Origin of the sequence: Actinocatenispora comari (genome assembly GCF_017312725.1) — a bacterium.
In the GTDB taxonomy this organism is placed as follows: domain Bacteria; phylum Actinomycetota; class Actinomycetes; order Mycobacteriales; family Micromonosporaceae; genus Actinocatenispora; species Actinocatenispora comari.
This window is the reverse complement of the sequence record NZ_BOPO01000006.1, coordinates 1-57,671: the sequence shown is the minus strand read 5'-3', so window position 1 is coordinate 57,671 and position 57,671 is coordinate 1. Positions and strand designations below refer to the sequence as shown.

Below are 57,671 nucleotides of genomic sequence, written 5' to 3'. Positions count from 1 at the left end.
CGACGGAGGCCGTCCGACCGGTGAAGCTGCCACCGCGGTGATAGCGGTACACGATGCCGCGGTCGTGCTGGGCGGACATCGGGTCTGGCACGGCGTCGACGTGCGGGTGTCGGCCGGTGAGTTCGTCGCGGTCCTCGGCCCGAACGGGGTGGGCAAGTCGACGCTGCTCAAGGCGATACTCGGGTTACAACGGTTGGCGTCCGGGCGGATCTCGGTGCTGGGCGCCGCGCCCGGCCGGACCCGCAGCTCGGTCGGCTACCTGCCCCAGCGGCGCAGCTTCGACTCCAGCGTCCGGATGCGCGGCGTCGACGTGATCCGGCTGGGCATCGACGGCTCGCGCTGGGGGCTACCGTTGCCCGGCCGCGTAGCCAGACAACGCCGACAGCGCATCGACGAGCTGGTCGAGCTGGTCGACGCCGGCCGGTACGCGCACCGCCTGGTCGGTGAGCTGTCCGGCGGCGAGCAGCAGCGGATCCTCATCGCGCAGGCGCTGGCGCACCGGCCGCGGATCCTGCTGTTGGACGAGCCGCTGGACAGCCTGGATCTGCCCAACCAGGCGGCGATCGCGGGGTTGGTGAGCCGGATCAGCCGCAGCCAGGAGGTCGCGGTGGTGATGGTGGCGCACGACGTGAACCCGATCCTGCGCTACCTGGACCGGGTCGTCTACCTGGGTCCGGGTGGGTCGGTGGTCGGCCCGCCGGACCGAGTGCTCAGCAGCGACTCGCTGAGTGCCCTGTACGGCACGCCGGTCGAGGTGCTGCGCACCTCCGATGGCCGGATGGTCGTCGTTGGGCAGCCGGATTCGCCGGTGCCGCACGACCATCAGCAGGGCGGTGACTGAGATGGACGACGTCCACTTCTCGGTCAACCTGGTCGCCGATGTGGTGCAGATGTGGTCCCAGCCGTTCATGGTCAACGCGTTCCGGGCCGGCACCATCGTGGCCGTGCTCAGTGCGCTGATCGGCTGGTTCGTCGTGCTGCGCCGGCAGACCTTCGTCGGGCACACGCTGTCGGCGGTGGGGTTTCCCGGTGCCGCAGGGGCGACCTGGCTCGGCTTCGGCGCGCTGTCCGGCTACTTCGCGTTCTGCCTCGCCGCCGCCGTGGTCATCGCGCTGCTCGGCGGGCGCGGTTCCGGCCGGCACAGCGACGAGTCGGCGCTGGTCGGTACGATCCAGGGTTTCCTGCTGGCTTGCGGGTTCCTGTTCGTCGCGCTGTACAAGGGATTCCTCAACGGCACCAACGCCCTGCTGTTCGGCAGCTTCCTGGGTATCACCAGCCGACAGGTCGTCGTCCTCGCTGTATTGGCGGTCGTGGTGCTGGCACTGCTTGCGGCGGGCGGCAGGCCGCTGCTGTTCGCTTCCACCGACGCCGAGTCCGCGCGGGTGGCAGGCGTCCCGACCCGCGCGCTGGATCTGGGCTTCCTGCTGGTACTGGGCGCCACCGTCGCCGCGGTCAGCTCCATCACCGGCGCGCTGCTGGTGTTCGCGTTGCTGGTGCTGCCGGCCGCTACCGCGCACCGGCTCACCGCCCGGCCGGCCCGCAGCCTCGCGCTGTCGGTGCTGTTCGGCCTCGTCGCCGTGTGGACCGCGCTGACCGCCACCTACTACTCGCCCTACCCGCTGGGGTTCTGGCTGACCAGCATCGCGTTCGCCGGGTTCGTGGTCGCCGCGGGCGGCCGTGCCCTGCGGGAGCGCCGGCGACGCGGCTTTCGGAGGTTCGCCTGGTGACCACGCTCGTGACCATGTTCTCGCACGCCTACCTATGGGAGGCGTTCCTCGCCGGTACCTTCGTCGCACTCGCCGCCGGCCTGGTCGGCTACCTGCTCGTCCTGCGGGCGCAGGTGTTCACCGCCGATGCGCTCAGCCACGTCTCGTTCACCGGCGCGTTCGCCGCGCTGGCACTGGGCCTGGACCTGCGGGTCGGGCTGTTCGCCATGACGATCATGGTCGGGCTGGGTATGGCGGCGGCCGGCCGCCGCGCCAAACCCGACGACGTGGTCATCGGCGGCGCATTCGCCTGGATACTCGGCCTCGGCGTGCTGCTGCTGACCATCTACACCACCCGCCGCAGCGCGGGCAACGGTGCGGCGTCGGTGACCGTACTGTTCGGGTCGGTGTTCGGGCTCAGCCGCAGCCGCGCGCTCACCGCCGCCGCCATCGCTCTCGGCATCTGCCTGATCATCGCGGTGATCGCCCGACCGCTGATCTTCGCCAGCCTGGACGAGACCGTCGCCGCCGTGCGCGGGGTACCGGTACGGCTGCTCGGGTTCGGATTCCTGGCCCTGACCGGTGTAGCCGCGGCCGAAGCCACCCAGGTCGTCGGGTCGCTGCTGATCCTCGGCCTGGTCGCCGCGCCCGCCGGGGCCGCGGCTCGGCTGGTCGCCAACCCGTACCGGGCGCTGCCGGCCTCCGGTGCGCTCGCCGTGCTGTCGGTCTGGGCGGGGCTCACCATCGCCTACCTGGTACCGGTGCTGCCGCCCAGTTTCGCCATCCTGGCCGTGGCCACCGTGCTGCTGCTGGCCGCCATGGCCACCGGACGGCTTCGCCACCGAACCCGGCGCGGACCGCGCGCTGCTGGCACCGGCCCGGAGCATGGCCGCGCCGACCGGCCCGCAGCGGCCCAACCCGGATGAGCACGGCAGATGACCACCGACATGCCGGAGCCCCGTCGACAGCTGGCGCGCAAGCGAGCAGTCGTCCTCTCCAGCCTGACCGGCGACGAGTTCCGCAGCACCCAGGAGATCCACCGGGCGCTGGTCGCCGCCGGTCACCGCATCGGCCTGACCACCGTCTACCGAGCCCTGCAGAACTTCACCGAGCAGGGGTACGTCGACGTGGTCACCTTCGGCCGCGGGGAACGCATGTACCGCCGCAGCGGCAGGCCCGGTCATCACCACAACCTGGTCTGCCGCGACTGCGGTACCGCCCGGGAGGTCGAACTGCCCGGGGTCGAACGGGCCATCCGTCGCGTCGCCACAGCACACCGCTTCATCGACACCGAACACACCATCGAGATCTACGGGCGCTGTCCCGACTGCGCGGCAGCGCCCCCGGCTGATCTCCACCTCCGTACCGCAGGCCAGTGAAGGAGCAGTAGTGAAGAAAGGCATCCATCCCGACTACCATCCCGTGGTGTTCCAGGACCGGTCGACCGGGGACCGCTTCCTGACCCGCTCGACCGCCACCTCGGCGCAGACGATCGAGTGGCCCGACGGCAACAACTACCCACTGATCGTGGTCGACATCAGCGCCTCGTCGCACCCGTTCTGGACCGGGCAACGCCGGGTGCTCGACACCGCGGGCCAGGTGGACAAGTTTTACCGCCGCTACGGGCATCGCGACCGGCGCGCGAACGGGGTGTCCTGATGGCGGTACCGAAGCGGCGCACGTCCCGGTCGCGGACCCGAAGCCGGCGCGCCCACTGGCTGCGGGCCACCGTGCCCGCCCTGACCCCGGTCATCATCGGCGGCGAGCGGCGCCTGGTGCCCCGCCGCCTCGCCCGGCACCACCAGCGATCCACCGACACCTGACCGACCGACTCCGGAGGCAGCACTCAGCATGACGTCCGACCCGATCGAGATGTGGAACCTCGCTGACTACGCACCGACAGCGCAACGGCTGGAACCGGTGGCCGACACGATCATCGACACCGTCACTCGCGCCCTCCTACCGCCCGCCGTCGCGGTGGACGTCGGTGCCGGTCACGGTCAGCTGGCAACCAGGCTGGCCGCGGGCGGCTACCGCACGTTCGCGCAGGAGCCCAGCCGCCGGATGCGCCAGGTGGGAGAGGCCAGGACCGGCACCGGCGTCGGCTGGCTCGCCACCACTGCGGAAGAAACCGGACTCGCCGATGCCAGCGTCGACGTGGCGACCTCCTCGTTCGCTCTGATGTTCGCCGATCCGCAGCGCGGGCCACAAGAGATCGCCCGCATCCTGCGACCCCACGGTCTGCTGGTGATGACCGCCTGGGCACCCCGGGGATTCCTGCACCGGATGACCACCGCGATGCTCACCGTGCTGCCCCGGATGGCCGCGGCCCCGCATCTCGGCTGGGGTGATCCCTCGGTCGCCCAGGCCAGACTCGAACCCTACTTCCACGACATCGCTGTCGAGCGCCACGAACTGCCGTGGCGGTTCGCGTCGGTGACAGACGGAATGGCGTTCTACCATCACGGAAGCCCCGCCCACGCCGCCGCGTTCGCCATGGCCGGCGACCAGCGGGCTGCCCTGGACGCGCGACTACGCCAGCACCTGCACGACGACACCTCCGCCGACGGCAGCATCGACACCACGACCGAGTACCTGCTGATCTCTGCCCGGCGCGGCCCAACGCCATGAACGGCCCGGCTACCGCTCAGCCGAGGTTCCGAAGGTTCAACAGGTGCCAGCTGCTTGTGCCGGCGACGACCGTCGACCACCACAGGTATCCGGCGCGGGCGTGCACCGACGCCGCCGTCGCGGCGAGTTCGACGCTGCGGCGCCGCCGAATGTCGTACAGCAGCAACTCGGACAGCGGCGGGCCACTCGCACCGGCAGGCGCCGCGACCGACACGACCTCGAACCGGTCCAGCGGCGTCACGTCGACCAGCGCCGCCGCCGCCGAACCCCCGCCAAGGCGATGCCGATCCGAACCATCGGGGCGCAGCAAATCCAGCTCACCGCGACGCGAGACACGGCACCACGCACGGCCACACGTCGCGCCCGGCCCGACCCGTACCGAGGTCCGAACCTGGGCCGCGGCGTCGTACAGGCCGGCCGGGGAGGTGAACCACGGCCAGGCCAGCGGCGTGTATCCGGCCGGTATCGGACGCACCGCCACGGCCCCGCCGGTCACCGGAACCGACCGTGCCGAGTTGGCGTCCACCCACCGCAACCGTCCGCCGGACACCTGCAGGTCGTACTGGGACTGGTTGAACGTCGCGGGCCCCGCGTCGGCGACCAGCCGATGCGCCGCGCCGCCGCGCCGCGACGCCCACCACAGTGAGGTACGAGCGGAGCCCGCGACGTCGACCGTGGCCGCCCAGTACACGCGGGCGGCGTCGGTGGCGATCGCGGTGAAGCCGGGCACGCCCGCCTGGGTGATCGAGGCGAGAACCCGAACGTTGCGGTGGGACACCACGACCAACCGGGATCCCGGCCGTTGTGGCCGGCTGGCGATCCCGACCGTGGCGCCGTCGTCGAGCACGGCGGCCATCTGGTACGTGTCGCCTGTGGGCAGCAGACCCGGGACGGTATCGACGCGGGCCTTTGGCCAGGCGGCGGCGAGGGTCGCCGGCATCGCGGGTGCGGGCGCCCTCAGCGGCGCCGGTGCGGGCAGGCACACCAGCGTGATCGTCGCGGCGACGGCGACACCGATCGCCACCATCGGCCACAACCGGGCGCCGGCGCGCGGCCGGTTCCCCCGATCCGGTCGCCTCGGGAAGTGGGCAGCGATATGCCGACCCGCCGCGCGTGCCCGGTCGTCGTTCACCCGGCCAGCGTAGGTTAGCCGGGTGGCAGAGGTGATCGAACACTCCGCGCACCAGCCGCGCCGGCGGCCGGCCCCGATGTACGTGCTGGCCGCGGTCCTGGTCGCCGCGGTGGCCGTCCGGTTCGTCCTGCCGGATGTCCGGTTGCCGGCCCGGCTGGTGGCGGGGACCACGATCTTCGTGTCGACCGTGGTGCAGGCGTTGCCGTTCCTGGTCCTGGGTACCGTGATCTCGGCCGCCATCACCGCCTACGTACCCGCATCCGCGTTCGCCCGGCTACTGCCGCGCGCGCCGGTGGTGAGCGTACCGATCGCCGGCGCCGCCGGGATCGTCCTGCCCGGCTGCGAATGCGGTTCGGTGCCGGTGACCTCCGCGCTGCTGCGGCGCGGCGTGCCGCCCGCCGCCGCGTTGGCTTTCCTGCTGGCCGCACCGGCGATCAACCCGGTCGTCTTGGTGGCCACGGCGGTGGCCTTCCCCGGGCACCCGATGATGGTCGTCGGTCGGTTCGTCGCGAGCCTGCTCGCGGCCTGCATCATGGGCTGGCTGTGGCTCCGGTTCGGCCGCGGCGACCTGCTTCGGATTCCCCGCGCCGGCGCCGAGGACCGGGCCCGGGTGCGGGTCTTCGTCGCTGAGTGCCGGCACGATCTGGTCCAGTCCGGCGGGTTCCTGGTGATCGGGGCGGCCAGCGTCGCGGTCCTCGACACAGTGGTACCGCCCCGCGCGCTCGGCGTCGTCGCCGGCCACCAGGTGCTGTCGGTACTGGCGCTAGCCGTGCTCGCCGCGGTCCTGTCGGTGTGCTCGCAGGCCGACGCGTTCGTCGCGGCGGCGATGACCCAGTTCTCGCTCACCGCACGGCTGGTGTTCCTCGTCGTCGGACCGCTGGTAGACGTCAAGCTGTTCGCGATGCAGGCAGGGACGTTCGGCCGCCGGTTCGCGGTGCGGTTCGCGCCAGCCACCTTCGTGGTTGCGGCCGCCACCGGTGCGGTGCTCGGTTCGGTGCTGCTGTGAGGCGGCACGTCGAGGCGGTACTGCTGCTGCTCGTCGGCGGAACGCTGATCAAGCTGGTCGCCACCGGCGGATACCTGCGTTACGTGCGGCCGGCGATGGCGCCGCTGCTGGTGTGCAGCGGCGTGGTGCTGATCGCGGTGGGTGCGGGCTCGTTCGCCCGGATCCGCCGCGATCACGCGCACGGTGGGCCGGTCGGCTGGCTGCTGCTGGTGCCGATACTGCTGATCCTGGTGGCGCCGCCGCCGACGGTCGACACGTTCGGGGCGGCCAGGTCCGGCACCGCGGTCTCCCGGCCGACCGGCCGGTTCGCGCCGCTGCCCAGCACCGACCCGGCGCCGCTGACCCTCACCGACTACGCGGCCCGCGCCCTGTACGGGCACGGCTCGACGCTGCGGACCCGGCGGGTACTCCTGACCGGGTTCGTGACCCGCGGCGCCCCGGGCCAGGAGTACCTGACCCGGATGGTCATCACCTGCTGCGCCGCCGATGCCCGGCCGGTCAAGGTACGCATGGCCGGGCGCATCCCCGCCGACCTCGCCGCCGACGCCTGGCTGTCGGTGATCGGCCGCTACGACTCTCACACCGACGCCGATCCCCTCAACACCAATCGGATCCCGTACCTCGACGTGCTGTCGTACCGCCGGGTCGCTGCACCGAGCCAGCCGTACGAGTGATCCGCGCCGGTGCGCCGTGGTCGGCCCGCGCGTGTGTCTCAGCGGTCGAGAGCTGCCGGCGCCACCTCGCAGGCGAGCCGGTCGATGTTGTCCCGCACCCGGTGCGGGTCGCCGGCGGCCTCGGCGAGCAGCAGGACCCGGTGCACGCCGGTGGCGGCGACGGTGGCGGCGAGCCGGTCGGCGCACTCGGCGGGGCTCCCGATCGGATGGCTCGACAGCAACATGTCCAGATAGGCGGCTTGGTCACGATGGGACGGCGGGCGCCCGTCGATGCGGACGTAGTCGCCGGTAGTGGCCAGCCAGGCGGGCATGGTGCTGCGCAGCAGGGCGGCGGCTTCGCGTCGGCTGCCGGCCACCTGCGCCAGGTGCGCGCTGGCGTGCGGGATCGTCTCCGGGGCGTGACCGTGGGCGGCCGCGATCTCGGCGTACCGGTCCAGCATGGTGACCTTCTCCGCGTCGGTCGCGTGCAGGCCCAGCAGCAGCGGCAGTCCGCGTGCCGCGGCCACCGCGACGGTGGCAGATGAGGTGGCCGCGACCAGGACCGGGACCGGGCGGTGGGCCCGCGGTACCACGGTGACCTCACGGAACCCGAACAGCGGTCCGGTTCCGGCGATGCGCTCGGCGCCGGACAACCAGCGCGTCAGCAGATCCAGGGACTCAGGGAAGCCGTGTTCGAGTCGTTCCAGGCTGCTGCCGAACACCTCCAGATCGACCCACGGCCCGCCGCGGGCCACGCCGAGCCGGAAACGCCCGTCCGACAGGGTGTCGAGCAGGATGGCCTCCTCGGCGAGCGCGACCGGGTGCCGGGTGGACAACACGCAGGCGGCGGTACCCACGGTGATCCGCGCGGTGCGTCCGAGCAGGTGACCGGCGAACGCGATCGCGGACGGGCAGCCGCCGTACCGGATGAAGTGGTGTTCGGCGATCCAGGCCCCGTCGAAGCCGGCCCGCTCCGCGGCGACACCGTGGTCGAGCGCTCGGCGTACCGCTTGCTCCGGTGACTGCCCGGCGATGGCGCCGGCCACCAGGAAGACATCCATCGCTGCGCGCTGAGGCAGCGTGCTCTCGGACGGCAGGTTGGCGGGTCGGGTGGTGCGCGGGGCGGTCCGGCCGCCCCGCGCGCCGGTCGATGTGGTCACGGACTCAGCAGTCCCGCAATTCAGGGGACTGGTTGAGCAGCTGGCCGCGCGGGGAGATGAACGCGCGGTACCGGTCGCTGTCGACCGCGGCGGGCTGGAACGCCGCGACGCGGTGGCAGTTCTGGAACGCCAGCGTGACCCCGAAGTGGCGCTCCAGACCGCCGCGGATCGCGTTGGACGCCAGCGCCCGCAACAGCTGACCGCGGTCGGCCTCGCTGGGCGGCGGGGTGGTGTTGTCGGCGAACTCGGCGGTACCGGCCTTCAGCTCGCCGACCACCGTGCTGATCGTGTCCCACGCGTACGGCAACGAGGTGCGCACGCACTCGACGAACTCGGCGTCCGACACCTCCCCGCTCTCCGCGCGCGCCAGCAGTTCGGGGGATACGTCCAGGGACATGGGTCTTCTCCTCGGTGGTGAGTCCGGCCGGGTGGCCGGAGATCGGTTCAGCGCAGCGCGGTCAGCTGCGCGGACTCGGCCGGCGGGTTGTCGAGCAGCGCGGCCGGGCCGAGCGTGAAGTCCGGATCGACCTGGGCGGCCAGGTCGACCCCGGTGCGATCGTTCGCCCAGGCGGCGGCGTTGCGCAGGTGGAACTCGACGGCCCACCGGGTGTACGACTGCCAGTCGCGCGGGCTGGCGTCGACGGCGGCGATCATCGTGTCCAGCACCGCCGCGGTGGCGGGCTCCAGCGACGAGAGCGGCCCGATCGAGCCGCGTTCCGCCGCCCGCACGTAGCCGGACCGGCCGACCAGACCGATCAGGTCGGCGCCCACCTGGTCGCGCAGGAACTGTGCGTCGGTGTCGTCCTCGACCTTGTTGCCGACCACGGAGAGCCGGACGCCGTAGTCGCGGGCGTAGTCCGCGTACTGCCGATAGACGCCGACGGAGCGCCGGGTCGGTTCGCAGACCACGAACGTTCGGTCGAACCTCGTGAACAAGCCGGATGCGAACGCGTCGGCGCCGGCGGTCATGTCCACCACGACGTACTCGCCAGGACCGTCCACGAGATGGTTGAGCAGCAGCTCGACCGCCCCGACCTTGGAGTGGTAGCACGCCACGCCGAGGCTTTCCACGCCGAACGGCCCGGTCACCATCAGCCGCACCCCGCCGGCGTCGCGGCACAGCGCCGCGTGCAGTGGGCTGTCCTCGACGACGCGAAGCAGCCGGGAGCCGCGTCCGGGCGGGGTGGTCTTGACCATCTCGCCCGCAGACCGGATGCGCGGGTTGTCTCCCCGCAGGTACTCCTTGATGTCGGGAAGCCGGTCGCCGAGCGTCGGGAGCAGCGCCGCCTCGTCGTCGCTGAGACCCAGCGCCACCGCCAGGTGTTGGTTGATGTCGGCGTCGATGGCGAGCACGGGTGCGCCGGCTGCGGCCGCGTGCCGGGCGAGCAACGCCGACAGCGTGGTCTTGCCGCTGCCGCCCTTGCCTACGAGAGCAATCTTCACGAAAGGGCACCTCTGATTGGTTCGTCGGGTCGTAGATGAAATTAGTAATCGTTTCCGACACGACCGTCAAATCAACCAGTGAACATATGACTACTGATGGCAGTCGAGGCTCGATCCTGCAGCGAGACCGACCGCGCGGTGCCGCCGTCGGGTACCGCGCCGGCGCGGCGGTGTCGATCACGGCTGCCTGCCCGCCCCGGTGAGCACCCGCCGAGGCAGCCGGCCGGGGTACCGCCGCGGCCGGTCGGGTATCGATCGGGCGGGAACTGCGACCGGGGCCAGCGCGACTGGGAGAACGACAGGTTGACCGGCACGGCGGTTCCGGCGTGGCCGCGTCGATCGGTGTTCCCGGCGTCGGAAGGAACCGCCCATGGCCGTCGGCAGCGTAGCGGTGAGCACGCAGCAACCGACATCGACTGCACCGCCCGGGTCCGGCGCGACCAGTTGGGCGGCAGTACGGCCGCTGGTGCTGCGGATCCACTTCTACGCCGGGGTGTTCGTCGCGCCGTTCCTGGTGATCGCGGCGCTGACCGGGCTGGCGTACACCACGATGCCGCAGGTCGAACGGGTCGTGTACCGCCACGAGCTGACGGTGCCGGCTCGCGCGGACCGGGTACCGGTGACCGCCCAGGTGGCCGCGACGCACGCGGCGCATCCGGAGGGCAGGGTCACCGCGATCCGTCCGGCTGCGACCGCGACCGCCAGTACCCGAGTGATCATGTCGGTGCGAGGCCTGCCGGACGGGTACAGCCGCACGGTGTTCGTCGATCCGCACACCGGGCGGGTGCTGGGCGCGGAGGACACGTTCGGGGAGTGGCTGCCGCTGCGGGCCTGGTTCGACACCATGCACCGCACGCTGCATCTCGGCACGGTCGGCCGGATGTACAGCGAGTTGGCGGCGAGCTGGCTGTGGATCGTGGTACTTGGCGGACTGGTGCTATGGCTCAGCGGCCGGCGACGGACGGCGCGGATCCTGCGCCGGCTGCTGCCGCGGATCCGGCGGGCCGGGCGCTCGCGGGTGATGTCGTGGCACGGGGCGCTCGGGCTGTGGGTCGCGGCGGGTTTGCTGTTCCTGTCGGCGACTGGGCTGACCTGGTCGCACTTCGCCGGTGGCCACATCTCCGCGATTCGAGGCGCGTGGGGATGGTCGACGCCGTCGGTGTCCAGCGCGGTGCCGCCGTCAGGTCACCGGGATGTGGGTGTGGATCGGGCGCTGGCCGCGGCGGCGGACCGCGGAGTCGGCGGGCCGGTGGAGATCGATCTTCCCGCCGGGCCCGGCCAGGCGTACGTGGTCCAGCAGGTCCAGCGCTCCTGGCCGGAGCGACAGGACGCCGCCGCGATCGATCCGGCGACCGGCCGGGTCACCTCGGTACAGCGGTTCGCCGACTGGCCGGTGGCCGCGAAACTCGCCCGCTGGGGCATCGACGCGCACATGGGGCTGCTGTTCGGGCTGGTCAACCAGATCGCGTTGGCGGTACTGGCGGTCGTGTTGATCGCCCTGATCGCGCTCGGGTACCGGATGTGGTGGCTGCGCCGGCCGTGCGGCGGCTGGGGCAGACGCCCGGCACGCGGTGCCTGGCGGCGGGCCTCGTCCCGCGTGCTCGCGCCGCTGGTGGTGACCGCCGCGGTGGTGGGCTGGCTGGTACCGGAGTTGGGGGTCAGCCTCGCCGCATTCGTGGCGGTGGATCTGGTGTTCGGCTGGCGGGCGCGACGGCTGGCGGTGACGCGGTGATCGCGTCATCGGCCCTGGTGTGGACGTGACGGTCGTGTTCGCCGGTACCGGCGGGGACTGCCTGCTGTGATGCTGCGCCGGCACGGGCGGGGCGCCGCCCGCCGTACTGCATCGGGTCGCCGCCGGCTGGCATGCGGTCATGGCGCTCGGCATGGTCGCGATGCTCTGGCCATGGAGATGGGATGCGGGTTCCCCGGCCGCTGGAGTGCGCGGTGTTCGGTGCCGGCGCGGTGTTCTTCGCGGTGCAACTGTTGCGCCGCCGGTCGGGCACGGCCGCACCGGACTGGCGCACCACGCGCTGATGATGCTCGCGATGGTCTGGATGGTGGTCGCGATGCCGCTGTCGATGGGTGCCAGATCGGCTGGTACCACGACGATGCCGGGGATGCCCGGGAGGTCGATGCCGGGCCCCGGGCGATGCCGGCGGCCGCCCACCGACATTCTGCTGACCGGCATCGCCGCGGCGTCGTGCCTTGTCGTGGGCACCCTGCACTGGAGCACCTGGAACATCGATCAGGTACGCGACGCGACGGCGCCGAACGCGGGGGTCACTTGACCGCGCCGTGGCAGCCGATTGCCCGGACCGGATGCCATGCGGCGATGAGTCTGGGCATGGCGACAATGCTCGTCGTCATGCTGTGACCGGCATCGGGACCGTCGCTGGCCGGCCCGTTCGGGCGGCGAACGGCCCCGAGACGGCGTCCGGCAGGGGGCCGGTGCTCGATTCGACCCGGCCGCGCCGGGCGACCGACCGGCGCCTCGCAAGCCCCGCGTCCACCAGCCTGCGCGCCGACCTTGGCCACGGCGGGCCGGGCGCGTGCGGTGCCGCTCACGCTCAGCCCGCGGGGGTGAAGTCCGCCAGGTTGTCGATGCCGAGACTGCGCTCGATCTGGGCGACGGTGGTCACCATGTCGGTGAAACTGTTGGTACCGAACCGGTCCGCCTCCATGTTGGCGAACTGCTCGCCGAGCCTGACGAACTGTGCCGCCGGGGTGATGGCACGGAAGGTGGGGAAGATGACGGTGTCTTCCCGGGCTTCGTGCGGTTCGTACATGCGCACGAAGGACGCCAGGTCGCGTCGCGTCGCCTGCCGAGCGGCTGCGGAGCGCAACTTCGCCGTGGTGGCAGACTGCAGCACCCGTTGAGTGATGCGCCGGCCGGCCGCATGTTGGGTCAGCAGCGTTCGTACCGTGTCGACGTGCCGCCCGGCGGCCTGCAGCCGGGGAAAGACGTAGGCCTCTTCCAGCCCTTCGTGGAATCCTTCGATGAAGTCATGGATGAGCTTCGCCGCGTCGGCCAGCGCGTCGGCCGGTGGCCGGTGACCTGCCGCGATCTGGTCGTCCATCGCGCGGTAGATCAACAGGACCCGTTTCAGGACACCGTGCTCGCGCATCAGGTCTTCGGAGGGCGGCAGCGTCGCGTCTGCTGGCGCAGTGGCTGCGCCAGGGTGGGTGCGCGCATCGACCACCTTGGTTCCGGCGGCGCCGGCCAGCACTCCCGCGGCCCCCACACCGGTAATCAGTAACGCTCGGCGGGTGGAGCGCTTCTCCGGCTGTGGATCGTCGGTCATTGGTTCACCGCCCCGCGGGGCTGGCAGCGGTCCTGACGATCTCTCCGGAGCTGCGTAGGACATACCAGTAGCCGCCGTTGAGATCCAGTGCCTGACCGAGAGCAGTGCGCGGCTTCAGGTCGGCGACGTAGGTGTAGAGCGGCCAACGGTTGTAGGTGATGACTCTGGCGTCGGAGCCCGGCTGCGCGACCGTACCCAGCAATGCGGTTCGCACGCCTCCGGCGGCGCGGGGGTTGGCCCCCGCCGGTACCAGCGCCGGGGGCCAAGTACCGGCGCACGGACCGGTACAGGTGACCTTGGCCTGCTTGTCCGGCGGGAACATGTACAGCACGAAGCCCTCGTTGTTGGCCAACACCCGCCCGAGGCCCGGAACCGTGACCGTCCGAATCACCGGCGACGCTGATGCCGAGGATCGTGGGTGCTGGGCCGTGCTGCTGTCGCCGCTCGGCGCCTCGTTCTGGCCGTTGCCGCAGGCGGTGGCAGTGACCAGCAGTGCCGCGACGACCGCGATGGCCGGGCTGCGTCGCATGCTGGCTTCCTTTCCGACCAGAAGACTGGTCCGCGTGATCGGGTTGGCTGAGTTGGACCGGGTCAGGCGGCGTCGGTGGTCGACGCCGGTGACACCACCACGACGACCGAATCCGCTATCGGTGGCGAGTGAGACAGCGAACGCGCACGTACCGCGCGGATGCGCGGCTCCGCCCGACGCTTGCCGAGAAAGGGATCGGCGCGCGTGTGCCGTGCGACCCAGCCCATCACCACCGCCGACGAGAGGTTTCGAGCGCTGCCTTCGTCGGTGGACGCTGGGGGTCCGGGCTCGGTCTCCGCGGCCAGCCGTGCCAGGAGCCTCCCTGCACCGATCAGAGTCCATGGTTACCGAGTCGTTTGTGGGCATGGTTCGGTTCCCGCTGTCCCGACATCGATTCACCGCGGAAGCCTCGAACCGAGGGGCAGCCCCGACCACACCTCGACATGCATCTGTTGGCCAAGCGTGAACGGTAGATCGCAGCGTGGGCCGCGACGGGAAGATCTAACGACGAGATCGCCGCCGAACTCGTATTCAGCCTGCCACGGTACGCACGCACATCGGGCGGGCAATGCTCAAGCTCCATGCCCGGGATCGCCCGCAGCTTGTCGTCTTCGCCGTCCAAGCTGGCCGGAGCATCTGACCTTACCGATCACGGTCCAGACGACTGACATGCACGTTCCGCTAGATCCCGCCGCACGTCCAGGCGCGTCGTGCCGACCTCGGTGCGTACTGTCTTCATGGGGCCGACGCTGCTAGCCTTCTCGCCAACCCTTCTCGCATGACCATGATCGGCATGTTCCTGCCCGCGTGAAGGCACGCGCAGGCAAGATCAATCCGAGAGTGCCTTGGCGAGTTTCGGTGTCACGGCGTTCAGCCCGTACGGGATGCTCAGTGCCGACGGGAAGCCGATCGCGATGGCGGTCGTCATGTCCAGCGCGATGTAGGCGCCGCGCCTGACCACGTCGAGCCGCCGGAACAGCGGGTTGGCCTCCACCTTCTGCCGCACGTCCGGCTTCAGGTAGGTCAGGATCAGCACGTCGGCGTCGAGCACGTCGAGCCGCTCCGGCGACACGCTGGCCCGCTGCGGGGTGTCGCCGGTGGGCAGCTGGGTGACCTTCGGTGAGATCGTCAGCCCGAGCTGGGACAGGAACACCGCCGAGGCGTCCTTGGCGCTGTTGATCACGTACAGCTCGGACGGGCTGCTGACCGGGCCGAACGCGAAGGTCTTGCCGGCCGCGCCGGCGAGCTTCTTCCGCGCGTTCGCGACTTGGCCCTTCACCTTGGCTACCAACGCATCGGCCTGCTTGCGTCGGCCCAGCACGGTACCGGCGCGTCGGGTCATCTCGGTCCAGTCGTCCTGCCCGGGCGCGGTCGCGTACCCGAGGGTCGGGGCGATGCCGGACAGCTTCGCGTAGTCCTTGGCCAGCGTGTAGTCGTCCGAGGCGAGGATCAGGTCGGGACGCAGCGCGGCGACCTTCTCGGCCGGCACGCCATCGGTGGCATCGAACAGCGTCGGCGAACCCTTCAGGTGCTGCCACGGGGCGATCCCGCCGGGCAGTGCGACGTTGCGCGCCACTCCGACCAGCGGTGCGCCGAGCGCGAGGGCGAGGTCGGTGTCGCGCAGGTATCCGGCGGCCACGACCCGCTTCGGCGCCGCCGTGACGGTGGTCTTGCCGAGCTTTCCCGGGACGGTGGCCGGGAAACCGGCGGTCGGTTTGCCGCTCACCGCCGGATCCGCGCTGCCGGAGGTACTGCAGCCGGTGAGGCCGGCGGCGGTGAGGCCGAGCGCACCGGCCAGCAGGCCGCGACGGGACAGGGCGGGCCGATCTCGAACCGGGCGGGAAGCAGGGAACACCGACGACTCCTCGGTCTCGCAACGTCCGCAGCGGGCCGGAATCGCTGGTGGAGCAGCGGTTCCGGCCCGGTGGACAGGGTGTGGCGCCGGGCGTGACGGTCGCCGCCGTCCAGCGCGAGTTAGCTTAGCCTAAGCTATTCTGGCAAAGGTGGGGTGTGGCCTCCGTCTCGGCCCGCTCCTTGCCCGTAGCGGTCGGGCCTCGCCGCGCCGGCCGGTCTCGCCGTACCGCTCCGGCCTGGCGGTTGAAGGCCCGGCGTGCCGGCTGCTGTTCGCCGTTCCGGGCGTTCCGCTCTCAGTGCGCGGCCAGCCGCCAGCCCTGGGCGCATTCGCGTTCGGCCCACAGCGCGGCGTAGCGTCCGCCGGCGGCGACCAGTTCGGCGTGCGTGCCCTGCTCGACCAGCCGACCGCCGTCGAGCACCGCGATCGAGGCGGCGCCGGTGATCGTGTCGAGCCGGTGCGCGATCACCAGCAGCGTCCGGCCGCGGGCGAGCTCGGCCAGCGCCGCGTGCACCGCCGCCTCGTTCTCCGCGTCCAGCGCCGAGGTTGCCTCGTCCAGCAGCACGATCGGTGCGTCCTTGACCAGGGCTCGGGCGATCGCCACCCGCTGCCGCTCACCGCCGGACAGCAGCCCGCCGCCCGCGCCGACCCGGCTCGCCCAGCCGCCTGGCAGCCGGGCCGCGATCGACTCGACCTGCGCCCGCCGTGCCGCCTGCCGGATCTGCTCGTCGGTGGCATCCGGATTGCCCACCCGGATGTTGTCCTCGATCGTGCCGTCGAACAGGTGCACGTCCTGGAACACCACCGAGACCAGCTCGGCCAGCCGCGCGCCGGCGATGTCGCGCACGTCCACGCCGCCGATGCGTACCGCCCCGCGATCGACGTCGAAGAACCGGGCGATCAGCTTGGTCACCGTCGTCTTCCCGGCGCCGGACGGGCCGACCAGCGCGGTCGTCGTCCCGGCCGGGATCACCAGGTCCAGGCCGGTCAGTACCTTCGGCGATCCGGGCGGGTAGCCGAAGTCGACGCCGGACAGCTCGATCGACGCATCGGCGTGGGAGCGGGGCGCGGCCGGTTCCGGCAGCGGTTCGGTGCGCAGCACCGCATCCAGGCGGACCAGCGCGGCGCGGCAGGCTCGTATCCCACCGGCGATGCCAGCGAGGTCCGCGAACGGTCGCAGGAAGTGCACGCCCAGCACCAGCAGCGCGACGATGCGCGGCGCGTCCACCCGGCCGCCGGTGGCCAGTAGCAGGCCGACCACCAGCACCGCGGTGAACGCCAGCTGGATGGCCAGCTGACCGAGATGCTCGCCGGGCAGCGCGCCGAACACCTGCCGACGTGCCGTCCGGTACTGGTCCTGCAGCGCGTCGCGCAGCAGCGCCCGACCGCCGGCGCCGCGCCCGTTGGCCCGCAGTACCGGCTGGGCCCCGGCGAACTCCACCAGCCGGTCGCTGGCCTGCCGGGTGGCGGCGTGGTGCGCTGCCTCGGTGCGGTCGGTGATGCGGCGGGCCAGCACGAACACCGCCAGTACCACGGGGACGGTGACCAGCACGGTCAGGGCCAGTCGGGGGTCGTAGCAGAGCAGGAAGAGGAACACGGTCGCCGGTGTGAGCAGCGCGCCGAGCAGCGCCTGGACCAGGTGCACGGTGCGTACCGCGGTCTCCACGCCGCCGCCGAACAGCTGCTCGACCTGCGCGGCCCGGCCCCCGTCGAACCAGCCGAGCGGCAGCCGGACCACGTGTGTGCCGAGCCGTTGGTAGAGCCGCCGGCGCCACGCGGACGCGAGCGCGAGCACCCGGACCTCCTGCTCGTAGTGCGCGACCCAGCCGACCAGTACCGTGCCGGCCAGCGGCAGCAGCCACCGGGCGGCGGTACCGGTGTGCCCGGCGAGCAGCGTCGACAGCAGCGGTACCAGCAGACCGAAGGCGGTGCCGGCGGAGATCGCGTACACCGCGGCGGAGACGAGGTAGCGGGCCAGCGGCCGGGGATCGGCACCGAGGCCGAGCCGGTGCAGCAGCGCGATCATGCCGCCACCCCCTGCTGGGCGCGCCAGAGCCGGGCGTACGTGCCGTCCGCGGCGAGCAGCGCGTCGTGCGGGCCGCGTTCGACGATCCGGCCGGCGTCGAGCACCAGGATCTGGTCGGCGGCGGTGATCGTATGCAGCCGGTGCGCGATGACCAGCAGAGTACGGCCGGCGGCCAGCTCGGCCAGTCCGTCCTGCACGGCCGCCTCGGACTCCGGATCGGCGAAGGCGGTCGCCTCGTCCAGCACCACGATCGGGGTGTCGGCCAGCACCGTACGGGCGATGCTCACCCGCTGCGCCTCGCCGCCCGACAGCCGGGCGTCGGCGCCGATCACCGAGTCGTACCCGCGGGGCAGCTGCAGGATCCGGTCGTGGATTGCGGCCGCCTTCGCCGCGGCGCGCACCGCCGCGTCGGTGGCGTCCGGGTCCGCCAGTGCGATGTTGTCCCGGACCGACTGCCGCAGCAGCGTCACGTCCTGGAACAGGAACCCGATACGCCGGTACAGCTCGGCGCGGTCCACCTCGCGCAGGTCCACGCCGCCGAGCCTTATCGCCCCGCCGGTCGGGTCGAAGAACCGTGCCAGCAGGTGCCCCAGCGTCGACTTGCCCGCGCCGGACGGGCCGACCACGGCGGTCAGCGTGCCCGGCTCCAGTACCGCGTCGATGCCGTGCAGCACCTCGTGCTCGTCGGTGTAGCCGAACCGCACCGCGGCCAGCTCCAGCGACAGCGGCCCGGCGGGCAATGACACCGGATCGTCGGTGGCCGGCTCGGCCTGCTCGCGCAGCAGGTCGCCGACCCGGCCGGCCGCGGCGTGTGCCCGCCGGCGCTGGTCGCGCGCCGCATAGATCGGGGTGAGCAGTTCGAACAGGCCGAGCGCAAGCAGCGCGAAAGCCACCACCGAGACCGGTGCGGTCCAGCCGAGCGCGACGAACCCGGTACCGAAGCCGGTGACGACCAGCAGCACGGTAGCCGGCGCGACGGTGGCCCGGGCCAGGCTTCGCTGCCGCACGGAGATGCGCTGCGCGGCGTCGGCCGCGTCGGCGTAGCTCGTCGCCGCGGCGCGCAGCCGCTCGGGCGCTTCGCCCCGGCCGAACGCCTTGACGACGCCGATTCCGTGTACCAGTTCCAGCGAGGCGGCGGACAGCTCGGCGCTCGCCGCGGCGATGCGGCCTACCGGTTCGGCCGAGCGACGCGCCAGCCGCATCCGTACCGACTGGGCGGCGCCGACCAGCGCCACAGTGACGATCGCGAGCAGCGGGTCGGTCCACAGCAGGTAGCAGACGACCACCGCCGGCCCGGCGATGGCCGAGTACAGCTCGCCGCGGGCGTGTGCAATGGCGTGGTGCAGCGCGGCGACATCGTCCTGAACGGTGGTCTTGACCCGGCCAGACACCCCGCCGGCGAACCAGCGCAGCGGTAACACGGCGAGGTGGTCGGCCAGCCGCAGCCGCAGCCGGCGGGACAGCTCCGCGTCCGCGAGGTGGCTGATCAGCCCGGCGACCAGGTAGAGCACCAGCCGGGCGGCGAGCAGCCCGACCGCGAGCCAGCCGATCGGCCAGACTCCGGTGCTGCCGCCGGCCAGCAGCCGCCGCCCGATCTCGACGATCGCCACCATCGGCGCCACCGACAGCGCGGTCGCCAGCGCCTGGCCGACCGCCGCGACGGTGATCCGTACCCGTACCGGTCGTTGCAGCGCCGCAAGGTCACCGGTCACGAGCAAACCTCGGTGCGAGCAGGGGCAGGCGTGGGCGCAGCGATCATCTGTCCACCTCGGGTCGTCATGCGAGAAGGAAGCCTAGCCTAACCTTCCTCATCTGCCGTGTCGTGGTCCGCCGAAGTCTTCTGGCGCTCGACGAGCCGACCGCCGCGCACGATCCATGACCGGACACCGAAGACCTCGGCGACGGTGTTGTCCTCGTCCGACAGCAACGCCCTCGGCGTCCAGCGCGGCGCCGCCGCCACGACACCGGGATGTGGGTGTGGACCAGGCGCTGGCCGCGGCGGCGCACCGCGACGTCGGTTGGCCGGTGGAGATCGACCTTCCCGCCAAGCCCGGGCATGCGTACGTGGTGCAGCAGGTCCGGCGCTCCTGGACGGAGAGGCAGGACGAGGCTGCGGTCGACTCGGTGAGCGGCCGGGTCGTCTCGGTACTGCGGTTCGCCGACTGGCCGGTGGCCGCGAAACTTGCCCGCTGGGGCATCGACGCGCCCATGGGGCTGCTGTTCGGGCTGGCCAACCAGGTCGCTTTGGTACCGGAGTTGGGGGCAAGTCTCGCCGCATTCGTGGCGGTGGATCGCGTGCTCGCTGGCGGGCTCAAAGGGTGGCGGTCGCGCGATGATCTCGTCACCGGCCCTGGGCTGGACGGCGTGGATCTCAAGACGGTGCAGGTTCAGTTCGAACGCCCAGCTACAAGCTGACCGCCGACACCGGGCGGCCCACCTGGCGAGGTGAATGGGTGCTCAGCCCGCGGGGGTGAAGTCCGCCAGGTTGTCGATGCCGAGACTGCGCTCGATCTGGGCGACCGTGGTCACCATGTCGGTGAAACTGTTGGTGCCGAACCGGTCCGCCTCCATGTTGGCGAACTGTTCACCGAGCCTGGCGAACTGTGCCGCCGGGGTGATGGCACGGAAGGTGGGAAAGGTGACGGCGAGTGGTTTGGCACAGAATGCGTTGGGTAGCGGCACGCTCAGCCCTGGAAGGTGAAACAGATCGCCCGCCGTGGGTCAGCAGGGGCCCTCCCTAAACATCGCTCGTACCGATCACCGCGTGACCGGTTCATCCCCGTCGATGGGGCGCCTGATTCGCTCTCGACGTCTTCACCGCGGTGAGCCGGTGCGGATGAGCCGAACGGGCCGCGCCGACGATCAGGCCGGGTTCGCGACGGGTGCGTGCAGGTCGTATCGCCAGTCGTTGCTGCGCATGAGGTGTCCGGGCGGGTACTCGAAGTCGGTCTCCTCGACCAGGGTGAAGCCGACCTTGCGGCAGACGGCGTTCGAGCCGGCGTTCGCCACACTCGGGAAGGCGTGCAGCCACCGGTGCCGGCCGTCGGCTCGGGCGGCCGCGAGCACCGCCTGCACGGCGGCGGTCGCGATGCCCTGTCCCTGGAACTCGGGCAGGACGTTCCAGCCGGACTCGTACACGTCCGTCCCCCGCCAGACCCGGCTCCAGAAGGCCACACTGCCGGTGGCCTCGCCGTCGGGCAGTTCGATGCGGAACATCCGCCCACCACGCAGCGTCAGATAGCGGTGGTGCCGCCTCAGCAGCTGGTCCTCGGTCTCCGGGCCCCCGACATGCGCGCGCATGGCGGGGGTGTTGATCCGCCGCAGCAGCGACAGGTCGCTGTCGGACCAGGTGACGAGATGGATCGACGGGCGGTTCATGCAAACATCGTGGTCGGCGTGGTGCGACCGGGCAACCGCGTTCCGGCCCGTGCGCGAGACCGCCAACCGGTAGGCCGTCGAGGACACAGCGGCACACCCGTCGCACGCGGCAGCCCGACACGGCGGGGACCGGCCGCTTCGGGTTCACGATCGCGCCACCGCCGAGCATGGCACCAGTCGTCCGCCGAACACCGTTGTGGTGACGCGGAGGGCAACTGCCGCAATGCAACCACCTGGCTTCGCCCCGCGCATCCCGCCACCTTGCCCGTGAACATCTCACTCATCGAATACCCCCTGTATTACTCGTTTCCAAGACATATGGCTCATCTGTCTGGCTTCGGGGGACTACGCGTCGGCTCGCCGGTTGCCGCCCACGCGAACCGCGGCAACCGCTGCGATCAGCGCCACGGCAGCGGCCAGGGCGAGGCTGACGCGTAGCCCGTGCTGGAAGCCGGTCGAGGCGGAGATCAGGGCGCCGAACACCGCTACCGCTAGGGCGCCGCCGACCTGTCGGCTGGTGTTGAACACGCCGCTGGCGATCCCGGTGCGGTGCGCGGGTACGTGTTCGAGTAGCAGTGCGGTGGTCGGCGGCATCACCAGCGGTCCGGCCAGCCCGACCGGGATCAGCAGCAGCGCGCTGACCCACACCGGCGCCGAGGCCGGCGCCAGCGCCAGCGCGACCGATCCGGCGGCGATCAGGACCAGACCAGCGATGATCGGGACACGCGGCCCGGTGCGTTCGGCGATCCTGGCCGAGAATGGCGTCAGGCAGGCGCTGAGCACCATCATCGGCAGAAACGCCAGCCCGGCCGCGAGGGCGGACAGGCCGTGCTGTTGCTGGAAGTACAGCGAGAACAGGAACGGCAGCCCGTAGAAGCCGACCATGAACGCAAACCCGATCCCGGTGGCGACCACCACCGTCGCCGAGCGAAACAGCGACAGCGGCACCATCGGATGCGGACCCCTGGCCTGGGCGGCCACGAACGCGGCGAACGCGACCACGGCCAGGCCGGCGGCGCCGAGCACGCGTGGTGCGGTGATCCCGGCGGCGCCTGCCTCGATCGCGGCGAAGGTCAGCCCGCCCATTGCCAGGATGCCGGTGACCTGTCCGATCCAGTCGAGCCGCGCCGGCCGCGTCGGTGACTGCGGCGCCCGCACGAGCAGCAGCAACGTAAGCACGCCGACTGGCAGGTTGATCCAGAAGATCATCCGCCAGGAGGCGAGGCTGAGCAGCCCGCCCAGTACCGGGCCTGCCGCGGCGGCCACCGCACCGCCCATCGCCCACACCCCCACCGCGCGGGCGCGGCGGGCCGGGTCCGGGAACGCGTGGCGTACCAGGGCCATCGAGGTCGGCATCGTGACCGCGGCACCGATGCCCTGCACCACGCGCGCGGCGACCAGCAGCGGCAACGACGGGGCCAGCCCGCACGCCACCGACGCGACCACGAATAACAGCAGACCGCCGGCGAACGCGCGGCGCGCGCCGATACGGTCCGACAGCGCCCCGGCCGACAGCAGCAGCGCGGCGAACATCAGCGTGTACCCGTCCACCACCCACTGCAAGCCGGTGATTCCGCCGCCCAGCGCGTGTCGGATCGAGGGCAGCGCGACGTTCACGATCGTCGCGTCCAAGGTGATCACGAAAAACCCGAGGACGGCTGCTGTGAGCGTCGCCGTGGCGTGCCGGCTCGGGGCGTGCGCGTCCCCGGCCAGCGGGCGACGAGACGAAGCGATCAGGGACATGACAGTGGGTGTCCTTCACGTAAAACGTGGGTGCCGAACCTGCTGGCCCGGCCTTGCATCCACCACACCACGCACCTGCCTGACCTGGGAGTCCGCGCTGTAAGGGGTACTGGCAGGGCCCCCACGCCAGCCCGCTGGCCTAGGCTGGAGGCGTGCCAGCCGACACCGTGCGCGCCGACATCCGCAGCTTCCTCACCAGCCGCCGCGCCCGCCGCCGCGCCCGCCTGACCCCGGCCGAGGTCGGCCTGCCCGACATCGGGCAACGCCGGGTCAGCGGACTCCGGCGATCAGAGGTCGCCCAGCTCGCCGCGATCAGCGTCGAGTACTACACCCGTCTGGAACGCGGCAACGTGCGCGGCGTCTCCGACGAGATCCTCGACAGCCTCGCCCGCGCCCTGCGCCTCGACGACGTCGAACACGCTCACCTGGCCGCGCTGGTGCGCGCCGCCAACGCCCCCCACCACGCCGCCGACCGCGATGGCGGCGCCTCCCATGTGCGCCAAAGCCTCCAACAACTGCTCGACGCGATGACCGGCGCCGCCGCGTTCGTCCGCAACGCGCACCTGGACATCCTGGCCACCAACCGGCTCGCCCGAGCCCTGTACCGCGACGCCCTCGACACCGACCAGGCGCCGCCGAACCTGGCCCGGTTCGTGTTCTGCGACCCGTGCGCCCGCCACTTCTACCGCGACTGGCCCCGCATCGCCCACGACGCCGTCGGCAGCCTCCGCACCGAAGCGGCCCGCACGCCGGACGACCCCGACCTGGCAGACCTCGTTGACGAGCTCGCGAATCGCAGCGACGACTTCGTGCATCGCTGGGACGCCCACGACGTCGAGTACTACCGCAGCGGACAACAACGCTTCCACCACCCCGACGCCGGCGATCTCGACCTCGACTACGACGCCCTGGAAATCTCCGCCGACCCCGGTCTGACCATCGTCACCTACACCCTCGCCGCTACCGCACCCCACGCGTCGGCCTTCCACCAGCTCCAGCAACACACCGAATCAAGCTAACTGCCGCCCGCCGTTGGTCCGACTTGGGATCGGACGCACCAAGGACCGACCCTCAGCTCAGAGCCCGACTTCTCGAATGCCTCCGCGCCCGACGAAAGGCTCGTGCTCGCGATGCGTCGGTTCCGCTCCGGTATCTTGTCTCGGCGTGCTTCGATCCAGGCGACCGCTGCCTCCAACGAATCCCACCGGGTGATGTGTCGGGCTCGGCCGTCGACTAGGACGGCGGCGTGCCACCGGTCCCGAGCTCGCGCGTCGGCGACCCGGCGGATCATCGCCCTCGTAGGCCGATCGCCGTCGCCGATACCGGCCGCCGGCGCCGTCGTCATCGACGTGCCAGCCGGCGCGGCGACGCAGCAGTCGACGCGGATGGTCCTCGGCCACCTCATGATCGTCTGCCCGGGGTGTGCGGGCCCAGTGCCGGGACCTCGGTGGTAGAGCCGGAACTTGCCCGCCTCACCCGCGCTCCGGGGCCTGACCACGCCGCTGTGGCGGCACAGCTCGGTGACGAGCTGGTCGGTGTCGGATCCTACGAACGCCTCGACAGCGACACCGCCGAACTCGCGGTCCTCGTGGCAGAGCACTGGCAAGGGCGGGGGATCGGCACCGGTCCTACCGGCGGCAGCACTCCCGGTGCGGGCTCGCCGAGCGATGCTTGGTCACCGACGCCCTTTCGGCCGGGCGGCCGTGACAACCGCTGATTGAGCGGTCTCGCAATGCCCAAGGCCGCCTTCCGGCGGCGTTGCTCGGACATGATGGATCAGCGTGCCGCCCCAGGTGCCTGAACGCGGACGGAAGAGCATTTCGGTCCGGCTGGACGTTTCAGGGCGGCCCGCGACCTTGAGCGTGGCCCATCGGGTACTACCGGGGAAGTAGCCGCGGGTTGTCGATGGGTCCAGCTACTTCCCCAGGGCAACTGGGTAAACGCTTCCCGGGTGCGATGCCCTCGATCGCCCGGCAGGCGATCGTGGTGGCATGCGCACTCGTTCTCGACTCCGTCCGAGCCGGGCGACACGACCGGTCGTCCTGGCCACCGCAGTCTGCTCGCTCGCGTTCGCGATCGGCTCCGCCCTGCAGAACTTCTGGATCGTGGACACCCCGCTGGTCGAGACGATGATGCGGCACGCCGGGGCGGCTCATGATGCTGGTGCGGCGGCGGACTTTGTCCGGGGCTTCCGTGTCGTCGGCTGCCTGTACATCGTCGGTAATGCCGTCGGTGTACTGGTTCTGGTCGCTCGCTCGTGGCTGCTGTGGTGGTGGGTACTGGTGGTCAACAGCACGCAGAGCCTGGGCTGGGTGATGATCCCGACGCAGATGTGGAGCGCAGCCCGGGACCGACACGGCGTGCTTGGACTCCTGCCTAGCGCGGTCACCGACGGCGGTGCGCTGCTGCTGGTGTTGGTGCTGCTGTCTGCATGGGTCTGGTGTCGCGGGCCGTGGGCGCAACGCCGGGAGACCGAACAGACGTCGTCGCCGCGGGTCCCCGCTTAGGGTGGCATTCATGCTCGGGAGGTCGTGGGTCCCGCATCGGATCATGTTGGGGGTGTTGCTCGCCGCGTTCTGCGTCGCGGCCACCGCCAGCGCCCCGGCGCACGCCCCGCTGCGGGTGCTGGACGTCGGTGGCGTACTGCTGCTTGCCGTTCCCGCCTTGGTTTCGCCCTGGGTTGACCGATACGCCGCACTGGTGCTGGTGGTCACGGGGATTGCACCCACCGTGTTCTATGCCTTGGGATATGCGAGCATCTTTGCGCCGGCACCGGCCACCGCCGCGGTGTTCGGCGCGATGCTTGCCGGCCGGTCCGCTCTCGCCAGTGTCACGGTGGCCGGGGTCTGCCTGGGCTCGTTCGCCGCCGGACTCGGGCACGGCCTCAGCATCGCTGCGGCAACCGTGGGCCCGGCCTGGATCGTCGGCTGGATGGTGGCCGCCGCGAGCGCGGGTGTCTCCCTGCGTACCAAGCGGCGGCTGTTGGAACAGGAGCGGTTGCGTGCCGAGGTCGCCGCGCAGCATGGCGCCGAACAGGAGCGGCTGCGCATTGCCCGGGAACTACACGACTCGCTCACCCACAACATCTCGGTGATCAACGTCCAGGCCGCGATGGCGACGCACCTGATGGGCCGGGAACCGGACCGCGTCCCTGATGCGCTGGAGAACATCCGGGACGCGAGCTCCAGCGCGTTGCAGGAACTGCGCTCGACCGTCGAGGTGCTGCGTAGGGTCGATGCCGGGGCACACGATGCCGCAGACGAACCCGGGCCTGGTCTCGATCGGCTGCCCGAGCTGCTGACGGCCGCGCGCTCGACCGGGCTGGTCGTCACCTGCGACGCGGCGTTCGATCATACGGGGATCCCGCCGCACGTCGACCGGGCGGCGTATCGCATCGTGCAGGAGGCCCTCAGCAACGCCGGCCGGCATTCACCCGGATCGGAGGTGGTGGTGACCGTGGCACGTAACCGTGGACTCTGCATCACCGTGGTCAACGGCCGCGCCCGCCGCCCGGCCGAAGCGGCGGCGGGCAGCGGAGTCGGGTTGGTGGGGATGCGGGAGCGCGTGGCATCGGTCGGCGGCCGGCTGGAAACCGGACCGTACGAGGCCGGGTTCCGGGTGCAGGCCGAACTGCCCGTGCCGACCGACAGCGAGCAGAAGGCACACCGATGACGCCAGTGGCAGACGACTCGCCCTCCAGGGACCGACTTCGTGTCGTACTCGCCGACGATCAGCAGCTGATCCGCGCCGGCTTCGCAGCGCTGCTGAACTCAGAGCCCGACATCGAGGTCGTTGGCGAGGCGGCCAACGGGGACGAGGCACTCCCGTTGGTTCGTGCGCTGGTCCCGGATGTGGTCCTGATGGATGTCCAGATGCCCGGCACCAACGGCATCGACGCCACCCGCCGCATCGCCGCCGACGCCGCGCTGGCCCGCGTTCGTGTCGTGATCCTCACCAACTACGCGCTGGATGCCTACGTGTTCGAGGCGCTGCGTGCCGGCGCGGCCGGGTTCCTGCTCAAAGACACCGGGCCCGACGAGCTGTTCCGCTCGGTCCGGGTCGCGTCGGCAGGAGAGGCGCTGCTCTCGCCGACGATCACCAAGCGGCTGATCGCTGCCTATGTTGCTTCCCCTCCCGCGCCCACCGCAGTTCCCACGCTGGCCCCGCTCACACCCCGCGAGCGCGAGGTGCTCACCCTGGTCGGCGCCGGTCTGTCCAACCGGGAGATCGCCGAACACCTGACGCTGTCGCACACCACTGCGAAGACTCATGTCAGCCGGACCATGATCAAACTCGGTGCCCGGGACCGCGCTCAGCTGGTCGTGATCGCCTACGAGACCGGGTTGGTGACGCCAAGAACCGGCGACCGATGACATCGGCACTGAGGTGCTTCGAACGCATCAGTTCGCCGCGTTGGATCGTGCCACGGTTTGGAGAGGGCGCCCGCCCAGCGGATGCCGTTCTCTTTGCGGAGGCGGGCGCGCTCCTCGCGTTCGGCGGCGAGAGTGTCGCGGTGGTGGGCGTTGGCGCTGCGTCAGCGCAGGTAGGCGCGTCGGGCCGGGGTCCGCTGCCCTCCTGATCGGTCAGTCTGCGCGCACGGACAGCTCAGTCGCCACGCCTCCAGTGGTCGGATCGGACGTCACCCCACATCCAACCCTCACGACCAGCAACCCGGCGAACCTATGCGGTCACAGCACTAGCGAACGGCCTTCCCGGCCGGGGCACCTCTGCTTTGGTGGAGCGTGCGCTCAGCATCGACGACCAAAGGATCCCGTGCCGAGACTCAGCGGAAGCCGACACAAAGCGCCGTACGACGCCGGTCCGCTGGCGACAGCACGTCGGCAACGGCGCCGTCCTGGCTGCGGCGAGTTTGCTCACCTGCCAGTGCCGGCGCGGTCGGGCACTGGCGTCCTCGTGGCGAAGAGATGCCGTATTTGACCCGCTCTGACTGGTCAGTCGTCACCGTTGGGTGCTCCGTTGGCGTGCGGTGGGCAAGCATCTGGGTTTGCGCTGTTGACAAAGGCGCATCACCAGGGCCATCGTGTTGGGACAGCGTCCCGGACCACTGTCCCAGGTTGGGTGGTGTAGGAGAGTTCTATGGACGAGACAAAAGGCGGAGTGCAGGTCGTCGAGCAGGCTTGTGACGTGCTGTTCGCTATTGCGGCGAGCACGGAAGCGCAGAGCGTGCGGGAACTGGCTGGGCGGACTGGTATCAGTAAGACGACGGTGCAGCGGATCATGGTGTCGCTGCATCGCTCCGGGTTGCTGACGCTTGACGATCGGACGCAGAAGTACGCGTTGTCTCATCGCGTCATGGAGTTCGGGGCGTCGTGGCAGCAGTCCTACGACCTGTTGACGCTGGCCCGGCCGTGGGCGGAGAAGCTGCACAAGGCGACCAAGGAGACGGTCGCGGTGTCGGTGGCGTCGGGGGGCTGGCGGGTCACGGTCTTTCAGCTCGAGAGCCCTCTGGCATTGCGTTACAGCACACAGATCGGCCGGCCTTATCCGCTGCACATCGGCGCAACGGGTCGGTTGTTGTTGTCGCAGCTTCCCGACGAGGAGGTCGAACGCCTCGTCAGCGACGCTGCTTGCCACGGCGTGGACATCCCCGAGGTGGGCCGCGTCCAGATCGATGCGCACGAGGTCCATCGCGACGTCGCCAGAATCAGGCAGGACGGCTTTGCGCTTAGTGAGAGCTGGCACGGTGCTGTGGGTAGTGGTGTCGCGGTGCGGCTGGCCTCGCCCGATGGTCGGCCTGCCGCGCTGAGCCTCTATGGGCCCGACAGCCGCCTGACTGCTGTCCGGATGCGGGAGCTGCTTCCCGACCTGGTGCACGCCGCCGAAGAGATCTCCCGACCGACGTTAACCATCCAACAGTCTTCGGATCCCGCGTAGTCGCGGGAACTCCCACACCGGCGCCAGGGCGTCGGTTGCTGCAGCCTGCCCGCCGCACGGGCGGACGGTCCGCATTCAGAGCGGGATCGTCCAGGGCGGCGGGCGGTTAGCCCCTGTCCTGAGAGGAGCCGTCTCTAGTGATAGCCAACGGCACCGACTTCGCACCACGGTCGAACGTGAGCCGAGCGCCCATCGCAGCGGGCATCATCGGCACCCTGGTCGAGTGGTTCGACTGGACCATCTACAGCTACATGGCGGTCGTCTTCACACCGGTCATCTTTCCCACGCACGACCCCGTCGTCGGGTTGTTCGCCAGCTACGGCACGTTCGCGGTGGGATTCTTGATGCGGCCGCTGGGGGCGGTGATCTTGTCGCCGTACGGTGACAGGCACGGACGGCGGCAACTGTTGTCGTTGACGATCCTGCTCACCGGGCTCGGCAGCCTTGGTATTGCCGTTACGCCAACGTATGGAGCCATCGGGCTCGCGGCTCCGTTGCTGTTCCTGCTGTTTCGCATGGTGCAGGGATTCGCCTACGGCGGAGAGTTCCAGGGTGGAATCACCTTCGTCGTCGAACATGCGAACGGTCGACGCGTCGGCTTCTTCGGCTCCCTGAACATGGCCTCGGCCGGCCTTGCCACCCTGCTCGCCACCGGCGTCGCCACCGCGGTCACGCGGTGGGTACCGCAGGATGCGCTCGGCGTCTGGGGCTGGCGCATCCCGTTCCTGCTCGGCGCCTTGCTGGCGCTGGTCGGCCTGTATCTGCGATCGCGGGTGCCCGAGACACCCGAGTTCGAACATGCAGCACGGCAGAACCGAGTCGTCAGACAGCCCTTGCTGCAGGCGATCCGGGAACATCCGCTGTCGTGCCTTCGAGTCATGGGCCTGCAGATGTCCACCGTGCCGTTCTATCTGTGGCTGGTGTTTCTGCCGACACTCGGGCACCTTGTCGCGGACCTGCCCCTGTCCACCGGCCTGTTCGCCGCGATGATCTCCACTGCGGTGTACACGATCCTGTTGCCGGCCTTTGGTGCGCTGTCGGACCGGATTGGACGCAAGCCACTGATTCTGATGACCTTCGTCGGGTTCCTGGTGTTGGCATATCCGCTGCTGCGGTTCCTGCTCACCGGCGATCTGGCCGCGTTCCTCGCACTGGACCTGATCGGCACCGTGTTGGTGGCGGGCGCGGCGAGCATGGAGGCAAGCACGTTCTGCGAACTGTTCCCGCCAGAGGTTCGGGCATCCGGGATCGGCGTTCCCTACGCTGCGTTGACCGCGGTACTGGGCGGCACCGCCCCGCTGATCGCCACCGCGCTCGCGTCCTCGGCGCATCCCAGCCTCTACATCGCCGGATACGTGATGCTCATCAGCGCCATCGCCATCGCCATCATCGCGCCCATGCCGGAGACCAACCCCGCCCGGACGCGATCCACGACTCTGCCCCCCGCCCCGGCCGATCACTGACATCCGCACCCATCACAGGAGGCCAACATGCAACTGCAGCTGACCACCGAGCAACACAAGCGCGCCGAAGCAGTACACGCGTCCGCGCTGGTCACAGACATGGCATGGGCAACCAATCCGGCCTGGCCCACACCCTTGATCGACGGACGCTACGCGCTTGAGCGCGCAGCGGCAGGCGGGGTGAGCGCGGCGAACGTCACCGTCGTCGCCTACGGTGCATCCTTCCGTGACGCGATCAAGGAGATCAACAGCCTGCGTCGGCTCATCGCAGACCGGTCGGACGTCGCGCTGCTGGTCCAGACCACCGCCGATCTCGACCAGGCCAAGCAAGAAGGCAAGATCGGCATCATCGTGGGCTTCCAGACCGGCTCACCGCTGGAGGACGACTGGGCCAACACGCTCCCGGTCCTGCAGCTCCTCGGTCTTCGCGTCATGCAGCTGACCTACAACGAACACAACCTCATCGGCAGTGGCTGCCTGGAACCCGACGACCGCGGGCTGACCGCGTACGGCAATCAAGTCATCAACGCCCTCAACGAGCAAGGCGTCATCATCGACCTAGCGCACGTAGGCATGCGCACCGCCGCAGACGCGGTCGAACGATCGGCGCAGCCGGTCATCGTCAGCCACGCCAACGCCCGAGCACTGTTCCCGCACCCGCGCAACCTGCCGGATGATCTGATGCGGCTGGTCGCCGAACACGGCGGTGTCATCGGCACCACTGCATGGGACGTTCTGTGCCGCAGGGACAGCAAGGAACGTCCCGATCTCGGGGCCTGCCTGGACAATATCGCCTACGTGGCTGACCTCGTCGGCGTCGACCACGTCGGCATCGGCACCGACAACAACGAGAACTTCCGGGCGCTGCCCATGCGTTCCGACTTCGCGGTCCAGTACCTCCAGGACGACGACACCAGCACACCCCTGGGACTGGACGGGTTCAGCTGGATGGACGAGTTCGTGAACCTCACCCGCGGGCTCGTCCAGCGCGGCTTCTCCGACGAGGACTGCGCCAAGATCCTCGGCGGCAACTTCCGCCGCGTCGCCGACTCGGTTTGGCACAAGGAGGCGCAGTGAGTGAACACATCGTGGTCGTCGGTGGCGGCATTGTCGGCTCGGCCGCCGCGTACCGGCTCGCCCGTCGCGGGCTGCGAGTCACCCTGGTAGACCGGGCGGACACCGGACACGCCACCGCCGCGGGCGCCGGCATCGTTGCACCTGCCACCGCATTCACGACACCTGCCGCCTGGTATCCGCTGGCCTTCCAGGCTGTCGCCTTCTACCAGGAACTCGTCGCGGCGCTCCGAGATGACGGCATCACCGACACCGGTTATTCGGTCACCGGCGGCTTGTTCATCGCCACCGACGAGACCGAACGCCAGCGGCTGACCGAAGTCCATCGCCTCATCGACGAACGCAGACTGGCCGGTGTCGCCAACATCGGCGAGCTCACCATGGTCGACCCGCAGCAAACGCACGAGATGTTCCCGCCGCTGGCGCCCGATACCGTGGCGCTGCATCTGTCCGCTGCCGGGCACGTCAACGGCAGGGTGATCCGAACGGCGATGCAGCAGGCGACCCTGCGACGCGGCGGCACGGTCACACAGGGCCGGGCCGAGCTGGCGCTCGACGGTAACCACTGCACCGGCGTACGCATCGACGGCGAGCTGCTCGGCGCCGATGCGGTCATCCTCGCGACCGGCGCCTGGCAGGACGCATGGCCAACCCAGCTAGGAGTGAAACTTCCGATCAGGCCGCAACGCGGCCAGATCCTGCACCTCGACGTCGCCGAGGACACCACACGGTGGCCCGTCGTCGTGTCCTTCAACGACCCCTACATGGTCACCTTCGGCCCTCACCGGATCGTCTCCGGCGCCACCCGCGAAGATGGCACCGGCTTCGACTACCGCATCACCGCCGAAGGCCAAGCCGAACTGCTACGCAAAACGCTCGCACGCGCACCGGGACTTGGCCCAGCCACCGTCGTGGAAACCCGCATCGGCTTCCGGCCTTTCAGCCCAGACCGGCTGCCCGTACTCGGCGCGGCACCAGAACACCCCGAAGTCTGGTTCGCCAACGGCCTAGGCTCATCAGGACTCATGATGGGCCCATACGCCGGCAGCATCGTGGCCGACATGGCCACCAACGACGAACCACCACTCGACATGAAACCCTACGCGCCCACCAGATTCGCCGGCTAGATGTTGTGGTTCATAAGGTTGACGTTCGGCGGGCAATAGGGGAGGGCGTAGGTCCCAGTGGAAGGAGGGACACGACCCAATGGCTCTGCGAGGGCAGCCGCGGCATTGCCCGGTCCAACATATCGGCCACCACAGCTGCATCGAAAGTGACACCCAGCAGGACGATGTCGACGGCGGTGATCGTGACGGCGTTCCCGACCGACTGGACGGTTATTCGATCGCGGATCAGACGCGGGGTCGACGAGCGTTGCCGATCTACGTCCGCCTTGAGGGTCGTCCGGGCCTACAAGCTCCGGTTGGAGCCTTCTCGGTCTCGGGCTGGCGGTTCAGACACGCCGTCCTTCTGTCGTTTGCGGCAACGCCGCCCAACCGGACGTGGCGGAGGTTCGACCAGAAACGAAGGGCGAGTTGGCTTCGCCGATGGTCGAGCGAGCTGGACATCGGACCGTCCCGATTGCGGCCGGACGCCTCCCGCCTACAGGTGAGGCCGGACCGCACGACCTCTGGCCTGGGCGGGCTGTCTAACGGAATCCCCCCACCCGAGCAGGCCGGGTAGCACCGGCCGGACGTGTTACCAACCGGCCGGAACCCCCGCACCGTACGAGAATGAGGTATGGCTCAGCGGTGGATCTTCTCCATCGGCAGGTGCAGGACGGTGGCGTCCGCGGGCAGGGTGTTGTCGGCGTACAAGTGCTGTACCTGGTCGGCGGTCAGCGCTCGGTCGGCGAGCCAGCTGTCGTCGAGGTCGCCGAGCAGTGGATCGTTGATGCCGTCGAGTCGGGCGCCGAACCGGATGCCGCCGACGCTGTCGTCGGATACCGACCCGGGGACCGCCGCGCCGCTCGCCGCCAACGTTCCGTCGACGTAGAGGGACACCGCGTCGCTGCCGCGGGTGAGCACGACCTGGTGCCATGCGCCGTCCGCGTAGGTTCCTGCGGCATCGACGTTCTTGCCGTTGACCGTCGCCCGCAGCGTCTGGTTCGCCAGCAGTTGCACGGACCATTGTGGTTGGCTGCCCGTACCGTTGGCCCACACGACGGTCTGTTTGCGGGTGCTGCTGGTCCGGAACCAGGCGGCCATGCTGAACGGCTTGCGCCCGAACAGCAGCGCAGGGGTGCGCGGCACCTCGACGTAGTCGCCGGCCAGGTGGAACGCGCCGCCGAACCGGCCGGCCACCGGCTGCGGTGCTCCACCGACCACGGCGTCGTGGTGACCGGGGCCGGCGTCCGGGGTACGCGCGGGCGCCGGCGGCGGGCTGTTCAGCAGGCCGGTGGGAACGCGGGCGAAGGTGATCCGCTGGCCGTAGGTGACCCGGGTGTCGGTCGGTACCCGGTCGCCGTTTTCGTACAGCAGGCCGATCGAACGGTCGCTGGCGGGAAGCTGGACCAGATCGGAGTAGGAGGACGGTCCGGCGTACACCAGCGGACCCTGCCGCCACGTCCTGCCATGGCCGGTGCTCGACCACAGCGTCATCCGTTCGCGGCTGGTGGCATGGTTCGGCGCGGACAGGACGAGCCGGTCGCCCAGCGCCAGGACCGATCCGGAGACCTGGGCGGCGACGACATCGGGCACCGGCCGGTAGGAGTGGTCGAAGCTCGTCCCACCGTCGTGGCTCGTGGTGTCCGCGCGGCCGACCAGGGCCGTACTGCCGGTGCGGGTGTTGAAGTAGACCGTGCCGTCGGGTAGCTCGGCGGCCGTGCTCTCGTTCGGATGGGTGGCCGAGGCGTCGTCGATGCCGCCGACGTGCCAGCTGGTACCGCCGTCGTCGCTGAAGATCGCCTGGCCGCCGAATACCCCGGGGTCGGTGCAGTCCATGCCGGCCGGTGGGGTGATCGAGTGGTCGCCGGCTATCACCAGGCGGCCGGCGTGCGAGCCGTGCTGCAGCTGGATGCCGTGGCCTGGTCCGCCGACGAAGTGTCGCCAGGTCGGCAGTTTCGCCTCGTTGGTGATGTCGCGTGGCGTCGACCAGGTGCGCCCGTCGTCGTCGCTGTACTGGATGAACGGGCGGCGGGTGTGCTGCGCGGTGGCCTGCCCGCAGGTGATGGTCTGCAGGGTCTCCTGGCCACCGGTGTGTGTGGTGTTCAGGATGATGCGGCCGGTCCGGCGGTCGACGACGGGCACCGGGTTTCCGGACTTGTCGTCGTTGTTGTCGTCGACTACCTGGAGCGGCCCCCAGGTCCTGCCGCCGTCGACGGATCGCTTCAGGACCACGTCGATGTTGCCGTTGTCCGAGGGGCTGTCGACGCGGCCCTCGGCGAACGCGAGCAGGGTGCCGTTGTCGGTCCGTACGATCGAGGGGATGCGGAAACTGTTGTAGCCGTCCTGATCGCGGGAGAACACGGTGCTGTAGCTGATCGCCGGGTTCGTGTCGGAGTTGCGTCCGGTGGCGTCCGCGGCCACCGGCCGGGCGCCCGCGGACTGGGTGGAGACCATCACGCCCGCGGCGACGGTCGCCGCGACGACCAGCCCGCGGCTCGTGCGAATCGACATGCGAGACCCTCCGTTCGATCGGTCACTCGGTGCGGCCTTCTCGTACTGCGGCAAGGAAGTAGTCGCGGTGTTCCCGGCGCGCCGCCGGGTCGGGATCCGGTACGTTCGGGGCGTCGAGCACGGTGGCGCTCTCGTCGAGGTACGGGGGTACTGGCGCGTCGAACTGCAGCCAGCGCAGGGCGGCCCGACGCAGCTCGGGCATCGCGCCGGGCTGCGGGTCGTGGGCCAGGTTTCGCAGCTCCAGCGGATCGGACCGCAGGTCGAAGAGCATTTCGGCGCCGGCGGTGGTGATCAGCTTGTGTGTCGCGGAGCGGACCAGGTAGGCCGGATCCGGGTCGCGGGTCATGGCGAACACGTGGGTCCGGCGGGCCGCCGCGTCGGTCAGGTCCAGCCCGGGTAGGCGCGGGTCGTGGTCGGCCCGGCAGATGCTCGCCACGGTGGGCGCGACATCGACCGTGCTGGCGAGCGCGTCGGTGCGGTGGCCCGCCCGTTGGTTCCCCGGCAGTTTGATGATCAGGGGCACTCGCAGCACCGGTTCGTACATCGGACCGTGCTTCAGCAGCAGGTGGTGGAAGCCGAGGTACTCGCCGTGGTCGGCGGTGAAGACGATCGTGCTCGACTCGTACCGGCCCTGCGCCCGCAGCGCGGTGACAACCCGGCCGACCTGTTCGTCGAGCTGGCTGATCGTCGCGTAGTACGCCGCCATCGTGGTTCGCAGCCGTTGCTCGTCCAACCGGTCGTGGTCGAAGTACGCCTGCCGCCAAGCCCGGTCGGCCGACGGTAGTTCCGCGGTCCATCCGGGCAGCAGTGTCAGTTCCTCGGGCCGGTACCGATCGGCCCACCCGGCCGGCGGATCGAACGGATGGTGCGGCTTGATGAACGACACGTGCAGCAGCTGCGGCGTGTCCGGCGTCCAGGCCCGAATCTCCTCGACCGCCCGGTCACCGATCCAGGTGGTCGAGTGCCAGCTGTCCGGCAGGTTCGACGTGCCGGTGCCGAAGGAGTCCCAGTACGCCGGTGGCGCGTCCGGGCGGACGGTGAGTTCCTGGTCGGTCAGGTCCACCACGTCGGCCAGCCCGGCGGCCCGCAGATCCCGGTGGTAGTCGTCGTCGTAGCGTCCCGGGCCGTGCTGTTCGGCCAGGATCATCCGCTGGTAGCCGACGTCCAGGTAGGTCGGCGTGAAGTGCATCTTGCCGACGGCGGTCGTCTGGTAGCCGCGCCGCCGCAGGACCCGCGGGATGGTGTCGATCCCGGGTGCCAGCGTGCTGTGGTTGTTCAGTCCGCCGTGCTGGTGCGGGTACAGGCCGGACAGCAGCGAGTAGCGCGAGGGCGTGCAGACCGGGTACGGGCAGAACGCTTCGGTGAAGGTGATCCCGTCCGCCGCCAACCCGTCGATGTGTGGCGTCAGCACGTCGGGGTTTCCCGTCACGCCAAGGCAGTCCGCGCGCAACTGGTCGGCCTGGATGATCACCACGTCCGGATTGGTCACGACGGGTGCCGATCCAGGAAACCGATGGCTGCCAGCTCGTCGGCCATCGCGGCACGTTGCCGATCGTCGAGGCTCGGCATCGGTGGCCGGCAGGGGCCGCAGTCGACGGCGGTGAGCCCGGCGGCGGTCTTGAAACCGGGCAGTTCGCCGGCGTATCCGCTGACCGTCTCGATGGTGCGTTGGGCTAGCCGCTGGCACTCTCGTGCCTGGTCGAGCTCGCCCTCTGCGGCGTGGCGGAGCAGCCGCAGGTACAGCGGCGCGGCGAAGTTGTAGACCGAACCGATCGCGGCGCGGATGCCGAGCCCCGCGGCCACCAGGATCAGCTGCGCGTTGCCGATGTACAACTCGTACTTGTCGCCGGCCAGTGCCAGGCAGCGTTGCAGGTCCGCGACGTCGCCGGCCGCGAACTTGATGCCGGCGAAGGTCGGCAGCCGCTCGCCGGCTTCAACCAGCACCGCGCTCGCCGGAATGTGCACCCCCGTCATCCCGGGGATGTGGTAGTAGACGAACGGTAGTTCCCCGGCCGCGTCGGCGATCGGCGCGAGGAAGTCCACCAGTTCGGCGGGCGTGGCCGGCTTGTGGAAGTACGGTGGCACTGCGGAGATCGCGTCCGCGCCGACGTCCTGCGCGTGCCGGGCCAGCGCCGCCGCCTCCCGCTGGCTGGTGTGCCCGACGTGCGCGATCACCCGCATCCGCCCGCCGGCGGCTGCGCACCAGCGTTCGAGCAGCTCCCGCCGTTCGTCCCGGGTCAGCGACGCACCCTCGCCCGCCGTACCCCCGACGTACACGGCGGCGCAGCCCCACCCGGCCAACTGGTCGGCCTGCCGTTCGATGGTCCGCCAGGCCACGCTCCCGTCCCGGTCGAACGGGGTGAACACCGCGGTCGCGAGCGCCATCACCGAGCCGTGCGCGTCCAAGGCCAGTCGTGCCATGGGTTGTCCTCTCGATTCCCTCGTCAGCGGGTGCGCAGGTTGTCCAGGATCAGGTAGTCGCGCTGATCCACCGCATATCCGGAGATCTGCCTGCGCAGCCCGGCCAGCGACTTCTTGGTGGAGATCCCCACCGCCCAGGCACCGTCGACGATGACCTTGTTCAGCCGCGCGTACGCGTCGCGCTGCGCGGCGGCGTTCGTCGCGGTGTTGCAGGCGTGGACCGCGTCGATGTAGCTCTGCGGTACCCGGTTCTTCATCATCACGTTGTCCTGGCTCGGCAGCATCGCCCGGCCCCGAGCCACCAGCCCCGGGCTCTGCAGCGTGTTGGGCTGGTTGGCGACGCAGCACTCCAGCTTTCCGGCGAACAGGTCGTTGAGGAAGGCGGTCGCCTCCATCGGCTTGAGCGTCAGCTCGAAACCGATCTTCTTGAAGTCGTCCTGGATGATCTGCATCATCTGGCTGGCGCCGGGATCACTGCTCACCGCGGCGGTGGCCCTGCGCTCGCCGCCGGCCTTCTTCAGCAGCCGCGCGGCCGCGTCGAGATCGAAGGCGTGCGACGTGAGGTACGACTTGTCGAAGCCTGCCGAGCCCGGCATGATCGGCGCGTAGACAGGGTCGCCGATGCCGAACCTGACCTGTTTGATGATCTTCTCGCGGTCGATCGCCCGTGCCAGCGCCTGCCGCAGCCTGACGTTGTCGAACGGCGGCATCCCACCGTTCATGAAGAAGATGTCCATCCGGCCGCTGCCCTGCGCGACGGTGAACTGGTCCTTGAGCTGAGCGACGTCGTTGAACTCCAGATACATTGCGCCGTCGACGTCACCGGACTGCAGCGCCGAGACCATCGCCTGGTCGTCCTGGAAGAACCGGAACTCGATCTCCTTCAGCCGGGGCTTGCCCTTGTCCCAGTAGTCGGCGTTCCGGGCCAGCCGCAGCCGCCGGTTCGGGTCGTACTCCACCAGCCGGAACGGGCCGGAGCCCGCGGGCTTGTTCGCCAGTGCCGCACCGCTGTTGTGGTCGGCCGGAACGAGCGGGAACGAGAACATCCAGTCGAGCACGATGCCCTCGGCCACCGCGTAGTGGAAGTCGATCCGGACCGTCCGCTTGTCGACCGCGGTGGCCTTCTCGATGAACTCGCTGGGCTGCACAAGGGTGAACCCGTCCTTGGGATTCAGTGCCCGCTTGACCCCGGCGACCACGTCCTCGGCGCTGATCGCCCGCCCGTCGTGGAACTTCGCCGCCCGCAGCGTGATGGTCACGGACCGGAAGTCCGATCCGATCGTCCACTTCTCGGCGCCCGCCGGAACGGTCCGGTAGCCACCGGGCGCGTAGTCGATCAGGTAGCTGTAGAAGGAGTGGATGTGCAGCGCCGAGTTCGTCTGGTAGGGGTCGAACTGCATGATCTGCGTGGTACCGAGCGTCAGCCGGTCGCCGTGCGCGCCACCAGCCGGGTCGCCGGACGCTCCGCAGCCGGCGAGACCCGGTGTCGCGGCGGCGATCCCGGCGACACCGGCGGACACCAGCAGCGAGCGACGACTGAGGCCAGGTAGGTCGGTCACAAGTACCTCCGGGGAAGTCACGCCAGACGGATACGAGGGTCGAGGTAGGCGTAGAGGAGATCGACGAGCAGGTTGAGCACCAGGAAGACGACCACCACGAACAGCACGCCGCCCTGCACCACGGCGTAGTCGCGCTGACCGATCGAGGTGTAGAGCAGCCGACCGAGGCCGGGATAGTTGAAGAGGGCCTCGATGACCACGGTTCCGCCGAGCAGGCTGCCGAGCTGGATGCCGACCACGGTCACGGTGGGCAGTGCCGCGTTTCGCATCGCGTGGCGGATGACCACCCGCGATTCGCGGACGCCCTTGGCCCGCACCGTACGGATGAAGTCGCGTTGCATCACCTCGGACAGCGACGTCGCTAGGAACCGGGCGATGATGCACGAGCCGTGTACCGCGACGGCGATCGCGGGCAGGATCGACCAGCGCAGGGCGGCCACCGGGTGCTGCCAGAAGTTGACGTAGTCGCCGGTGGCCGGCAACGCGTGCGTGCGTACCGCGAGCGTGATGATCAGCAACAGCGCCAGCCAGAACGACGGGATCGCCAGCCCGGCGGTCAGGTAGCCGTGGAGCAGCCGGGCGAGCAGCGATCGCGGCCGCAACGCGATGAGGGTGCCGATCGGGATCGCGATCAGCAGCGCCAGCAGCATGCCGAGTACCGCCAGCTGGACGGTGGCTGGAATGCGTTCGGCCAGGGTGTGGGACACCGAGTCGGCGGAGTAGAAGGACTGGCCGAGGTGGCCGGTCACCGCTCCCTTGACCCAGAGGAGGTACTGCACGACGACCGGCTTGTCCAGGCCGAGCCGGGCCCGGGTGGCGGCGATCTGGGGGCCGCTGGCGTCCGGGCCGGCGAGCACCGTGGCCGCGTCACCGGGCAACGCGTACACCATGGCCCACACCGCGATGGACGCGAGCACCAGCACGACGAGGAACTGACCGACCCGGCGGAGCAGATAGGCGGACATCAGATCACCGCCCGGGTCGTCGCACCAGCGCTCTCGACACCGACGGCGACTCGCAGGCCGTGCCCGACCCGATCCATGCAGAACACGGTGATGGCCAAGCAGAGACCGGGAAACACCCCGAAGGTCGGGCTCTGGTAGAGGTAGCCGCGGGCCTCCTGCAGCATGCCGCCCCACGACGGCGTCGGTGGCGGTACGCCGAGCCCGAGGACGCTCAGGCCCGCCTCGACCACCACCGCCAACGACGCGGTGATCACCAGCTGCACCATGATCGGTCCGAGCAGGTTCAGCAGCACGGTACGGAACATGGTGTCCGGCGTGCTCGCGCCCATCCCGCGGCTCGCGACCACAAAGTCACGGTCCCGGATGCTCAGCGTCGCGGCCCGCGCAAGGCGGGCGAACTGCGGTATCGCGGCGACGCCGATCGCGACGATCAGGTTGATCCGGCTCGCCCCGATGACGGCGGTGATCACCAGCGCCAGCAGCACCGTCGGTACGGCGAGGAGCAGGTCGACGAACCGCATCGAGACGGAGTCGGTCCAGCGCCCGAGGTAGCCGGCGACCACGCCCAACGGGACGCCGAGCAGCGCGCCGAGCGCGGCGGAGCCGCACCCCACCGTCAACGACGCCCGGGCGCCGTAGATCGCGCGCGACAGGATGTCCCGGCCGAGATCGTCGGTACCCAGCCAGTGGCTGCCGCTGGGGCCGAGCAGCGAGCCGGCCGACTGCGCCGTCGGGTCGTACGGGGCGAGCAACGGTGCCGCGACCGCGCAGACCACGATGACCAGCAGGCCGATCGCCCCCACCACGGCCGAGCGGGACCGGGCGTACCGGGACAAGAACGTGCGCGCGCCTGAGCGCGCCCGCACCCGCTCGGACGCCATCGACAGGGTCGCCATCAGGCCACCTCCTCGGCGAAGTGACAGGCCGTCCAGCGCCCGTCGACCTGCCGGAGCTCCGGTGTACGGTCCGCGCACGCGGCACGCTCGCGGCCCAGCGGGCAGCGGCTGCGGAACCGGCAGCCGGTCGTCGCGGCGGTCGGATCGGGCGGATCACCGGTCAGCGGAACCCGTTGCCGGCGAATCGACGGGTCGGGCACCGGGATCGAGTCCAGCAGCGCCCTGGTGTACGGATGCCGTGGCCGGCGATAGAGCTGGCTGGCGGCGCCGGTCTCCACGATCGCCCCGAGGTACATCACGGCGACCGTGTCGGCCATCTGCCGGACGACCGAGAGATCGTGGCTGACGAACAGGTAGGCCACGCCCGTCTCGTCCTGCAGATCGCGGAGCAGGTTGAGTACCTGCGCCTGGACCGACACGTCCAGCGCGGACACCGGTTCGTCGAAGATCACCACCGCGGGGCTGGGTGCCAGCGCGCGGGCGATCGCGACGCGCTGCCGCTGCCCGCCGGAGAACTCCGCGGGCAGCCGGTCGGCGTGCTCGGGCCGCAACCCGACCTTCTCGAACAGTTCGAGCACGGTACGCCGCCGCTGGGTGCGCGGGACTCCGGCGAGGCGCAACGGCTCGGCTGCGTTGTCGCCCACCGACAGGCGCGGATTCAGCGACGAGTACGGGTCCTGGTACACCATCTGCACGCGCTGCCGCAGCCGGCGCAGCTGCCGGCCGTTCGCCCGCAGCAGGTCCGCACCGTCGATCCGGATCGAACCCGCGGTCGGCTCCAGGAGCCTGAGCAACGACCTGGCGAGCGTCGACTTGCCGCAGCCGGACTCGCCGACCAGCCCGAGGGTCGAACCATGCCCGATGCGAAGGTCGACGCCGTCGACGGCACGGGCCGTCGCGACGGTACGGGCCAGCAGGCCGCGGCGGATGGGGAAGACCTTGGCCAGCCCAACGACCTCGACGACAGCGGGTGCGTCGTCGGGCCGCGCGGGAGGCGCAACCGACGGCCGGGCGTCGGGCTGCGGCAGCAGGGTGACCGCCTGGCCGGCGTGGTGGCAGGCCACCGCACCGTCGTCGCGAGCAACCAGCACCGGCCGTTCGGTGCGGCACTCGGGCCGGTCGCCGCCGATCGGGCAGCGCGGCGCGAACGCGCACCCGGCCGAACGTTCCCGCAGGTCAGGAGGCTGGCCGGGGATTGCCCGGAGCCGTCCCTGGGGCTGGTCCAGCCGCGGCAGCGACGCCAACAACGAGGCGGTGTACGGGTGCTGCGGCCGGTCGAAGATCCGCGCCACCGGTGCCGTCTCGACGATCCGCCCCGCGTACATGACCGCGGCGCGGTCGGCCATCTCGGCCACGACGCCAAGATCGTGGGTGATCAGCACGGTCGCCGCCCCGGTCTCGCGGGCGGCCAGCCGCAGCAGTTCGAGGATCTGCGCCTGGACGCTGACGTCGAGAGCGGTGGTCGGTTCGTCGGCGATCAACACCTTGGGCCGGTTCGCGATCGCCATCGCGATCACGACGCGTTGGCACATGCCGCCGGAGAACTGGTGCGGGTACTGGTCGTACCGGATCGCGGGCTGCGGCACGCCGACCAGCGTGAGCAGCTCGAGCACCCGGGCCCGCGCCGTACGGGCGGTCAGCGCGCGGTCGTGTGCGCGCAGCGCCTCGGCGATCTGGTCACCGACCCGCTGCACCGGGTCGAGCGCGGACATCGGGTCCTGGAAGATCATCGCGACGTCGGCGCCCAGACGCGTCCGGCGCTCCCGGGCCGGCAACGCCAGCAGGTCCTGGCCGGCCACCTCGGCCCGCCCGGACACTCGGCGGACGTTGCCCGCCGAGAGCAGGCCGAGCGCGGCGAGGACGGTCACGCTCTTGCCCGAGCCGGTCTCGCCGACGACCGCCAGGGTCTCGCCGCGCGCCACCTGGTACGTGACGTGGTCGACGGCGCGGACGGTGCCGGCGGGGGTCGAGAACTCGACGACCAGGTCGCTGATCCGCAACGCCGGCTCGCCGGGATGCTCCTCGACCGGGTGCGGTTCGGCCGTGGCGGGGCGGAGACGTCCGGAGCCGGCAGCCCGCATTGACCCATCTCCCAACCTGAGGGATATCCTACAAGTCAGGGACCTTAGGGTTAGCCGAACGACCGTGTCAAGCAGTTCCCGACGACGACGCCGGCGAGACGCCAGCACCACGGACCAGAGAACGAGGTCACCAGGTGAGCGAGCAAGTACCGGAAACACCGGTTCCGCGGTTGCGCCCGGCACCGCTGCACAAGGCGGTCCAGGACGAGATCCGACGGTTCATCCTTCGCGAGCGGTTGCAGGCCGGCGACCCGCTCAAGCCGGAGGCCGAACTGGCGCGGCTGTTCGGGGTCAGCCGCAATTCGGTGCGCGAGGCGGTCAAGGCGCTGGAGTCGACCGGCGTGCTGGAGACGCGCCGCGGCAGCGGGGTGTATGTCCGGGACTTCTCCTTCACGCCGCTGCTGGAACACCTGCCGTACGGGCTGATGCGGGAACCGCAGGCGCTGAACGACCTGATCGGCCTGCGCAAGACCCTGGAGTCGGCGCTGATCGGCGACGCGATCGCCGCGCTGAGCGACACGAACGCCGCGGCACTGCGCGAGCTGCTGGCCACCATGCGGCAACGCGCCAGGGACGGCGCCGATCTCAGCGACCCCGACCGGGCGTTCCACCAACTACTGTTCGCCGACCTCGGCAACACGATGCTGCTGCAACTGTTCGACCTGTTCTGGCAGGCGTATCACCAGGCGACGCTGTCAGTACCGCACCGAGATCCCATGCTGATCGTCCACGACCACGCCGCCATCGTCGAGGCCGTACTCGCCAAGGACGTCGACGCTGCGCGCGAATCGGTCCGCGCCCACTACGTCGGGATCGAGGAACGCATCCGCCAGGAACTCGATCACCTGGCGAAGAAGCGCTGACAGACACGGATGCACCCGTACGCGCTCGGCGCGAGCGTGCCCGGCACTCCGCCCGCGGCCCGCTTGAGGGAGAGTCGGCGGCGACCTCGGCCGACTCGGCAGGGTCTTTGAGTTCGGCGAAACCAGCTGGAGTGCGGGCCCCTGCCGTGATCGACACCGATGGTAAGCACGCACAGGCGGCCGACGTTGCTTGGTCATGGGCGCAGGTAGGCGCCGCCGTTCCATTGGCGCTCTGCCAGGTATGCCATGGCCGATTGAACGATCTGTATCTCTGGGGGAATGTCGGTCTTGGTGAGTCCGCGGCTGGTTAGGCTGTTGCCGCAGGATGGTCATGGTCACGTCGAGGTGGTGTAGACGGTCCCGGCGTGGTGCGGCGGCGGTGCCTAACAGCAGGTCGAGGCCGTCCGCCTGTGCGACGACTTCGATGGTCGCGTCGCCGCCGAGTTGGGTGCGCAGGTTGATCAGGGTGCGTTCGATCGTGTCGAGTCGATCTGCTTGCGGTACGTGAACCAGCACAATTGGTCGGGCGCTGGCGGTGAGCGGCTCGTTCATGTGTCCCTGCTTTCGGGGGTTGGCGGGTCTGGGCGGTGATGCGGGGCGGGCCAGCGAGGACGGTGGCCGGAGTGCGGCCGCTTCCAGCGGGGCTTTACTTGATGGGGGCGGTCGTGCGGTAGGCGAGGTAGCCGGGGTTGTCTGGGTCGGGTGCGACCAGCGCTGTGCCGGTGGGCAGGGCGGCGGTGGGTGGTTGCCACGTGCCGGTGGCGAGGATGTGTCCGGTGGCGGCATCGACGGCCATGGAGTGGTGGCCGTCTGCCCTGGTGTACAGGGTGTGGCCGATGAGGCTCACGGGGTGTGTGCCGGCGAGGCGTGCGAGGTCGATCGTGTTGTGTTTGCCGCCGGGGAACGCGACGACGATGTGTTTGGCTCCTGCCAGCGCTACAGCAGTGCCGGTGGCGTCTGGTAGGGGCTGGACGCCACTTTCGTCGCCGAGGTCGGCGAGCATTTGGCCGGTGCTGAGTCGGTAGGCGGCGTAGCGCAGGCCGTGGTCGCCGTCGCCGACGCGCCAGGCCAGCAGGGCCACGTCGCTGGTGGCGCCGACCGAAGCCAGGACGTCGATCCGAGGAGCCGTTGCTGCGCTGGAGGCGCTGCGCGGTACCGCGAGGCTGCCGGAGCTCCAGCGGGTGCGTCGGCTGGTGGTGTCGACGGCGCGGAGGTGGCCGCGCCGATCGCCCAGCAGCAGGATGCCGTTGTGTTCCTGCAGCAGCAGCGTGCCGGGGTCGGAGCGGTGGGACACGGTGCCGTCGGTGGGGCGGATCGCGGCGGTGGGGTCGCGGCGGTCGGGGTCTGCGACCGCGCTGTGGTCGAACACGCCGAAGATCCGGCCGGGCCCTTTGTGCGGTCCGGGTACGTCGACCGGTCCCCAGTCTTTGCGGCCACTGTGTAGGTCCCATGCGGTGACGAAGAAGCGTGCGGTGCCGTCGTTGAGCGTGCCGACTTTCAGGTCGGTGTCGGTGGTGATCAGCAGGTCGCGGTCGGGCAGGTGGCTGGTGACGAACGCGCCGCACATCGGTTGGACCCGCACGGTTACCACGGGATGGCCGTGCCGGTCGATGGCGGTGATCGAGAGTTTGTGGTTGGTCTTGGTGGTGTCGACCACGCCGACGAAGCGGTCTGCTGCGGCGATTGGAACAGGTTCGAACTCGGCCTGTCACAGCGGTGCGCCCGTCAGCCCCGGCGCTAGCCGTGCGACGCGCACATCCGTCGGGGAATCGTTCGCCGACACCCCGCGCAGGGACGCGCAGCGGACCGACCGGGCACACCGCCTATGACATCGGCTGGTCGGGCTACCGTGAAGGAACATGACCGAGCGCATCCGCGACCCCGGCGACGTATTGGTCGTCCACAACGACCACGTCCTCCTGCGCGACACCGGACTACCCCGTTTAATAGGATCAATCCTGCTGAAGCTATCGATGCAGTCCTAGACTGCGGCTGTCGACTGATCCCGACGCGCGGGCAGACTCACCGAGTTCACCCTCGCTCGTTCTGGCGACTCGCTAACCAGCGGTGCAGGTGACGGTGCCTTGTGAGGAGGACGATGACGGCCAGCTTCGGCGCCGGTGTTGAGCGCCCGTCTCACACTCGCACACAGCATGCTCTCCGCCTCCTCGTGCTCCTTGACCGGGCGGGCGAGGATGCTGCTGCCGGCGACCCTCCAGTTGCGGTCAAGGCTGTACGCAGCGAGCTGCGTTTACAGGCGATGGATTTCTGGATGCGCAACCCGGACTACTTGGCGGACGAGATCATCTCTCAGGTCGAGGACGGAAGGTTGTCGGAGTCCTATCTGCAGATAGCTCGTGGCCTGCTGGAAGACCCGGAGCCTGACCTGCATTACTACCCGATGCCGCGGTGGTTCTATGGCGCGTACGAGGCGATCGATGACGCGATGGCATTACTGGAGACGTACGGATTGGCGACCTTTCGGCGTTCGGGGGAGCCTGGGACGAAGAGCCACCGTAACCAGTTGTTCTTGACCGCTGCTGGCGCGGACGCTGTGGCCGAGTTGGCAGACGACGCTGTCTTGGGTTGGTACGCCCGCCAAGCCAGATTGGTAGCGCTGGTCGCTGGCGACACCGTTGGTAGCAAGTTGAAGGAGCGTCAGTACGAACAGGCGACGTATGCCGGCACGGAGTTGGGTTTGGACATCGCGCCGATCGCTGAGCATGTTCAGAAGCGGCTGGAGAGTATTGAAGCATCCGCGTCGATGGAGCAGGAGGTGGGCGATGAGTTCTCTGGCTGACGAGATCGTGAAGGCCCTTGGTCGGCGCCGAAAGGAGAACCGGCTGGAGATGACCTCCGTGGAGGTGGACCGACTTCTTGAGGATATGGGCATCCCGACGTCGGCATCGAAAGGTGTGCCGGTTCATCTCCGTGTGGCACGAGTGTCCTTCCGAGGCACAAAGCGCCTTGACCCCTCGCATCCAGATGCAGAAGGCTGCGAGCTCGAGACGATAGACGTCGGCGAGGGGCAGTTGCGCCTAAACCTCGACGCGGCCACCGATGCCGTGCGTGCGGACGCGGCAACCCTAAAGACCTTGACCGGCGACGGCGAGAACCAGGACGAAGCGGGCGATATGGATGCTGCGGAGCCAGTGGTGCGTGCACTGGTCCCGTTCGACTTCACGTGGCAGCCGATCGACGGAGTGAATGGTATTGGGTCGGGCAGTAACTTGCGCGGCAAGTCGAGTATTGTGAACGTACTGCTTTGGTCGCTCTCCGGCCGATGTGCGGAGTTCTCGGTCGCGGTGAAACGGTGGATCGAGCACGTTGAGGTCGACTGGGTTGTCGGCATCGAGACGCTTCGAGTTGCCTTCAATGCCGACAACGGCTTGGTCAGCGACGGAACGGTAACAGTCGTCCAAGAAGGCGGGTCTTTAGGCACTGTCCTCGCTTCATTCGACGACGGGTCATTCGAGGACGCCATGAGTTCGGTCATGTTGAACCGTCTTCGCCTAGAAGCATTCACGGTCTCACAGTCGGGAAAGCCGGTAACGCATAAGTGGGCGTCCTATGTGAATGCGTTATGGGTGCGGCCGAAGTATCTGAAATCAATCATCGGCAAGGAAGCGACCCTCAGTGTCCGTCTGATGCAGATGTTCATCGGAACGGACTGGGTGCCGGTGCTGGCGACTACTGCAACAGTGGTCGGGACGTTGGAAGCTGAGCAAAGAGCTGCGCAAGAACGAACCAAGACCGCGACGGCTGCGGTGGAGACCTCTCGGGACCAAGCATTGGGGGCAGTGGAAGCCGTCAAGGCAAGAATCACTGCCCTACCCGCAGGCGCGCCTGACCCATCGAAGTGGGCCGCTGCTAACGCCAAGATCAGCGACTTGGTTCGTCAAATGCACGTCTTGGAGACCCAGCTGCTGAATCGGTCCGTCGCTGCCGACACCGTGCGTCAGCAGTTGAAGGCTGCGAAGGCACGACATCACACTGAGTACGAGCACGCCTTGCTGACTAAGTTCTTCCACCAAATGGAACCAACGATCTGTCCGCGGTGCGCAGCGGCCGTGACTGACGAGCGTCGTAAGGCGGAGCCGGATGACCACAAGTGCTCGGTATGCACCAGCGACCTCAATCTGGAGGCGCTCGCGGCGAACGTCGTGGTTGCAGACACCGTCGACGCTGGCGTAGCCACGGTACTGGTCGAATCCCCGGTGGGCGTTGTCAGCGACGACGGAGCCGAGGATGAGCCGACGAGTGAGATCGACGCACTTGAGCAGGCACGCGTCAGCATCGAGAATGTGATGGCTAATCTGCGCGAGCAGATCGACGAGCTACAGACCGCCCACGATGAACTCGTCGAGAAGGTTGACCTGGATGCTTCCCTATTGAAGGCGATGGAGGATCGTCGGCTGCTGGACATCGAGCTGGCGCGGGCAGAGGGCGCCGCCGACGCGCTATCTGATCCGGTCGCGCCTGTGGACGCATCGCCTGTCGACCCGGTACAGCAGGCTGTAGCTGACGCCGCGCAGAAGGTTCTCAGCGAGTGGGTAAAAGGTCATCAGGACCCACTACTGGCAACCATCTCGGCAGAGATTGAGCGCCTGGTTGTGAATTTTGGCGCGGACAGCCTGAGCAACATCAGGCTTGACGGAGCCGCAAATATGACGTTGCGGCAGAACGGGGATCCGTCCACGTACGGGGCTGTCTCTTCAGGCGAGCAGCTGCGGTTGAAGATCGCCACAGTGATTGCGCTCATCAAGCACGGGTACGCTGAGCGTATTGGCCGGCATCCCGGCTTCTTACTTCTAGATTCGCCGGCGGCAGAGGAGATGCCTGATGGCGATCTAGCCACGATGGTTTCTGCGCTGCTGGACGTGGCAAAAGAGGCGCCCATGCAGATCATCGTCGCTACTCGGAGTACCGGTCCCCTGGCGGATCTTTTACCCGAGGAGAACCGGCTTATCGCCGACGGCGACGACTTCGTGTGGTGAGGTCGGTGGAACTGATCTGTCGGTAGTCCGAGCAACCATCAGACGAACCGTCAGGTTCAGGAGGAGTCCAGATGAGCGACACCGGCGCCGTATCGCTCGCCGATGCTGTCCTGAGATTGGTGCAGAACGCCAGTGGCAAGCCATTCCCACCATCCGCCGTTGAGGACCTTGGGGGATGGACGCGGATCGCCTCGGAAGCCGCTGGTCTCACTGGGCTGCCGGTACTTCCGCTCGTTGCCACTCTGGTAGCTCGGGATGCCCAGCCTGGCGACACCGAGGCGGCCGCCGCGGTGACAGCTGTCGTCGACGCCGTTGTCGCTACCGCCCAGCCGTCGCTCCTCCGGGACTCGCTCGACGCGCTCCTGGGCAGCGCAGTCGTCACCCAGATTGCCGGCGCCAGGCTGGTCGCCGGGCTCGAGCCCGTGGCAGCGGCCTTCCTCACCCGCGAGGAACCAGAGGCGTTCGCAGACCTCGCATCGGCGGACGCACTCGAAGCCATGACTCGTCTTGTTGCCGCCGGACACGGGTCGCATTTCTCACTCCTGGCGCTGTTGCAGAAGTTCACAGTTCCTACGGCCGCCCCGATGTCGCGTGCCGTGATCCGTTCGGTTAGCACCGCTATTGACGTCTGGCCGGAAGCGGACTCGTTGGTCGGCATTGTTCGTGTCCTGGGTGGCGTCGACGCTGTAGAAGGTGGTGACGCCGCTCTTGCCGCGGCCGTCGAGTCAGATGCCGCATGGGTTCTTGCGACGGCTTCTTTGCTCCGCTCTTTGCGGGCGGTTTCGGTCCAGGACATGAGCCCACATCTCGAAGACGCAGCCAGGTTCTTCGGAGTAGCAGCCAACGCCCACCAACGACCTGATGCCGTCCCGATGCTCCGCGTCGTCGAGGCTCTCCGTGAACTCACAATCGGCGTTGTTTCCAGCGACGCGATGGGCGCGATGGCTACAAAACCGCTCTCGGTGGACGCGCTCGCTGCTGTCCGCGAGCAAATTTTGCGATTCAGCGTAGATTCGAGCGGCCTGGATCATTGGTACACCGACAATAAGCGAGCGGTACTCGCCGCCTGGACCAGGCTCGTTGACGACCTCGACCAGATGAGTGAGCAACTCGGTAAGGACGGCTTCTATCAAGCCGAAGTCGTCGTTCGGGACCTCTTAACGATCTACATCAGCGCGAGGACGTTCCGGATCGGTACTCGTTGCGCCGACATCGTCGGAGTGCAAGACCTGATCCAGCCGGTCATCGACGATGGTTTCGCTAGCAACGCGAGCCACCTGAGTAATCTGGAGGAGTACGCCGCCGAACTTGAGTCACGAGGTGGCGGTGAGCTTGATGATGAGGAGGCAGCTCGGCTTCACGCCGCACGCAGCATCATTGCGATTGCACGGCGCGTAGCCAAGGGAGGTGAGACGCCGGGAAAATCCGACGGCGGCGCCCCGTCCGTGCCGCTGCCTCATCTGCTTGGCCGACTGGTCCCGCTCGGTTCGGCTGACGAACATCTGCTCACGCAGATTTCTCCTGCGACACTCACTGCCCTGGAGGAGCAGCTCGATCACGTTGCTGCGGGGCGTTCACATCTGAATCTCGCGCAGCAGGAGCTGTTTGACGTTCTGCGCGAAGCGCTTTCGACTAGCCCAGATTACAAAGACGAAGTCATGCGAGTCGTCGATCAACTTCTGCTGCTCGTCATCAACTTCGTGGCCAGCAGAACCGGGTCCTCAGCTGGTCATTACGGGTATTTGTTCGATACCACCGCGAACGAGGACAAGATCCATGAAGACCTATACAACTACCTGGTGGGCAATCTCGGCAGTCGCGTCGAGTACGAGGTTTCCCACGTCGGAGGCGGGCGAGTCGACATCCGGTTGAAGTTCGACACTTTCGCCGTCCATGTCGAGATGAAGGTGGACGACACGAAACTGCCGCTGAGCAATCGGACCGCGTACCTCAAGCAAGCGGTGACCTACCAGGGCAACGACATCCGCATTGGATTCCTCGTTGCGTTGCGGCATAAGGCATTTGACCCAACCGGTCCACCGCCACACATCAAGTCACTGATTGGACACACTGCCTTCGCCATCGACGGTGACCCGGAGCCGCGCCACATCATCCATGTGGCGGTGCCCGGCAGCCGAGTCAATCCCTCGAACTCCAAGTAGCCGACAAGCCAGCAGTGCTCGCTTGGATCACGACAGCAAGTCCTTCGTGTGTGTCCACACCGTCATCCGACGCACACCGAACCGCCGGGAGATCGATACCACGCTCTCGCCGATCGCTCGGGAAATTCTAATAGCATCCACGAGCGCGGGAGACCGACGCGACGTGCTCGGTCTTCGTGCCGCGTAGCGCTTGCACTGAGCCTTCTATCGTGGGATGGATGTCTTGTAGGGCAAGGTGTCGGAGCCGAGTGTGATCACGGGCAGGAGTGTCGCTACCAAGGCTGTGGTGAAGCGCTTGCTACGACAGCGATCGACCAAGATCCGAACGTCGAGAGCAAGGGCTTCTGCCAGTTCGACCTGACGTACTGTGTGATCTTCTCCTCCGCGTGCAGGAGGTCATCTTCCCCAGGCGCGGCCCGCTCTGACGTTCTTGCTCCGAAGAGTCGCCGGTATAAGCCACTATGCAGGCTCCATCTCGCGTCTACCTGACCGCGCCAACCAACTGAGCGTTGGTGTCCTGTCCGAACGAGCACGGATTCGATCTCGTCCAGGGCCGTCCCCCATGACGAGGCCGGTCTCCCCTCCCAAGGGCCGAAGAACTCCAAACCATCCACGCGCCAGTCCTCTCTAATGCGTATACTTGCACGAAGGCGGACCTAGATCATCGCCTTAGAAGTCGCGGCAATCGCGATGTCCGACGAGTCTCCACCAGATCCTCAGGAATTCTACCCACGAGTTCCACCTGCCGCACCGTGCGCATACTCCCTCCTGCTACCTCGGTATCAGATGCCAACGCAGGGCGACAGGTTTTTGCGCGACCGGATCCTCGACGGTAAACGATACGTTCGAGGTCGTGTGTCACTGCCAGCCGTGAGAGCAATCGACGTGTAGCCGTGAACTCTGAGCACATCGAGCAGAATGGCCTGTTCTCCCATTCGCGACTGACTGCCTGGACCGTTTGGCTCAGAACGAGCGTCGATCTGAGCGAGCAGTTACTCCATCACTACGATGAGCTGTTCGCTCTTGGCAGCTTGGCGCGAGCTAGCGTGATGACCGGTAGTCCCCAGCGCAGGCGTCAGTAGCTTGTCGAGACTCAACACCCAACGCTCCGGCTTGTTCTGGCGACGAATCGTCAGCGTTCGGCGCGTCAGTCTGAGTCAGGCCCGACCGGCCGCTACGTCCATCAGTCGGTCGAACTCCCGTCCGCGGTAGCCACGGTGAGCACTGGGTGGCTGCGACTGAATAGGCTAACCGTCCGCCTACTCCAAGATCAACACATAATCCACCCAACTACTACGGAACAACCCTTGGCGGATATCTGACACCACGTCGGTGAAATGTTGTTGCAAGATCGGTTGGGGGCGCCTAATGGTTGTGGCAGGCGCAGACGTGTGACTTGGCTGGCGGAGGTAGAACTGGTGACGCGGATTCAGTCAACACTCGATGACGGCAGTCAGCAGAGCGTCACTGGCGCAACGAGATACACAGCTCCTCGGGTTCGTGCGACGCCGGGTAATCGAACGGTGGCTACACGTCATGTACGCCGCCGTCATGGGGTTGGATCAATGAGACCGCGACGCGCTGAACCATCGTCGCCTGGATCGCCACTGCCTTTGGCCTCCGTAGCTCGTCGCGTTTTTGCCGTCATTGTAGCTGTGGCGACGATGGTATCTGGTACTGCGTACTGGATGCTCCGGCAAGCCTACGAATCGTTTTACGGCGCGTTCGGTCTCACTCCGGAAGAAGTAGGAGTTCAGCGCGATGCGATCCTTGGCAGTGCGATAGTAACTGGCCTAATCGCATTGGCCATCGGTATACCGCTCTTTTCCGCAGTAGGCGCAGGATACTTACTTGGACCGGCCGAGCCTGGAACTGGCACAAGAACGCGAATTGCTCTCGTCTTTGTGGGCGTGGTCGCTTTCATGTTCGCCGCATCAGTCGTTTTGGAGAAGATGTACTTTGCTTATGTGTTGAACATTGCATCGATGTTCCTGCTCGCCTTCTGGATTACCTCCTCGGTGGTACATAAAGGGAGAGACCTCGGTAGGATTTTCGGATTAGGACTCGCCTACGCTGTCATCGCAGGATTTCCGGCCCTCTTAATCTCGCTCAGCTTTCGCTTGCTGCTCGGAGCGGAATGGTCGCTACTTCCCGCCGGCATCGCCTTTACTGGAGCTGGGTTAGTAGCACGCCGACTCTGTAAAGCGCACCTGAAGGGTGCGAACAACTCTTTCGCCATTGCCGCACAAGCCATCCTCTTACGTATAGCAAAAGCACTATCGGCAGCTTCGCGCGGCAGCGTTGCTGTGGGGGTGATTGTTGTCTGTGCGCTCGCCATCGTGTCTATTCAGCAATGGGGCCGATGGTCGGATGGACAATACCGGATTGCCGGCGAGGTCATGGGTCTCGGATACGTCAGCCCGGAGCAACAATCGATACTGCTGCATACCACCGTCAGGCCCATAACCCTTATCCCCGTGAGTGGGAAGGACCCGGAGCGGCTCTGCACGCGAGCACATCCCTACGCGGCAAGCCTGATCGGTGATTCCGGTTCGACGAACTGGATCCTGCTTAGGACAATCCATAAGCCGAAATGGCGAGTGATCGCGCTGTCTGGTAGCGACTACGCCATCGAACTCACACCCGCATCTATCGTTCAAGCGGGCGGCCAAAGGCGGTCCAGTTCTGGATCCAACATCCCGTGGGACACCCCTGCCTGTGTGCTCCGATAGCACGGCAAGCTGTACGAGTTCGCTGCTTGCTCCGGGTGAAGAGCGGCCATGGGTGCGTCAGCAGCTCATGGTCGTGGGTCGTGGTCGATTGCCTTCAGCAGCTTCAGTAGTTGTTTGGTTTCTGTCAAAGCGTCGGTTTTCGTCTCCGGGGCGTCCATGTCCCAGTGGGCGAGTTCGTTTCGGTAGTCCTTCACAGCGATGACGCAGCGGACGAGCTCGTCCTGCTCGTATGGCCATCCCAGCTTCGCCCAGCATGTGGCGTCTTTCAGGATTTCTGGGTACTGGCCGAGGGTGAGGCGCTTGCCCGCGGCGCGAGCCTTGCGCACGCCGGAGCCCTCGGGCAGCTCGTCAATGGTGAGCCGGTCGGTGAGGCGGCGGAGGCGCCGCTCCGCCTCGCCAAGCAGGATGAAGGGCTCTACCCGGAGCTTGAGCTGGTCGGCCAAGTCGGCTGCGGTGAGTATGCCGAGTACGAGGTTGTCGGCGTCGGTGACGATGAGGAATCCGCGGCGCTGGATGTCATCGATACGGACGAACAGTTCCTCCTGCTCCTGAGCCGTGTGAGGGTGAGGGTCCAGCGCGGCTTGTATGGTCGCGTCGCGGTGGCCCATCTGGGCACGGGCAATACTTTCCCAGGTGACGACTCCGCGCAGCACATTGTTCCGGTTCACCACCGGCAGTTGCGAGAAGTCACCCTGGACCATGCGTGTGATGGCACGGTTGAGCGGTTCGTCGAAGCCCACCGTGACTACATTGCGGGCGAAGGGGAGGCTGCCGATGCGCCAGTGGCGGCTCAAATCCTCGCCGTTGAATGTGGCGAGGGCGTGGCGGAGGTCAGTTCCGGCCAAGTCGTCGGCCGCTTCTCCTGTCGGCGTGGCTTCCTGGGCGGAGACCGTGATCAGCCCGTCGAGCTGAACCTCTGTGAAGTGGGGAACTACCTGTAAACCTCGCGCTGACAACTCCCGGTCGACGAGGTCGATGGCGTCTCCGGTGCGCCTCTGCCAGCCCCACAGGCCGATAAGGTCGCGCGCGGTCAGCTGCCGGGTGCCCTCGTCGCGCACGTCCTGCTCCAGCGCCTCGGGATCCGCCGGGGGCTCTATGGCCCCGTTGTAGCCCGGGTCGACACCGGTCTGCGCCAGGGTCTCGACACGGTGCGCCGCACCACGACGTCGCAACTCGCTCACGGTCAGGAATGCGCCAATGCTGTCGCGCAGGTCACCACCGATCACGGCGCGCTCTACCTGGGTGCGCATCCACTCGACCTTGCGCGTGTGCCGGAAGCCGGGAGGAGCCTCGCTTCGATACTCGTACCCACCGATCAGTCGTCCGATGGCGACGACACCCAAGAACTTGCGGGGCATCACGACCAGATCTCCGGTCTCCATCGTGATGAAGCGCCACAACTGATGCTTCCAGTTGTCCACCCGGGCAGGCGCCTCATCCGGATAGTCCCGCGCCAGCACTTCCCCCACATCGGCGATCGACTCACAGCCGCTCAGATCGCCGACCTCCTCCCAGCCGGCGATCACCATCCCCTCGTCAAGCGCCAGCTCTTCACGCTCCCCGCGCTGGCCTCCGCGGACCGTCCAAGCCCTGACCATGGTTCCCGCTTCCGCATCGCGCTCGTGCCGCATCCGCATCAGGCGGCCCGATCTCAGGCCGAATGTACCCGTGCGGGACAGCGCAGCACTATCTGTATTGCTCCCCAACGTGTTGGCGGGTTTCGTGTTTGATCTGGGCAACGACTTCCGATGCGGTGGAGCATGACCGGTCAATTGAGCCAGGCTCGTCGAACGAGCAATGACCGACCGCGGCCGACGACCTGGCGTACCCAGTGAAGGCCAAGGCCGTGCGCCCGAGGGGCGCCCGAGCTTGCAAGGCACGTTGCGGCCGTCGCTGACCCTGGACGGCGCGCCGGCGCCTTGGAAGGTGGACGTGCCGGCATCGGACAGGACTATCCGGCACGGATGGCGCGGCTCTTAATCAGCGGGTTCGGGGTTCGAGTCCCTGACGGCGCACCACCAAACCCAGGTCGGACATGGCGTCTGACCTGGGTTTTTGCTTGCCCGGAGATCATCTTCGGCTACTCCGGAGGTTCGAAGATCGCCGATGGAGTGCCCGAGGGGTGCCCGAGAGTCGGTGATGCCCCGCAACATCGCGCGGCGTCGCGCGGCATGCGACGACACGTCCCGCTGACTTCCTGATGGTTATCGACGGCGTCGACGATCGAGCGCATGGTTTGTATTCGGGTCGGCTGCGTGGCGGGTGCCGATGGAACTGGGGTTGGCGGTAGGGCGGCCGAGATCTCTGTGCGGTGAGCGGGTGTGGGGGGGTCGATGCTGTGGCCGGTGACCACATGCTTGGCTGATCGGCTCGGCCAGCCACTGCCAGTAGGGCGGCCCGGGAGAACTCGAGCACCCGACGCGTCGCCGCAGCCGGCACCCTTCAGGGCGGTGGATCCGGCCACCTCGCGGACGAGCGGGTCCTTCCTCATCGCCGGCCCCGTACTACAACCTCACGAATCACAGCACCTGGCAGGGTTGGCGGTCATAGAGAGAGTCCGATCTCAAGGCCGGGAGCCGCCGCCCTCGCTGTCTCATGTTCACGCACACGTTCGACCTGCGGGTCCAGGTGCCGGGCGGCGTGCAGCACCTTGACGTGTACCACGGTTCCGACGCGGGCTCCTGCGACCATCTCCAGTTCCGTACGCAGCGCAGGATCCAAGTTCGGTTCATGTGCGAGAAGCAGCTTGGCGGCGTTGATCTCAACAGCGGCGATCCTCAGCGTCCCTTCCCCATCGCCGCCTTTGACGGCACTGGTCAGAACGGAGATGAACGTCGGAATGGCTACCGCTGTCACGGCTTCACTGGTCGCTTTGACAAGGCGACGACCGCGATAGTCCGAGTCGTCTTCGGTTTGCTTCACGAGAGTTCCGAGCACTTCGAGCCCCAATAGCGCGTGCGCACTGTCAGGGAGGATGGCGTGATCGGCGGCCCAGTAGAGCGTTTTGATGGTGTCGTCATGAAGGCGGAAGGAGTCGAGCTGAGCAGCCGCCTGCGCAGCTTGCCTGGCGGCACGTTCGGCGACCTTCACGGAGTCTGCTGCAGCAAGCGACGATCTTTGCACCGCGGCCGCGTTTCGCTCGCCGATCTGATTCGCCTCTCTACTGCTGCGCCGTTGTGATCGGGCGGCAAGTAACGTTCCGAGCAGGGCGATCGTTGTCGGAGCGACGGCGAGCAGGATCATGAGCCACCAGGGCACAGTTGCGGTTCCCATGGCAACGAGGATCGCATGCTTCCTTGTGATCTTCGGTACGTGGAGCTGGTCATCCAGTCAACTAACGCCCAGCGCTCAGCGGTGGGCCAACGCTTGGCAATGAGGCTCGCGTGTTGTAAATGCTCGACAGCGAGCCTGTCGCGTGCAGGCATGGTGTCCTACGCAGTCGCGACGGTGAGTCGTGGTCGATTAGCTTCAGTCGACCGCTGGCCCACCCCCGGTGTGTTCCTAGCTGGTGCGCCCGAATGGCGAGGCACGTTGCGGCAGTCGCTGATCCTGGGCGGCGCGGCGCTTTGGAAGGTGGGCTTGCTGGCATCGCACGGCGCCATTAAGCAGGGGTGTCGCCTCTTAACCGGCGGGTTCGGAGTTTCGAGTCGCTGAGGGCGCACCACCAAACCCAGGCCAGACACCCGGTCTGACCTGGGTTTCTGCAAGTCCAGGGATCTTCCTCTACCGTCTCCGACGTTGGGAGATCGTCGATGGGTGCCCGAAGTCGCCGATGCTCGGCAACACCGTGCGATATCGCGTGGGACGCGCCGACACCCTCAGCTGACTCCCTGAGGCTCCGACGATGTGGTGGCTGCGGTGTGGGTTGGGTGGCGCCGCGACCCGTAGTCGTGTGTGACTGGTGCCGGCAGGTGTGATCCGTATCAGCAGGGACTGCCCCAAGTTTTGTTGACACTCGGGGTTGTGTGGTGTCAGGCCGCGTGTGTGGTGTAGATGGTCTCAAACTCGATCGGGGTCAGGCGTCCGAGGCGGGCTTGGCGGCGTCGGCGGTGGTAGGTCTTCTCGATCCAGGTGACGATGGCCAGTCGCAGCCCTTGGCGGGTGGCCCAGCGGCGGCGGTTGAGGACGTTCTTCTGCAGCAGGGCGAAGAACGACTCCATTGCCGCGTTGTCGCCGCAGGCACCGACCCGTCCCATCGACCCGGTCAGCCCAGCCTGGCGCAGTGTGGTGACGTATTTCCGGGACCGGAACTGGCTGCCCCGGTCGGAATGCACGATCGTGGCGGCGGGGCAACGCAGCCCGATGGCGTGCTGCAACGCGGCGACCGCCAGATCAGAGGTCATCCGGGAGCCGATCGAGTAGCCGACGATCCGGTTGGACCACAG

52 protein-coding genes are annotated in these 57,671 nt (G+C 68.5%); 28 read left to right on the top strand and 24 right to left on the bottom strand.

All coding sequences use genetic code 11. The annotated features are described in order from the left end of the window. Positions 1-37: 37 nt before the first annotated feature. From NUM_RS03085 to NUM_RS03055, 7 genes are read left to right on the top strand one after another with little or no spacing between them, the layout of a single operon-like run. A complete protein-coding gene (locus NUM_RS03085) occupies positions 38-841 on the top strand; it encodes a metal ABC transporter ATP-binding protein (RefSeq protein WP_207122994.1) in 804 nt (267 codons plus the stop codon). Position 842: 1 nt separating this feature from the next. Beyond that, a complete protein-coding gene (locus tag NUM_RS03080; protein WP_207122993.1) occupies positions 843-1,727 on the top strand; it encodes a metal ABC transporter permease in 885 nt (294 codons plus the stop codon). Further along, entirely contained in the window at positions 1,724-2,632 is a 909-nt protein-coding gene (locus tag NUM_RS03075; protein WP_207122992.1) for a metal ABC transporter permease, read from the top strand. The genes NUM_RS03080 and NUM_RS03075 overlap by 4 nt, the downstream gene beginning before the upstream one ends. 9 nt (positions 2,633-2,641) lie before the next feature. After that, positions 2,642-3,085, top strand: coding sequence for a Fur family transcriptional regulator (locus NUM_RS03070; RefSeq protein ID WP_225918297.1), 444 nt, complete (start codon positions 2,642-2,644; stop codon positions 3,083-3,085). A gap of 10 nt (positions 3,086-3,095) precedes the next feature. Continuing rightward, positions 3,096-3,365 (top strand): type B 50S ribosomal protein L31, encoded by a 270-nt coding sequence (locus NUM_RS03065; protein WP_207122991.1) that lies wholly within the window; start codon positions 3,096-3,098, stop codon positions 3,363-3,365. Continuing rightward, positions 3,365-3,529, top strand: coding sequence for a 50S ribosomal protein L32 (rpmF, locus tag NUM_RS03060; protein WP_207122990.1), 165 nt, complete (start codon positions 3,365-3,367; stop codon positions 3,527-3,529). Before NUM_RS03065 ends, rpmF begins: the two co-directional genes overlap by 1 nt. 28 nt (positions 3,530-3,557) lie before the next feature. Beyond that, positions 3,558-4,337, top strand: coding sequence for a class I SAM-dependent methyltransferase (locus tag NUM_RS03055; RefSeq protein ID WP_207122989.1), 780 nt, complete (start codon positions 3,558-3,560; stop codon positions 4,335-4,337). Positions 4,338-4,353: 16 nt separating this feature from the next. On the opposite strand, the gene NUM_RS03050 is transcribed toward NUM_RS03055, so the two are convergent. Continuing rightward, positions 4,354-5,364 carry a hypothetical protein gene (locus tag NUM_RS03050; RefSeq protein ID WP_207122988.1) on the bottom strand — a complete coding sequence of 337 codons (1,011 nt, stop codon included), beginning with the start codon at positions 5,362-5,364 and terminating at the stop codon, positions 4,354-4,356. A gap of 181 nt (positions 5,365-5,545) precedes the next feature. Between NUM_RS03050 and NUM_RS03045 the strand changes: the two genes are divergently transcribed. Both NUM_RS03045 and NUM_RS03040 read left to right on the top strand, forming a co-directional pair. Then, positions 5,546-6,475 (top strand): permease, encoded by a 930-nt coding sequence (locus tag NUM_RS03045; protein ID WP_207123150.1) that lies wholly within the window; start codon positions 5,546-5,548, stop codon positions 6,473-6,475. Continuing rightward, on the top strand, positions 6,472-7,149 hold the full coding sequence (locus NUM_RS03040; protein ID WP_207122987.1) for a TIGR03943 family putative permease subunit: 678 nt from the start codon (positions 6,472-6,474) through the stop codon (positions 7,147-7,149). Before NUM_RS03045 ends, NUM_RS03040 begins: the two co-directional genes overlap by 4 nt. A gap of 38 nt (positions 7,150-7,187) precedes the next feature. On the opposite strand, the gene NUM_RS03035 is transcribed toward NUM_RS03040, so the two are convergent. The 3 genes from NUM_RS03035 to NUM_RS03025 all read right to left on the bottom strand — a co-directional run bounded on the left by NUM_RS03035 (position 7,188) and on the right by NUM_RS03025 (position 9,731). After that, positions 7,188-8,189, bottom strand: coding sequence for an LLM class flavin-dependent oxidoreductase (locus tag NUM_RS03035; RefSeq protein ID WP_207122986.1), 1,002 nt, complete (start codon positions 8,187-8,189; stop codon positions 7,188-7,190). A gap of 103 nt (positions 8,190-8,292) precedes the next feature. After that, positions 8,293-8,685, bottom strand: a complete 393-nt coding sequence (locus NUM_RS03030) for an SCO5389 family protein (RefSeq protein ID WP_207122985.1) — start codon at positions 8,683-8,685, stop codon at positions 8,293-8,295. A 47-nt stretch (positions 8,686-8,732) separates the two neighbouring features. Further along, a complete protein-coding gene (locus NUM_RS03025) occupies positions 8,733-9,731 on the bottom strand; it encodes an ATP-binding protein (protein ID WP_207122984.1) in 999 nt (332 codons plus the stop codon). A 370-nt stretch (positions 9,732-10,101) separates the two neighbouring features. Between NUM_RS03025 and NUM_RS03020 the strand changes: the two genes are divergently transcribed. Both NUM_RS03020 and NUM_RS03015 read left to right on the top strand, forming a co-directional pair. After that, a complete protein-coding gene (locus NUM_RS03020) occupies positions 10,102-11,463 on the top strand; it encodes a PepSY-associated TM helix domain-containing protein (protein WP_207122983.1) in 1,362 nt (453 codons plus the stop codon). Between the two features lie 139 nt (positions 11,464-11,602). Next, positions 11,603-12,019, top strand: coding sequence for a DUF5134 domain-containing protein (locus NUM_RS03015; protein ID WP_207122982.1), 417 nt, complete (start codon positions 11,603-11,605; stop codon positions 12,017-12,019). Between the two features lie 279 nt (positions 12,020-12,298). Here NUM_RS03015 and NUM_RS03010 read toward each other — a convergent pair whose 3' ends face one another. Both NUM_RS03010 and NUM_RS03005 read right to left on the bottom strand, forming a co-directional pair. Then, on the bottom strand, positions 12,299-13,033 hold the full coding sequence (locus NUM_RS03010) for a hemerythrin domain-containing protein (protein ID WP_207122981.1): 735 nt from the start codon (positions 13,031-13,033) through the stop codon (positions 12,299-12,301). 4 nt (positions 13,034-13,037) lie between these two features. Beyond that, positions 13,038-13,562 carry a COG4315 family predicted lipoprotein gene (locus tag NUM_RS03005; protein WP_207122980.1) on the bottom strand — a complete coding sequence of 175 codons (525 nt, stop codon included), beginning with the start codon at positions 13,560-13,562 and terminating at the stop codon, positions 13,038-13,040. A gap of 568 nt (positions 13,563-14,130) precedes the next feature. Between NUM_RS03005 and NUM_RS37895 the strand changes: the two genes are divergently transcribed. Continuing rightward, positions 14,131-14,202, top strand: coding sequence for a hypothetical protein (locus NUM_RS37895; protein ID WP_370466921.1), 72 nt, complete (start codon positions 14,131-14,133; stop codon positions 14,200-14,202). Positions 14,203-14,391: 189 nt separating this feature from the next. Here the strand turns inward: NUM_RS37895 and NUM_RS02995 are convergent, their stop codons facing one another. The 4 genes from NUM_RS02995 to NUM_RS02980 all read right to left on the bottom strand — a co-directional run bounded on the left by NUM_RS02995 (position 14,392) and on the right by NUM_RS02980 (position 19,400). Beyond that, on the bottom strand, positions 14,392-15,417 hold the full coding sequence (locus tag NUM_RS02995; RefSeq protein ID WP_207122979.1) for an iron-siderophore ABC transporter substrate-binding protein: 1,026 nt from the start codon (positions 15,415-15,417) through the stop codon (positions 14,392-14,394). A 292-nt stretch (positions 15,418-15,709) separates the two neighbouring features. Further along, complete coding sequence (locus NUM_RS02990) at positions 15,710-17,440, bottom strand: ABC transporter ATP-binding protein (protein ID WP_207122978.1); 1,731 nt, start codon at positions 17,438-17,440, stop codon at positions 15,710-15,712. Then, positions 17,437-19,152, bottom strand: coding sequence for an ABC transporter ATP-binding protein (locus tag NUM_RS02985; RefSeq protein ID WP_207122977.1), 1,716 nt, complete (start codon positions 19,150-19,152; stop codon positions 17,437-17,439). The genes NUM_RS02990 and NUM_RS02985 overlap by 4 nt, the downstream gene beginning before the upstream one ends. 86 nt (positions 19,153-19,238) lie before the next feature. Next, positions 19,239-19,400 (bottom strand): hypothetical protein, encoded by a 162-nt coding sequence (locus NUM_RS02980; RefSeq protein WP_207122976.1) that lies wholly within the window; start codon positions 19,398-19,400, stop codon positions 19,239-19,241. 17 nt (positions 19,401-19,417) lie between these two features. Between NUM_RS02980 and NUM_RS02975 the strand changes: the two genes are divergently transcribed. Further along, positions 19,418-19,855, top strand: coding sequence for a PepSY-associated TM helix domain-containing protein (locus NUM_RS02975; RefSeq protein ID WP_207122975.1), 438 nt, complete (start codon positions 19,418-19,420; stop codon positions 19,853-19,855). Positions 19,856-19,897: 42 nt separating this feature from the next. On the opposite strand, the gene NUM_RS02970 is transcribed toward NUM_RS02975, so the two are convergent. The 3 genes from NUM_RS02970 to NUM_RS02960 all read right to left on the bottom strand — a co-directional run bounded on the left by NUM_RS02970 (position 19,898) and on the right by NUM_RS02960 (position 22,561). Further along, positions 19,898-20,122: a hypothetical protein gene (locus NUM_RS02970; protein WP_207122974.1), complete on the bottom strand. Its 225-nt coding sequence runs from the start codon at positions 20,120-20,122 to the stop codon at positions 19,898-19,900. A 180-nt stretch (positions 20,123-20,302) separates the two neighbouring features. Then, on the bottom strand, positions 20,303-20,818 hold the full coding sequence (locus tag NUM_RS02965; protein WP_207122973.1) for a GNAT family N-acetyltransferase: 516 nt from the start codon (positions 20,816-20,818) through the stop codon (positions 20,303-20,305). A 345-nt stretch (positions 20,819-21,163) separates the two neighbouring features. Then, the gene (locus tag NUM_RS02960; protein WP_207122972.1) at positions 21,164-22,561 is read right to left on the bottom strand and encodes an MFS transporter; all 1,398 of its coding nucleotides are present in this window, start codon (positions 22,559-22,561) and stop codon (positions 21,164-21,166) included. A 167-nt stretch (positions 22,562-22,728) separates the two neighbouring features. On the opposite strand from NUM_RS02960, the gene NUM_RS02955 reads away from it, so the two are divergent. The 9 genes from NUM_RS02955 to NUM_RS02920 all read left to right on the top strand — a co-directional run bounded on the left by NUM_RS02955 (position 22,729) and on the right by NUM_RS02920 (position 32,120). Then, complete coding sequence (locus NUM_RS02955) at positions 22,729-23,580, top strand: helix-turn-helix transcriptional regulator (RefSeq protein ID WP_207122971.1); 852 nt, start codon at positions 22,729-22,731, stop codon at positions 23,578-23,580. A gap of 227 nt (positions 23,581-23,807) precedes the next feature. Next, a complete protein-coding gene (locus NUM_RS37890; RefSeq protein WP_370466919.1) occupies positions 23,808-24,278 on the top strand; it encodes a GNAT family N-acetyltransferase in 471 nt (156 codons plus the stop codon). 274 nt (positions 24,279-24,552) lie between these two features. Further along, on the top strand, positions 24,553-25,068 hold the full coding sequence (locus tag NUM_RS02950; protein ID WP_207122970.1) for a hypothetical protein: 516 nt from the start codon (positions 24,553-24,555) through the stop codon (positions 25,066-25,068). 52 nt (positions 25,069-25,120) lie between these two features. Beyond that, a complete protein-coding gene (locus tag NUM_RS02945; RefSeq protein ID WP_207122969.1) occupies positions 25,121-26,233 on the top strand; it encodes a sensor histidine kinase in 1,113 nt (370 codons plus the stop codon). Positions 26,234-26,238: 5 nt separating this feature from the next. Then, positions 26,239-26,934, top strand: a complete 696-nt coding sequence (locus NUM_RS02940; RefSeq protein WP_225918295.1) for a response regulator — start codon at positions 26,239-26,241, stop codon at positions 26,932-26,934. Between the two features lie 724 nt (positions 26,935-27,658). Continuing rightward, positions 27,659-28,456, top strand: a complete 798-nt coding sequence (locus NUM_RS02935; RefSeq protein WP_207122967.1) for an IclR family transcriptional regulator — start codon at positions 27,659-27,661, stop codon at positions 28,454-28,456. A gap of 137 nt (positions 28,457-28,593) precedes the next feature. Beyond that, on the top strand, positions 28,594-29,919 hold the full coding sequence (locus NUM_RS02930; RefSeq protein WP_207122966.1) for an MFS transporter: 1,326 nt from the start codon (positions 28,594-28,596) through the stop codon (positions 29,917-29,919). 27 nt (positions 29,920-29,946) lie between these two features. Next, positions 29,947-30,996: a dipeptidase gene (locus NUM_RS02925; RefSeq protein WP_207122965.1), complete on the top strand. Its 1,050-nt coding sequence runs from the start codon at positions 29,947-29,949 to the stop codon at positions 30,994-30,996. Further along, entirely contained in the window at positions 30,993-32,120 is a 1,128-nt protein-coding gene (locus NUM_RS02920) for an NAD(P)/FAD-dependent oxidoreductase (protein WP_207122964.1), read from the top strand. The genes NUM_RS02925 and NUM_RS02920 overlap by 4 nt, the downstream gene beginning before the upstream one ends. Before the next feature lie 618 nt (positions 32,121-32,738). Here the strand turns inward: NUM_RS02920 and NUM_RS02915 are convergent. The 7 genes from NUM_RS02915 to NUM_RS02885 are packed head-to-tail and all read right to left on the bottom strand — an operon-like array spanning position 32,739 to position 42,643. After that, complete coding sequence (locus NUM_RS02915; RefSeq protein ID WP_207122963.1) at positions 32,739-34,610, bottom strand: sialidase family protein; 1,872 nt, start codon at positions 34,608-34,610, stop codon at positions 32,739-32,741. A gap of 22 nt (positions 34,611-34,632) precedes the next feature. Beyond that, positions 34,633-36,099, bottom strand: coding sequence for a sulfatase family protein (locus NUM_RS02910; protein ID WP_207122962.1), 1,467 nt, complete (start codon positions 36,097-36,099; stop codon positions 34,633-34,635). After that, complete coding sequence (locus NUM_RS02905; RefSeq protein ID WP_207122961.1) at positions 36,096-37,031, bottom strand: dihydrodipicolinate synthase family protein; 936 nt, start codon at positions 37,029-37,031, stop codon at positions 36,096-36,098. Before NUM_RS02905 ends, NUM_RS02910 begins: the two co-directional genes overlap by 4 nt. 23 nt (positions 37,032-37,054) lie before the next feature. After that, the gene (locus NUM_RS02900) at positions 37,055-38,590 is read right to left on the bottom strand and encodes an ABC transporter substrate-binding protein (RefSeq protein ID WP_207122960.1); all 1,536 of its coding nucleotides are present in this window, start codon (positions 38,588-38,590) and stop codon (positions 37,055-37,057) included. 17 nt (positions 38,591-38,607) lie between these two features. Then, entirely contained in the window at positions 38,608-39,555 is a 948-nt protein-coding gene (locus tag NUM_RS02895) for an ABC transporter permease (protein ID WP_207122959.1), read from the bottom strand. After that, a complete protein-coding gene (locus NUM_RS02890; RefSeq protein ID WP_207122958.1) occupies positions 39,555-40,451 on the bottom strand; it encodes an ABC transporter permease in 897 nt (298 codons plus the stop codon). The genes NUM_RS02895 and NUM_RS02890 overlap by 1 nt, the downstream gene beginning before the upstream one ends. Beyond that, positions 40,451-42,643: a dipeptide ABC transporter ATP-binding protein gene (locus tag NUM_RS02885; protein WP_207122957.1), complete on the bottom strand. Its 2,193-nt coding sequence runs from the start codon at positions 42,641-42,643 to the stop codon at positions 40,451-40,453. Before NUM_RS02885 ends, NUM_RS02890 begins: the two co-directional genes overlap by 1 nt. Before the next feature lie 23 nt (positions 42,644-42,666). On the opposite strand from NUM_RS02885, the gene NUM_RS02880 reads away from it, so the two are divergent. Then, positions 42,667-43,395: a FadR/GntR family transcriptional regulator gene (locus NUM_RS02880; RefSeq protein ID WP_207122956.1), complete on the top strand. Its 729-nt coding sequence runs from the start codon at positions 42,667-42,669 to the stop codon at positions 43,393-43,395. Positions 43,396-44,041: 646 nt separating this feature from the next. On the opposite strand, the gene NUM_RS02875 is transcribed toward NUM_RS02880, so the two are convergent. Continuing rightward, complete coding sequence (locus NUM_RS02875; RefSeq protein WP_207122955.1) at positions 44,042-45,052, bottom strand: hypothetical protein; 1,011 nt, start codon at positions 45,050-45,052, stop codon at positions 44,042-44,044. 202 nt (positions 45,053-45,254) lie between these two features. On the opposite strand from NUM_RS02875, the gene NUM_RS37595 reads away from it, so the two are divergent. The 5 genes from NUM_RS37595 to NUM_RS02855 all read left to right on the top strand — a co-directional run bounded on the left by NUM_RS37595 (position 45,255) and on the right by NUM_RS02855 (position 53,286). Continuing rightward, entirely contained in the window at positions 45,255-45,380 is a 126-nt protein-coding gene (locus NUM_RS37595; protein ID WP_263975097.1) for a hypothetical protein, read from the top strand. A 113-nt stretch (positions 45,381-45,493) separates the two neighbouring features. Beyond that, positions 45,494-46,195 (top strand): hypothetical protein, encoded by a 702-nt coding sequence (locus NUM_RS02870; protein WP_207122954.1) that lies wholly within the window; start codon positions 45,494-45,496, stop codon positions 46,193-46,195. Further along, the gene (locus NUM_RS02865; protein WP_207122953.1) at positions 46,179-48,392 is read left to right on the top strand and encodes a hypothetical protein; all 2,214 of its coding nucleotides are present in this window, start codon (positions 46,179-46,181) and stop codon (positions 48,390-48,392) included. Before NUM_RS02870 ends, NUM_RS02865 begins: the two co-directional genes overlap by 17 nt. 71 nt (positions 48,393-48,463) lie before the next feature. Next, the gene (locus NUM_RS02860) at positions 48,464-50,554 is read left to right on the top strand and encodes a hypothetical protein (RefSeq protein ID WP_207122952.1); all 2,091 of its coding nucleotides are present in this window, start codon (positions 48,464-48,466) and stop codon (positions 50,552-50,554) included. A gap of 1,655 nt (positions 50,555-52,209) precedes the next feature. Beyond that, on the top strand, positions 52,210-53,286 hold the full coding sequence (locus NUM_RS02855; protein WP_207122951.1) for a hypothetical protein: 1,077 nt from the start codon (positions 52,210-52,212) through the stop codon (positions 53,284-53,286). Between the two features lie 65 nt (positions 53,287-53,351). On the opposite strand, the gene NUM_RS02850 is transcribed toward NUM_RS02855, so the two are convergent. From NUM_RS02850 to NUM_RS02840, 3 genes are all read right to left on the bottom strand, one after another. Next, entirely contained in the window at positions 53,352-54,917 is a 1,566-nt protein-coding gene (locus tag NUM_RS02850) for a CBS domain-containing protein (RefSeq protein WP_207122950.1), read from the bottom strand. A gap of 913 nt (positions 54,918-55,830) precedes the next feature. Then, the gene (locus NUM_RS02845; protein WP_207122949.1) at positions 55,831-56,559 is read right to left on the bottom strand and encodes a hypothetical protein; all 729 of its coding nucleotides are present in this window, start codon (positions 56,557-56,559) and stop codon (positions 55,831-55,833) included. 698 nt (positions 56,560-57,257) lie between these two features. After that, on the bottom strand, positions 57,258-57,671 hold a 414-nt coding region (locus NUM_RS02840), incomplete at its 5' end, for a DDE-type integrase/transposase/recombinase (protein ID WP_207122948.1).

What these genes read in the sequence shown, in the direction of transcription:
- NUM_RS03045 (WP_207123150.1), top strand. Translation starts at nt 5,546, where the DNA reads ATGTACGTGCTGGCCGCGGTCCTGGTCGCCGCGGTGGCCGTCCGGTTC.
- NUM_RS02905 (WP_207122961.1), bottom strand. Translation starts at nt 37,031, where the DNA reads ATGGCACGACTGGCCTTGGACGCGCACGGCTCGGTGATGGCGCTCGCG.
- NUM_RS03010 (WP_207122981.1), bottom strand. Translation starts at nt 13,033, where the DNA reads ATGACCGACGATCCACAGCCGGAGAAGCGCTCCACCCGCCGAGCGTTA.
- NUM_RS02915 (WP_207122963.1), bottom strand. Translation starts at nt 34,610, where the DNA reads ATGTCGATTCGCACGAGCCGCGGGCTGGTCGTCGCGGCGACCGTCGCC.
- NUM_RS03055 (WP_207122989.1), top strand. Translation starts at nt 3,558, where the DNA reads ATGACGTCCGACCCGATCGAGATGTGGAACCTCGCTGACTACGCACCG.
- NUM_RS03035 (WP_207122986.1), bottom strand. Translation starts at nt 8,189, where the DNA reads ATGGATGTCTTCCTGGTGGCCGGCGCCATCGCCGGGCAGTCACCGGAG.
- NUM_RS03050 (WP_207122988.1), bottom strand. Translation starts at nt 5,364, where the DNA reads ATGGTGGCGATCGGTGTCGCCGTCGCCGCGACGATCACGCTGGTGTGC.
- NUM_RS03005 (WP_207122980.1), bottom strand. Translation starts at nt 13,562, where the DNA reads ATGCGACGCAGCCCGGCCATCGCGGTCGTCGCGGCACTGCTGGTCACT.
- NUM_RS03070 (WP_225918297.1), top strand. Translation starts at nt 2,642, where the DNA reads ATGACCACCGACATGCCGGAGCCCCGTCGACAGCTGGCGCGCAAGCGA.
- NUM_RS02895 (WP_207122959.1), bottom strand. Translation starts at nt 39,555, where the DNA reads ATGTCCGCCTATCTGCTCCGCCGGGTCGGTCAGTTCCTCGTCGTGCTG.
- NUM_RS02890 (WP_207122958.1), bottom strand. Translation starts at nt 40,451, where the DNA reads ATGGCGACCCTGTCGATGGCGTCCGAGCGGGTGCGGGCGCGCTCAGGC.
- NUM_RS02965 (WP_207122973.1), bottom strand. Translation starts at nt 20,818, where the DNA reads ATGAACCGCCCGTCGATCCATCTCGTCACCTGGTCCGACAGCGACCTG.
- NUM_RS37595 (WP_263975097.1), top strand. Translation starts at nt 45,255, where the DNA reads ATGACCGAGCGCATCCGCGACCCCGGCGACGTATTGGTCGTCCACAAC.
- NUM_RS02865 (WP_207122953.1), top strand. Translation starts at nt 46,179, where the DNA reads ATGAGTTCTCTGGCTGACGAGATCGTGAAGGCCCTTGGTCGGCGCCGA.
- NUM_RS03030 (WP_207122985.1), bottom strand. Translation starts at nt 8,685, where the DNA reads ATGTCCCTGGACGTATCCCCCGAACTGCTGGCGCGCGCGGAGAGCGGG.
- NUM_RS02845 (WP_207122949.1), bottom strand. Translation starts at nt 56,559, where the DNA reads ATGGGAACCGCAACTGTGCCCTGGTGGCTCATGATCCTGCTCGCCGTC.
- NUM_RS02870 (WP_207122954.1), top strand. Translation starts at nt 45,494, where the DNA reads ATGACGGCCAGCTTCGGCGCCGGTGTTGAGCGCCCGTCTCACACTCGC.
- NUM_RS03080 (WP_207122993.1), top strand. Translation starts at nt 843, where the DNA reads ATGGACGACGTCCACTTCTCGGTCAACCTGGTCGCCGATGTGGTGCAG.
- NUM_RS03015 (WP_207122982.1), top strand. Translation starts at nt 11,603, where the DNA reads ATGGCGCTCGGCATGGTCGCGATGCTCTGGCCATGGAGATGGGATGCG.
- NUM_RS02860 (WP_207122952.1), top strand. Translation starts at nt 48,464, where the DNA reads ATGAGCGACACCGGCGCCGTATCGCTCGCCGATGCTGTCCTGAGATTG.
- NUM_RS02950 (WP_207122970.1), top strand. Translation starts at nt 24,553, where the DNA reads ATGCGCACTCGTTCTCGACTCCGTCCGAGCCGGGCGACACGACCGGTC.
- NUM_RS02935 (WP_207122967.1), top strand. Translation starts at nt 27,659, where the DNA reads ATGGACGAGACAAAAGGCGGAGTGCAGGTCGTCGAGCAGGCTTGTGAC.
- NUM_RS03020 (WP_207122983.1), top strand. Translation starts at nt 10,102, where the DNA reads ATGGCCGTCGGCAGCGTAGCGGTGAGCACGCAGCAACCGACATCGACT.
- NUM_RS02960 (WP_207122972.1), bottom strand. Translation starts at nt 22,561, where the DNA reads ATGTCCCTGATCGCTTCGTCTCGTCGCCCGCTGGCCGGGGACGCGCAC.
- NUM_RS02850 (WP_207122950.1), bottom strand. Translation starts at nt 54,917, where the DNA reads ATGCGGCACGAGCGCGATGCGGAAGCGGGAACCATGGTCAGGGCTTGG.
- NUM_RS02990 (WP_207122978.1), bottom strand. Translation starts at nt 17,440, where the DNA reads ATGATCGCGCTGCTGCACCGGCTCGGCCTCGGTGCCGATCCCCGGCCG.
- NUM_RS02925 (WP_207122965.1), top strand. Translation starts at nt 29,947, where the DNA reads ATGCAACTGCAGCTGACCACCGAGCAACACAAGCGCGCCGAAGCAGTA.
- rpmF (WP_207122990.1), top strand. Translation starts at nt 3,365, where the DNA reads ATGGCGGTACCGAAGCGGCGCACGTCCCGGTCGCGGACCCGAAGCCGG.